Raw genomic sequence first — 57,671 nt, forward strand, 5'->3', positions numbered from 1 at the left:
GCGACGAGAAATTGTGGCTGGCATTGACCGTCCGCAGCACGGTCCGCTCGCTTACCCGGCCGCGGTTGGCCTCCATACCGGGGGTAAACTGACGGTCGGTATTGCGGGAAGTCGCCACTTCGCGCTCCGTATTCAGGCAAGACGACAGCTGAAGCAGGCAAATGGCGCCGACAACGGGGATTACAAGTTTTTTCATGGAAAGCAGACGCGGCAATATATTCAGCTGGGAAAGCTCCAATGGTGGCCCCAGCCCCGAAAGTTCGGGATTTCCCGGCATTCGGCCAATTTATCAGACAAAATGGAGTGGCGGCCAACTCATTAGGGCAGTGCCTCTGCACTACCCGGACCGCCAGCTGGTGTACCTACGAAAAATGATGCCCAAAGGGCTGCCGGGGTTGCTTTTTTTTACTGTTTTCTTAAAATATGCCTACCTCCAGCCCCAGCAGCCAGCGCGGCAGCTCGGGGTAAGCAGGCGGGGCCGCGCTGCTGAACGTGTTGGCGAGCCGGTAGCGGGCCAACAGGGCGTAGCGGCCCGCGCCCAGCCGGGTGCCCAGGCCCCAGCTCCAGCGGTGCAGGTAGGCGGGGCTCAGCTCCTTTACTACGGTGCGGGTGCCCTGCCCCTGCCCGGGCCGGTCTTCGTAGCGGTGGCTGCGGCCCAGCACCCAGCCGCCCCAGCCGCTCAGGTCGAGGTAGTGCCCCACCACGTTGCCCCGCCGCCCGAAACTCAGCCGCACGAAGGGTTCCAGCTGGAGCTGCGTCAGGTTCAGGGTTTCGCGGTAGTGCAGCTGGGGCGTGGGCACCAGTTTCTGGCCGCTTTGCCGAAGCTGGTAGCGCAGGTAGGCAAAGCGGGCATCGAGGCCCACGGCCGCTGGCCCCGCCACGCGCCACTTGTTGCGCACCCCGGCAAACAGCTCGGCCGACTGCGGGTAGCGCAGCTCGGCCCCCGGCCCGGCGGCCGCACCTGCCACCGTGGCGTAGCCCAGGTACAAATGCTGGTAGAATGCCCGGTTGGGGCCGTAGCGCGAAGGCAGCGTGTCGGTGGCCGGGTTGGCGCGTAGCAGTACCCGCTGGGCGGCCGCCGGACGGGGCAGCGCGGCCGGCAGCGCCAGTGCCAGCAGCAACGGCAGGGCTTGGGGATTCCTCATGGCGCTTCGAAACTGGCCGTGTAGCCTCTAAAATGCACCCGCAGCGTACCGCCGGGCGGCAGCAGCGGCAGCAGCACCCGCAGGATGGCCCGCTGGCTTACCTCCAGCACTTCGTAGCGCACCACAAACCCCGTCGCGTCGCGCAGCTGCCAGTACAGCGGCGCCGGTGGCGCGGGCGTACCAGTCGCAGCTTCGGGCACCGTTTCGGCCGGTAGTTCGGTCGTGGTCAGCCTCGCCGGGGGCGCCGCGGCGGCCAGCAGCGGCAGCGAATAGGCGGGCACAACGGCCGCCTCGGGCCGGATGATGACGCCCACCACCGAGTCGGCGGCCACGAAATCGAAGGTTGGTACCGGCGGCGCGGGCGCGGGGCCGGCGGCACGGAAGGCCGCCGCCCGGGGCAGGCCGTAGCCGTGGGCGTAGTCGAAGTACGGGTAGAGCTGCCCGGCCTGTTGCAGGCGGACAAACAGCTCCATCACGGGCAAATCGCGCTGTTGCTGCCAGGCGCAGGCGGCAAAGCCCGCCACCAGCGGGCTGGCAAACGAGGTGCCCTCGGCCCGCTCGAAGCCGCCCGGCACGGCCGTAATGGCCACCCCAAAAGCCGCCAGGTTGGGTTTGAGCTTGCCACTCGCCGCGGGCCCGTAGCTGCTGAAATCGAGGTGCAGCAGCGTTTCCGGGTCGAGGCCGCCCACTGTTAGCACCGAGTCGGCGTCGGCGGGGGTGCCGATGGTGCGCCAGTTGGGGTCGTCGCCGGCGTTGCCGGCCGCATTCACCACCAGCATGCCCTTGCGCACGGCCAGGGCGGCGGCGCGGGCCACCAGGCTGGTGCGCCCGTTCATCTGCTCCGGAAAATAGCGTCGGTCTGTGTAGCCCAGCGAGGAGTTGATGATGTCGGCGCCGTTACGGTCGGCCCACTCGGCGGCGGCCAGCCAGGCTTCTTCCTCGGCGTACCGCTCGCGGCCTTTCTGCTCGGTTCGGGCTAGCAGGAACTCGGCGGCCGGCGCCAGCCCCAGAAAGGTGCTGTCGGGCAGCTGGCCGGCCAGGCACGAGAGCACCTCGGTGCCGTGGGTGCCGCCCCGGTACACGTCGGGAGTGCGGCGCAGGAAATCGTAGGTGGCCACCACGGCCCGGCGGCGGTACAGGTGGGCGAAGGCGGGGTGGGTATCGGTGCCGCGGAAGCCCACGTCGAACACGGCAATGCGCAGGCCCTGCCCCTGCCGCCCCGCCTGCCGGAACTCGGCGGCCCCCAGCACGGCCGTTTGCCGGTGGGCCAGCGCCAGGTCGGCGGCCGCAAGCGGGGCGGGCGGCGCGGGCGGGGCGGCTGGCCGGGGGTGGGCCGCGGCGGTCAGCAGCGGGCGTTCGGGCCAGGCCTCTACGCTGCGCACGCCGGGCAGCAGCCGGAGCCGGGCAACCTGGGCCGGCGTGGCCCGGCACGATACGGCATTAAACCAGCGGCTGACGAGCGTAACGGAATCGGTGAGGCTGTTTACCCGGGCCAGGTAATCGGGGCGCACCGGGAAATCGGTGCTGTCGGCGGCGGGCAGGTGCTGGCGGCGGCGGCGGGCCTGGGCAGCGGCATCGAAGTAGGCGGCCGCGTGCAGCGTCTGGCCTGCCTTATCGCGGAACGTAACCCAGTAGCGGGCCACCGGCGCCGCGGCGGGCGCGGGGCGGTGCTGCGCGGTGGCCGGCAGCCCGGCCAGCAGCCCCAGCCATAAAGTCAGACGCCAACGGAACCGCAATGTTTACTAATTATAAAGTCTGTTTCGGCGTCGAAGGTACAATAAAGCCCCGTTTGGCGAAGCCCCGACGTCGGGCAGGCCGGCAACCAGCGCTACCGTTGAGCCGTTGTAGCGATATTCCGGCCGGGAATTAATTTCGCGGCGGGTTTACCAGTCGCTTCCTTGTTTTTTCATTTTCACCGATTCTATGTTCGTTTCTTCTGCCTTCCCGAAATTGCTCTGCGGAGCGGCCCTGTTGCTTGGTTCGGCCAGCTGCGTATCGCAGAAAAAATTCGATGCTGCCCAACGCTCGTTCCAGGATGCGGCCCAGGCCCGCGACCAGTTGCAGGTTGAAAAAACTGCCCTCGAAAATGAGAAGGCCCGCAACGAAGAATCGTTGCGCAGTAATTTACTCTCTAAAAATCAGCAGGTAAATCAGCTCAACCAAAGCCTGAGCGGCGCGCAGCAGGAAAACTCGCAGCTTTCCACCGATTTGCGCACCAAGGAAGAGCGCATTGCCGAAATGCAGCGCGTGCTCGACCAGAAAGAAGCAGCCGTGAAGGCGCTGCGACAGAAAGTAGGCGACGCCCTGCTCGGTTTCAACGCCCAGGATTTGCAGGTAAATGTAAAAAACGGCAAAGTATACGTGTCGCTTTCCGAGCAGCTGCTATTTAAATCGGGCTCGACCAAAGTAGACCCCAAAGGCCAGGAAGCACTGAAGAAACTGGCGACGGCCCTCAAGGGCAACCAGGATGTGAACGTGCTGGTAGAAGGCCACACCGACAACGTGCCCCTGCGCGGCGTAGTGAACGGGGCCAAGGACAACTGGGATTTGAGCGTACTGCGGGCCACCGAAATCACGCGCATTCTCACCGAAGCCGGCCTTTCCGACTCGCAGGTGACGCCCTCGGGCCGGGCCCAGTACGTGCCGGTTGCCGCCAACGACACGCCCGCCAACAAGGCCCTCAACCGCCGCACCGAAATTATTCTGACGCCCAAACTCGACGAGCTTTTCCAGATTCTGGAGCAGAATTAACTACCTCCCAGTCAGCGGCTTTTCGCGCGCTACCGGGCCCAAATAGTCCCGACAACCGCTTCCTGTCGACAAAAGAAATAGAGGTTTTGGATATTTAAATATCCAGCTGACGCGGCTTCCCGCTTACCGGAAATAAAGCAGTCTGTTTATCTGGGTTATTCCCGGGTAAGCAGACTGCTTTTTTTTGCTGAATACTTTTTTATTCGCCCGGCCGGCTGTTTTATTCTTTTTCGCGTATCGCAAACATATCAGGTGCAGATTGTTTGTTGAAACAAAAAGAAACCGACAACTTTGCAGCTTCTTCATTTTTCATTCAACTTATTTCTCCGATGGCAACCAACGACCTCAACAAGCTCCAGGAAATTCTGAACAGCGCCGAAGACAACCACGCGCTGCTAACCCGCATTCGCAAGCAGGCTTCTAAAATCAACAGCATGATGGAAGAGCTAAATGCCATGCTGGATCCTAGCTATAAAATTGAAAAGAAGGAGCGCAAGCCCCGCGCAGCCAACGGCACCGGCAAAGGCCCCGGCCGCCCACGCAAAAACGCCGCCGCCGAATAATATATCCGGCAGGTTTTTTAGCTAAAAATGCCCGGCTGCCAATGGCAGCCGGGCATTTTTATGACGGCTAATTTGCCGGGCCAGCCGGCGCTTAGAGTCCGTATTTGCTCAGCAGATACACCAGCGCGGCCATGCTGGCGCCGCCCAGCTCCAGCTCGCGGCGGTTTACCTTATCGAAGGTATCGGCGGCGGTGTGGTGAATATCGAAGTAGCGCTGCGAGTCGCAGTCGTAGCCGACCAGGGCTTTGGCCTGGCCCTTGAGCGGGCCGATGTCGGTGCCGGCGTGGCCCTGGGCGAACTGGCTGCTGCCGTAGGGCGCAAACAAGGGCTGCCAGGCTTCGATTTTGCGCACCACGGCCGGAGCCGCATCAATGTTGAAGCCCCGGGGCGTAAAGCCGCCGCCATCGGATTCCATGGCGGCGAGGTGGTTTTCATTGTTGGCCTTCGCAATTTCGGCGTATTTCATGCCGCCGCGGTTGCCGTTTTCCTCGTTCATGAACAGCACGGCGCGCACCGTGCGCTCGGGGCGCAGGCCGGTGGTTTTCAGCAGGCGCAGCGCCTCCATGCTCTGCACGCAGCCCGTGCCGTCGTCGTGGGCGCCCTGGCCCAGGTCCCAGGAGTCGAGGTGGCCGCCAACCGTTATAATCTGGTCGGGGAACTTGGAGCCCTTGATTTCGCCGATGACGTTGTAGCTTTTCACGTCGGGCAGCGTCTGGCAGCTCATCTCCAGTTCCACGCTCAGGTTGGGGTCGGCTTTCAGCAGCTGGCTCAGCTCGTCGGCGCCCTTGGTGCTGATGGCGGCAGCGGGCACTTTCGTTACGCCCTCCTGGTAGCTCATGGTGCCGGTGTGGGGAAAGTCGTCGTGGGCGAGCGTGAGGCTGCGCACGAGTGCGCCCACGGCCCCGCGCTTAGCGGCGGCGGCGGCCCCGGAGCGGCGCTGGTCGCCGGCTTCGCCGTAGGCCCGGCCGGTTTCGATGTGCAGCGGGTTCATGGGCCGGTTGAAGAATACGAGTTTACCCTTCACTTTGTCCTCGGGCAAAGCGGCCAGCTCGGCCAGGCTCTGCACCTCCACTACGCCGGCGCGCAGCTTGCCGCCGGTGCCCACCGAGCCGCCCAGGGCGCACACGCTCAGGTTCACGCCCTTGCCCTTATCGCCCCGGATGCTGGCTTTTTCGGGCTTGCCGCGCACCCAGTGCGGCACCATCACCTCCTGCAGATACACGCGGTCGAGGCCCAGCTTTTCCATGGTTGTCTGGCCCCACTGCACGGCCTGCGCCGCCTGGGGCGAGCCGCTGAGGCGGCCCCCGATCTGACCGGTGAGGTAGCGCAGGTTGTCGTAGCTCTGCCCGCGGGCCAGGGCCTCGTCGTAAATGCGGCGGATGTTAACCGAATCGGTAGCCGTTGGGGCCTGGGCCTGGGTGGCCAGCGGAACGACCGGAAGCAGCAGCGCCAGCGCAAGGGCCGGGCGAAGGAGGGCGGGAAGCATCATGGGAGATGGAGAAAGCAAAACGGGAAAGAAACCGGGAAAGTGGCTAATAGAAGCGCGGGCAGGCCGCCGGGTTGCAGCAAAGTGCCAACGCTAGTGGCTTTGCACGCCGTAGTGGTGCGCGTCGGCCGTGGCGGGCCGGGCGGCATCGGTGGGCAGGTGCACTTCCAGCAGGTAGTCGTAGGCTTCGTCGGGGATGAGCGGCACGGGCCGGGGGGCGCCCAGGGCATCCACGGTTTCGAGCATGGTATTGGAGTGGCCTACAACCAGCACATTCTGGTTGGGGTAGTCGCGGCGGAGGCGGGCGGCCAGTGCGGGCAGGTCGCGGGCATCGTAAAGCTGTACCGGCAGGCCACGGGCGTCGGCCAGCGGCTGGGCCGTGGAGCGGGTGCGCCGGGTGTCGGTGCTGAATACGGCGCTCAGGCGCGTCTGGCGCGGAATGGCGGCCACCAGGGCCTGGGCGCGGGCCTGGCCCTCGGGCGTCAGGGGCGGGTCGGTGGGGTCGGTGACGAGGTCTTTTTCGGCGTGGCGCACCACGTACACCCGGGTTTCGGGGCCGGTGGCAGTAGCTACCGGAGCGGCTTTGCGCACGCAGGCACCATTGAAAACTAAGAGGGCCAGAACCAGCAGCCCGGCAAGACGGGGACGAAGTAAATCAAGCATAAAACGGGGCTTTTGACTGGATTACAAGGGGCAGCAGCCTTACCGTGCGGTGTGCCACGGCGCTGCTCCCGGACCGAAAGCTACGGCCAACCCGGCAGCAACGCAACCGCCGCCGCAGGCAATGCGCCGGGGCCCAGGCGGGCATTGAGCAAATCAGCGGGCCGGGGAGGCTGGGAAACCCGGCACTCGTTCTTTTTATAATACCATCAGGGCAAAACCTTGCTATCTTCGCCATCTGCTTGGCTGAGCCATTGTTTCAGAGCGAGCTGCTTTTCCTTTTTCTATGACAAAAAACTTACTTCTGCTGACACTGGCCGGTACTATTCTGATAATTCCGGGTCGGGCGCAAACAGTTCCGGCGGCCACGAACGCCGTTACCGAAATCATTACCGACTACAACGGTTACTGGCGCAGCGGCAACGGCAGCGCGGGCAACGCGGCTCTTAGCCCCATCAGGCCTGAGAATTCACACAATTTACTGGCTTTCAAGCTGGGAGTAAACATTTTCTCTACCCGTGTCAACAATACCAAGCTGGACCAGGCAGGAATCAGCTATGTAAAAAGCGAGTATAAAGCACTACCTGTTCTCAATATTGCTGGTGATATTACCGGCAACACGAAGGTGGGCCTGGGACAGCTCTACGATAGAGTGAACAATGGCCCCAGTGTGCCCGCTCCCTCCCGCGACCTCTCGCCCTACCTGCGCGATGGCCTCAATGGCCTCGACATAGGCACGGGCATAGCGAATGTACCGACCGGCGCCATCGATTTTGGCATTGATAACGTGAAGGTTTCCTCGCTTGGCGACGGCAACCCCGATATTGTAGTCACTCAGATTGCCTCGCCGGGCGGCAAGCAGGATATATATCAGTTTCTGGATGCCAACGACCAGATAGTAGGCAATTCGGTGGCCATCAATGTAAGTAACCTACCAGTAGTAGGTAAATGGATTGCTGACTTTTATGAAGCCAGCACCAACCCCATGACTCTGGGGAGCGGCTTCACCAATACCGAGCGGGAGATTCGGCTATGGGCCGGCGATTTTGCCGCTTTCGGTATTACCAGTGCCAACGTCACGTCTATCCGCAAGTTCCGCCTCAGCATCAACGGCGACAGCGACCTGGCTTTTGTGGCGTACAACACGGAGGCAGCGGAGCTAAAAAATCCGCTGCCCGTTACGCTGACTTCTTTCGGAGGGCAAGCCAAAGCCAGCTATTCGGATTTGCGCTGGGAAACGGCGCAGGAGCTGAACGCGGCCGCTTTTGAAGTGCAAGCCAGCGCCGATGGCCGCACGTTTGCCGTGGTGGGCCGGGTAGAAGCAGCTGGCAGCTCGGGCACAGTTCGCCGCTACACGTATCGCCACAGTACCACCCAGGCCGGCCCGCGCTACTACCGCCTGCGCCAGCTCGACCTGGACGGCAGCAGTTCCTACTCGTCGGTGGTTACGTTAATGGCTCCCGGCGTGGGCGGCGCGGCGCGGGTAACGGCTGCGCCCAACCCGTTCGGCAACAGCCTCAAACTGCTGCTGAGCAGCACCGATGTGGCCCCTGCTACCGTACAGATACAGCTTTGCACGTTGGCCGGCCGCATGGTGTACGAGCACACGTCCGAGCACCCCGGCGGCTCGGGCGAACTGGAGCTGACGGGCCTGGCGGGGCTGCCGGCCGGTTTCTACCTGGCCCGGGTTGTGATGGATGGACAGGCCACGGTGCTGAAAGTGGTGAAGCAGTAAGAAGCACCAATCTGTGGGCTGCAGGGCCGGCCAACTTAACTTTCGGGCAGCCTGGTGGTAGTAACAGCAAGGCCCTTCCGGCAACGGGAGGGCCTTTTGCATGCTTTCCGGTTATCTTTCCCCCTCTTACTCCCAACCCCATGCCCGCCATCGAAGCCCGGAACCTGACCAAGCACTACGGAAGCCACGCGGCGGTGCAGGACGTGTCGTTTCGGGTGGAAGCGGGCCAGACGCTGGTGCTGCTCGGGCCCAGCGGCTGCGGCAAAACCACGCTGCTGCGCATGCTCAACCGCCTCGTGGAGCCTGATTCCGGCGCGGTGCTCATCAATGGGCAGGATGCGCGGAGCCAGCCCGCGGAGCGGCTGCGGCGGGGCATGGGCTACGTGATTCAGCAGGTGGGACTGCTGCCGCACTACACGGTGGCCGAGAACGTGGCCGTGGTGCCGCGGCTGCTGGGCCACGCCCCGGCCATCGTAGCTGCCCGCACCGAGGAGCTGCTGGCCCGCCTGCACCTGCCGCCCGAGCGGTTTGCGGGCCAGTACCCCCACCAGCTTTCGGGGGGCCAGCAGCAGCGCGTGGGCCTGGCCCGGGCCCTGGCCGCCGACCCGCCCATCATTCTGCTCGATGAGCCCTTCGGCGCCCTCGACCCCATCACGCGGGCCAGCATCCGGCGCGAGTTTCGGGAGCTGCCCGAGCTGCGCCGCAAAACCATGGTGCTCGTGACCCACGACGTAACCGAAGCCTTCGAACTGGCCGACCAGATTATGCTGCTCGATGCCGGCCGGGTGCAGCAGCTGGGCCCGCCCCGCGCGCTGCTGCTGCGCCCCGCCAACAACTTCGTGCGCCGCTTCTTCGCCGCCGAGCAACTGGCGCTGCAGCTGCGGGCATTGCGGCTGGAGGACGTGCTGGCCGAACTGCAGCCGGCAGGTGAAGCTCATGCTATAAGCAGCATTGGATCAGATACTAAACCTCTTTCATCTACAGCTTCAATACATGATACCCTGGAGCAGCTAAGTGACTCCCCAACTGTGGTCTCCGGCGAGCCAACGGTCTGGGTACGGGTGTCCGAAACCACAGCCCGGCCTCTCACCCACGCCACGCTCATGGCGGCATTTGGCCGGGCCCTGCGGCGGCTGGCTTCAGAAGGTTGAACAGCTGTAGGGGCGGGGCTTGCCCCCGCCCCTACGGCAACGATTCTGTTCAATGGCGTTAGCGGCGGGCGGGGGCAAGCCCCGCTCCTACCAGTAGTGCTTTCCCACATTTACCAGTTCACCATCTCATCTTGAGCATCCTTACCGAACTTTTAGCCTTCTGGCACGCGCAGGCCGACAAGCTCGGGCAGCAGACGTTGCAGCACATCGGGTTGACTGCTGCTTCGCTGCTGGCGGGCGTGGCGGTGGGCGTACCGCTGGGGCTGCTGCTCACGCGCCGGCCGCGGCTGGCGCCCTGGGTGCTGGGTGGCGCCGGGGTGCTCCAGACCATTCCGAGCATTGCGCTGCTGGGCTTCCTGATTCCGGTGCTGGGCATCGGGCCGGGGCCGGCCATTCTGGCGTTGTTTCTTTACTCGCTGCTGCCCATTGTGCGCAACACGCTGGCCGGCGTGCAGGGCGTTGATGCCGCCGTGGTGGACGCCGCCCGCGGCCTGGGCCTCACCGACGGGCAGGTATTGCGACGCGTTGAGCTGCCGCTGGCCCTGCCGGTGCTGCTGGCCGGCATCCGCACGGCGGCCGTGATAAACGTGGGTGTGGCCACGCTGGCGGCCTATGTGGCGGCGGGCGGACTGGGGGAGTTCATCTTCGGCGGCATTGCCCTGAACAACCCGGCCATGATTCTGGCCGGCGCCATTCCGGCCGCGGCGCTGGCTTTGCTGTTTGATGGGGCGCTGGCCGGGCTGCAGCACCTGAGTGGCCGGCGGCTGGTGTGGGCCGGACGGGCGCTGCTGCTGGCCCTGCCCCTGCTGGCCGGCCTCTACCTGCTGCCCCGTGCCGCCAGCAAGCTGCTGGCCGGCTTCAGCCCCGAGTTCGTGGGCCGCGCCGATGGGGTGCCGGGCCTGCGCCGCCTCTACGGCCTCAATCCGGCCTCGGTGGTACTGGCCCCCGCGCTGGTGTACGAGGCGGTACGCAGCGGCAACGTGGACTTGATTGACGGCTACTCGACCGACGGCCGCATCCGGGCCTACGACCTGCGGGTACTGCGCGACGACCGCCACGCCTTCCCGCCTTACCAGGCCGCGCCCGTAGTGCGCCGCCAGACCCTGGCGGCCCACCCCGAGCTGGCTCCCGCTTTGGCCCACCTGGCCGGCCAGCTCTCCGATTCGGTGATGACGGAGCTCAACTATCGGGTGGATATTCGCCACGAAACGCCCCGGGCCGTGGCCCACGACTTCCTGCGCCGCCGGGGGCTGTGGCGCGCCCCCCGGTCGGCCACCGGGTCCACCATCCGGCTGGGCTCCAAGATTTTTGGCGAGCAGTACATCCTGGCCGAGCTGTACGCGGCCCTTATCAAAGGCTACACCAACCTGGGCGTGGAGGCCAAAACGGGCCTGGGCGGCACCAGCATCTGCGCCGACGCGCTGCGCACCGGCGCCATCGACCTATATCCCGAATACACCGGTACCGGCCTGCTGGTGGTGCTCCAGCCTCCGGCCGCCGTGCTGGATTCGCTGGGCCCCGACCCGGCGGCCGTGCTGGCCTACGTGCGCCGCGAGTACCGCCGCCGCTACCAGCTGGAGTGGCTCGCGCCGCTGGGCTTCAACAACACCTATGCCCTGCTCATGCGCCGCCAGCAGGCCGAGCAGCTGGGCATCAGTTCGGTATCGGAGTTGAGCGCTTATTTGAGGTAGGAGAAGGCGGAAATTGGTACGTGGAAGTCGAAGAGAGAGGGTCAAAGTAAACGCTACCGAGCAGTGCCATTCGACTGGTTCAGCGACTTTTACTTTGGACTTTTCCTCTTGGATTTCCTTTCATCCCCGCACCAGCCGCTTATATACCTGCACCAGCCGGGGCTGCGAAACGCCCAGCCAGTAAAGCCCGGTAACGAGGGCGAAAATGCCCTGCAGGCGGTAGATACCGTTGCGGCGGTAGCGCCGGGCCGAGGTAACGATGTAGCCTGGCAGCATCCGAAACGGGCCGTGTTGCCGCAGTCGGGCCACAATTTCCTGGTCTTCGAGCAGTTGCATTTGCTCGCGGTAGCCGCCGGCCCGTTCGAACACGGCCCGCTGCACAAACAGGCTCTGGTCGCCGTAGCGGATGCCGTTGACGTTGAAGCGCGTAAACCAGGCATTGGCCGCCAGAAACCAGTGCGGCACGTCGAAGCGCAGGCGGTAGCAGCCGCTGCCGTAGCCCGCCGCTACGGCCCCGCGCAGGTCGGCCAGCAGCGTGGCGGGCGGCAGCGAGTCGGCGTGCAGGAAATAGAGAATGGCTCCGGTGGCGTGGGCGGCGCCGTGGTTGAGCTGGGCGGCCCGGCCCCTGCGCGGGCACGGCACCACCCGGGCGCCGTGGACGCCGGCTTCGGCTACGGTGTTGTCGGTGCTGCCGGCATCGGCCACCACAATTTCCACAGCCGCATCGGCGCCACAGACAGCCCGCAGGTGGGCGAGCAGCCGGCCGATGTGGCCGCCTTCGTTGAGGGTGGGAATAATAATGCTGATGAAAGGCGGCAAAGTGGCAGAACCGGAAAGCATAGGAACGCGGGGCAGGCAGCGGGCAATACGTGCGCCAACATACGCAACCCGCGCCCCGCCTGCCACCGGCCGGCCCGCTTTTGGGGTGCGCACCACCGCTGGCCGGGGCCGGGTTCATCGGTCCTTCACGGCCGGATGCGTAAGTTGGGGCTTCATTTAGCCCCTTGCGCACTATGCACGTTTTGCTGGTAGAAGACGAAAAGAGCCTGCACGAAGAAGTGCGCCAGTTTCTGGTCGAGTCGCAGTACCTGGTCGATTCGGCCTTTACCTACGCCGAGGCCTCGGAGAAGATATTCGTCAACAGCTACGACTTTGTGCTGCTCGACCTGGGCCTGCCCGGCGGCGACGGCCTGGATTTGCTGCGCGAAGCCCGCCGCAATGAGGGCCAGGAGGCCTCGTTCATCATCCTCACGGCCCGCGGCGCCATCGACGACCGGGTAAAGGGCCTCGACCTTGGGGCCGACGACTACCTGCCCAAGCCCTTCTCGCTGCTGGAGCTGCAGAGCCGGATGCAGGCCATTACGCGCCGCAAGTTCGGCCTCAAGCGCCAGGAAATGACGTTTGGCGCGGGCTTCGAGCTCGATGCTACCGGCCGCACCATCCGCCACGCGGGCCAGGATGTGCCGCTGACCAAGAAGGAGTTCGACCTGCTGCACTACCTGCTGCTGCACCGCAACCGCGTGCTCACCCGCCTGCAGCTCGGCGAGCACCTGTGGGGCAACGTGCTCGAAGACGATTCGGACTCCAACTACATCGATGTCCACATCAAGAACCTGCGCAAAAAGCTCAGCCAGTTCGCCCCCGCCGATTTTATTGAAACCGTACGCGGCATCGGGTACTCGATTAAGAGCTGAGCATGCGCCTCGAAGCCAAACTGGCCCTGTTCAATGCCCTTTCCAAGCTGCTGCTGGTGCTGCTGGGCGTGGTCCTGATTCCGCCCATTATGAGCCGCGTGGCGGTGAGCCACACCGACGAGCGGCTGCGCGAGAAGAGCGAGCAGGTGCTGGAGCTCATCGGGCGCGACGGGATTTCGACCTTTGTGCAGGGCGAGGAATACGCCGATTACAACATTCTGCAGCAGGAATACATTACCCTCACGCCCCTGCCGGCCGCGGCGGCCAGCCCCGGCAACCCGCCCGCCCGCATTTTCGACGAGCCCCGGCAGGTTGATGACAAGGTGGAAGATTTCCGCATTCTGAGCCAGCAGATCAGCACCAACGGCCGCCGCTACCGCCTCGAAATTGGCTCCTCGCTGGCCACGGTGGAGCTGCTCACGGCCACGCTGCGGCGCATGGCCCTGTGGCTGCTCGTGGTGGGGGCTGTGCTTACCATCCTCTCCGATGCCGCCTTTGCCCACTACCTGCTGCGGCCGCTGCACCGCCTTATCGTGCGCAAGCTGCAGGGCGTGCGCCACCCCTCGGCCTTCTCCTACGAGCCCCTGACCACCACCACCACCGACTTCCGCCGCCTCGACGACAGCCTCAACGACATGATGCACCTGGTGCAGTCGGCCTTCGAGAAGGAGCGCGAGTTTATGAGCAACGTCTCGCACGAGCTGCTCACGCCGGTCAGCATCCTGCAGTCGCGCTTCGAGAACATGCTGCAGGACCCGAGCCTGGGCGAGGCGCACTCGCTGAAGCTGGTAGAGTCGCAGAAGACGCTTTACCGGCTGCGCAACACGGTGAAAACGCTGCTGCTGATTGCCAACATTGAAAACGAGCAGTACCTGCGCGACGAGGCCGTATCGGTGCAGGCCGTGCTGACCGATGTGGTGAACGAGCTGGAAGACCGGCTGGCCCAGCGCGAGATTCAGCTGCTGGAGGATCTGCAGCCCGATTATGTGCTGCCCCGCGCCAACCGCACGCTGCTTTTCACGCTGATTTTCAACCTCGTCAGCAACGCCATCAAATACAACCGCCCGGCCGGGCGCATCACGGTGCTGGGCCGGCCGGGCCCGCGCGGCGGCTACCAGCTGGCCGTTACCGACACCGGCCCGGGCATTGCTGCCGCCCACCTGCCCCACCTGTTCGACCGGTTCCGGCGGTTTCAGGCCGGCGCCTCGGCCCCCGAGGGCTACGGGCTGGGCCTGCCCATTGCCCGCACCATTGCCGATTTCCACAAGGCCAAGCTGACGGTAGAATCTGAAGAAGGCCGGGGCACTACGTTCACGCTCTGGCTGCCATAAGGGCAGATGAGGCGGGTTCACGCGGGCTTCATGCAGGGCGGCTAGTTTTGCCCCTACCCTTCCCGCCCCCGTCTTCTGCCCATGAAAAAGCTGCTATTGGGCCTGGCCCTGCTCCTGTTTCTGCTCTGGCTGGCCGTGCGCTGTCTGCCCCGTCCGCCCGCCGTCATCAACCGGCCCGCCACGGTGCCGGTGGTGGGCAAGCCCACCCCGCCCGCCCTGCCCAGGCACGTATCAATGGTAAAACGAACAGTAAATCGGTGAATGAGTGACTGGGTGAATAAGTAAAACTGTACTGTCATCCTGAGCATGCTGCGCTTGGAGCAAGCACGAAGGACCTATCCAGAAGCTATTGTCTGACGTTAGCTTCTGGATAGGTCCTTCGCAAGCTCAGGATGACAACACGGCGTACTCAGTCACTCATTCACCCCTACCCCAGCCCGTCGGCCGATTCGCCGGGGGCGGGGGTGGCGCTGCCGGGGGCAGACAGGGGCAGCGGCGGGGTTGGGGTGGCCGAGCCGGGCGCCGACAGCTCCCAGCGCTGCTGCATCTGCTGCAGGCCGGGGTGCGAGGTCAGGTCGTACTGGCAGGGCACGATGGAAATGTAGTTGTTGGCCAGCGCGTACTCGTCGGTGTCCTGGCCGGGGTCCTGGTTCACAAACGAGCCGATGAGCCAGTAGTAGGGGCGCTTGTAGGGGTCGAGGCGCAGGTCGAACTCCTCCTCCCACTTGGCCCGGGCCTGGCGGCAGAGCAGGGCCCCGGCAATGGGCTGGTCCGATTTCCGGGGAATATTCACGTTCAGGGCCGTGCCGGCCGGGATGCCGTGCGCCAGGGCCTGGCGGGACAGGCGCTCCACCCACTCCTCCACGTGCGAGAAGTCGGCGTTGTGGCCGTAGTCGCAGAGCGAGAAGCCGATGGCCGGCAGCCCCTCGATGGCCGCCTCAATGGCCGCCGACATGGTGCCCGAGTACAGCACGTTCACGGCCGAGTTGGAGCCGTGGTTGATGCCCGACACCACCAAATCGGGGCGGCGGTCCTTGAGCACGTGGTGCTTGGCCAGCTTCACGCAGTCGGCGGGCGTGCCGCTGCACTCGTAGGCCTCAATGCCCTCGAAAATAGGACTGGGGTCGAGGCGCAGGGGTTTGCCGATGGTAATGGCGTGGCCCATGCCCGACTGGGGCGAGTTGGGCGCCACCACCACTACTTCGCCCACCCGGCGCATTACGCGCACGAGCATGGCAATGCCGGGGGCCGTAATGCCGTCGTCGTTGGAAATCAGGATGAGGGGCTGGGCAGAAGCGGGGGCTGACACGGGCATCGGGCTTAAAGGAAACGGAGAGGACAACTCGGCAGTACATACCACCGGGCAGACAAACGGAACCGGGGCAACGGATGTTTTCAACTCCCGCCGCAGGGGCGCGTATAGGGCCTGATGCTGACCTTCTTTTTCCGGGCCCGGCCCCAGTCCATTTTTCTGCCCCTGGCAGTGCTGCTGCTGGCCGGTTGCCAGGGCCCTGCATCCGAGTCGGGCAGTTCGGCCGCCCCCGCGGCCTCGCCGTCTACCCCACCCTTCGTAGCCGAGAATGGCCAGCCGGTAGGCCCTCCGGGGCAGGCGCCGGTGGCCCGGCAGCCCGGCACTGCGGCCCCGGTGGCCGGGGCGCCCATACCCGATTCGTTGCACCTGGTAAGCCCGGGGCAGGCCGGGCGGCTACGGCTGGGGCTGCGCGAGGCCCAGCTCCGGGCCCTGGTGCCGGCCGCCCAGCTGCGCCCCGCCCCCGATTCCGCTGGCCGGCAGGTAATTGAGTTGATTGATGCCGGTCAGCCCGGGGCACCCGCTACGCGCCTGTTTCTGGCTGCTTCATCGGGCGGCGAGCCGGTGCTGCGCCGCATTCTCATCACCGACCCGCAGTACCGTACGGCTGAGGGCATTGGCGTGGGTTCTCCGTTTGGGGCCGCCCGCCAGAACCTGGGGTTCACCCGGCTGCGCGATACGCCTTTCGGGCTGGCCGCCGTGTCGGGCCAGGTGCGCCTGGCCTGGCTGATTGACCCCGGCTCGCTGCCCGCCGGCGCCGACCAGCAGATGGCCCCGGCCACCATTCCGGCCGCGGCCCGCATCACGGGCATCGTGCTGTATTAGGCAGAAAGCAGCCGCCCAGGCAGGTTGGGTACAGGTGGAAGGCAATTGCACAAAGCCGCAAAAAACTGTACTTTGCCGAACGTATATACCGCTGAGTGTATATTATTTGGTTGAACCACTCGCCTCCGGCCGTCTGGCCGCCCGCTTGCACATGGCTTTGTTTGAGAACCGGTACCGCACTCATGATTTAGGCCTGCTGCTGTTGCGCGTGGGTATCGGCTTTATGTTCACCGTGCATGGCTACCCCAAGCTCACGGGCGGGCTGGCCGCCTGGACTGAGGTTGGCGGGGCCATGAAAGTAGTGGGCCTCGATTTCGCACCGGCTTTCTGGGGCTTTCTGGCCGCTTTTGCCGAGGCCGTGGGCGGGCAGCTGCTGGCCCTGGGGCTGTTTTTCCGCTGGACCTGCGTGCTGCTGCTGGGCACCATGACCATAGCCACCATCATGCACCTGAGCAAAGGCGACGGGTTCAACGACTACTCCCACGCCCTCGAATCGGTGTTCCTGTTTCTGGGCCTGGCCTTCGCCGGCCCCGGCCGCTTCAGCCTCGACCAGGTGCTGTTCCCGGCCCCGCGGCGGCTGTATTAGCGCCGGGCTGCGCAATGAGTTTGTGCCGTACTGCTGCCGCAGGAGAAACCTCCTGATGTCCGGAGCAAAACATCAGGAGGTTTTTCCGAAACCACCTGATGTTTTGCTCCGGGCCCCGTTTCAGTGAAAGAGCCAGCAGAAATGCGGCGGGTTAGCCATCTTTGCCCACTACTAGCTCCGCCCTATGCTCCTGCTGACTTCCCTGCTTTCGCTGCTGACTTTCTCCGCGCCCGCCGCTCAGGCTCCCACCGACTGGCGCACGCCCTTTGAGCTCGGCAACGGCAACACCACGGCCACCTACGACGAGTGCCTGGCCTACTACCAGCGCCTCGACGCGGCCTACCCCGAAATCCAGCTCCGCGAAGCGGGCACGACCGATAGCGGCCGGCCCTTGCACGTGGTGGTAGTGTCGGGGGATGGAGATATGGACCCGGCCTCGCTGCGGGCCAAGGGCCGGCGCGTGGTGTTTATCCAGAACGGCATTCACCCCGGCGAGCCCGAGGGCATCGATGCCAGCCTGATGCTGGCCCGCGACTACGTGCAAAACAAGGCCCTGCGCCGCCAGCTGGCCGATGTGGTGCTGGTTATCATCCCGATTTACAACGTGGGCGGCGCGCTCAACCGCAACACCAGCACCCGCACCAACCAGAACGGCCCCGAGAGCTACGGCTTCCGCGGCAATGCCCGCAACCTCGACCTCAACCGCGACTACATCAAGCAGGATTCGCGCAATGCCCGCTCGTTTGCGGCCCTGTTCCAGCGCTGGCAGCCCGATGTGTACGTGGACACCCACACCTCCAACGGCGCCGATTACCAGTACACGCTCACGCTCATCGCCACCCAGAAAGACAAGCTCCACCCCGCCCTGAGCCAGTATATGCAGCGCGAGCTGCTGCCGGCCCTCTACGGCGGCATGGACCGGAAAAAGTGGTATCTGGCCCCTTACATCGACTTCGCCGGCCGCACGCCCGACGCCCGCGGCCTGCTGGGCTTCCTGGAAACGCCGCGCTATTCCACCGGCTACACCACCCTGTTCAACACCATCGGCTTCGTTACCGAAACGCACATGCTCAAGGCCTACACGCCCCGCGTGCGGGCCACCTACGACTTTCTGAGCTTGCTGATTGGCACGGTGCAGCGGCAGAAAGCGGCCCTGGCCGCCGCCCGCACCGAGGCCCTCCGCCTGAGCCAGCAGCAACAGGAGTTTGCCCTGGGCTGGCGGCTCGATACCACCCGGGCCGAGCAGTTCACGTTCCGCGGCTACGCGGGCAAAACCAAGCCCAGCGAAGTAAGCGGCCAGCCGCGCCTGTACTACGACCGGCAGGCGCCCTACGTCAGGCCCATCCCCTACTACAACACCTTTGTGCCCACCACCACCGTGCAACGGCCCCGCGCCTACGTGCTACCCCAGGCCTGGGGCGAGGTGGCCGAGCGCCTGCGCCTGTCAGGCGTGCAACTGCGGGCGTTGTCAGCCGACACGGTTATCAATGGCGAAACGTACTATATAGCAGACTACAAAACCAGCCCCCGCCCCTACGAGGGCCACTACCTGCATTCGGGCGTGCAGCTGCGGCCGGTGCGCCAGTCCCGCCAGTTTCTGCGCGGCGACTACTACATTTCCCTGGCCCAGCCCGCCGCCCGCTACCTCATCGAAACCCTGGAACCCCAGGCCACCGACTCGTTTTTTGCCTGGGGTTTCTTCGACAGCGTGCTGCAGCAAAAGGAGTATTTCTCCGATTACGTGTTCGAGGACCTGGCTGCCCAGCTGCTGCGCCAGAAGCCCGAGCTACGGGCCCAGCTCACCCAAAAGCAGCAAACAGACCCCGCCTTTGCCGCCAGCGGCCCCGCCCAGCTCGACTGGCTCTACCGCCAATCCGACCACTACGAGCCCAGCCACCTGCGCTACCCCGTGCTGCGGGTGCTCTGAGGTGAGATGGTGAGATGGTGAGTTGACGTTTCAGGGACCTGACGGCGCCACTTGCGCCGATGGGTCCCTGGAACGTCAACTCACCATTTCACCATCTCACTATTTCACCTCCTGCAGGGAGTTGGCGTAATTGACCAGATAGGCCAGGTCGCGGGCGTCGGTGTAGTTGAGGTCGTTAGCTTTGGCGTACTGGGCCAGCTGGCGGGCGTGGGTGCGGAAGTAGTTGGGCAGGTCCTTTTTGGGCGTGCGCAGCGGTAGCACGGTACCGTCGGGCAGGCCCAGGAAGAAGTTGTCCTTGACTTCGGTGTAATAGCCGATGGGACGGCCCGGCATGCCGCTGTAGCTACCGTAGCCGTAAGGGTTGCCGGCCGTAATGGGCCGCTCGACCAGCCCTTCGCGGCGCAGCAGAATTACGGGGCCGCTGCTGAGCTGCTCGAAGAAGCCGGGGGCCTTGAAGTCGCTGTAGTCGTTGTCGCGGTTCCAGCGGTACACCCGGAACACCCGCGTCAGGTTGGTGTCGGCCCGCTCGCGGCGGCGCGGCGGTGGCGTGCCCCCAAACGCAGGGCTGCCCGAATAGTAGCCCTGCCGCATGGCGTAAAAGTCGTCGTAGTAGAACCGTTCGCGGCTACGGTCGTACTGCTCGCCCCGCACGGCAAAGCTCTGCACATTCACGGCCGGCAGGGTCCGCACAGTGTTGTCGGGCAAGGTCATCGTCAGCGTTTCCTCGCCCCGGTGCAGGGCCAGCGGCCCGCTAATTGTATCACCCGAACTCAGCAGCACGCTGCCCTGGTTGAACTGTTGGGTGAACCCCTGCCCGCCCCCACGCTGAGCCAGCCCGGTCAGGGGCAGCGCCAGGGCTACCAGCAGTGGATAAAACAGATTTCTCATATCCGGAAGTTAGCTGGTTACCCTCATATATGCACGCCCAGCCCCAACTCCGAAGCAAAGCGGCCCGACCAGCAGTGCTGACCGGGCCGCCCGACTATAGAAACATGCCGCTTTAAGCCTATTGCCCGGCGGTGGTATGCACCCCGGCAGCGGGGTTGGCCGCGCCGGTTTGGTGCAGAATGGTGTGGCCCAGCTTGTCGCGCTTGGTGGTGAGGTAGCGCTCGTTGTGCTTGTTGGGCTCCACCTCAATGGCCACCGACTCCACCACCTCCAGGCCGTAGCCGATGAGGCCGGTGCGCTTGCGCGGGTTGTTGGAGAGCAGCCGCATCTTGCTGATGCCCAGGTCGCGCAGAATCTGGGCGCCCACGCCGTAATCGCGCTCGTCCATGCCAAAACCCAGCTCCAGGTTGGCTTCCACGGTGTCGCGGCCCTGCTCCTGGAGCTTGTAGGCCTTGAGCTTGTTGAGCAGACCAATGCCGCGGCCCTCCTGGTTCATGTACACGATAACGCCGCGGCCCTCGCGCTCAATCTGCTGCATGGCGTGGTGCAGCTGGGGGCCGCAGTCGCAACGGCACGAGCCGAAGATGTCGCCCGTTACGCAGGAGCTGTGCACGCGCACCAGTACCGGCTCGGGGCCCGAAATATCGCCCTTTACCAGGGCCAGGTGCTGGGCGTTGTTGCTGCGCTGGGTGTAGGCAATCAGGTCGAAGTCGCCGAAATCGGTGGGCAGGCGCACTGATATTTCGCGGGTAATCAGGCTTTCCTTGGCCAGACGGTACTTGATGAGGTCCTGCACCGAAATCAGCTTCAGGTCCCACTTGTCGGCAATTTCGCGCAGCTCGGGCAGGCGGGCCATCTCGCCGTCTTCCTTCAGAATTTCTACCAGCACCCCGGCCGGCTCGAACCCCGCCAGGCGGGCCAGATCCACGGCCGCTTCGGTGTGGCCGGCGCGGCGCAGTACGCCCTCTTTACGAGCCTTGAGCGGGAAGATGTGGCCGGGCTTGCCCAGCTCCTCGGGCTTGGTGTCGGGGTCGATGAGGGCCAGAATGGTTTTGGAGCGGTCGGAAGCCGAAATGCCGGTAGTCACGCCGTTCTTGAGCAAATCGACGCTCACCGTGAACGGCGTGGCGTGCAGGGCCGTGTTGCGGCCCACCATCAGCTCCAGGCCCAACTCCTCGCAGCGCTGCTCCAGCAGCGGGGCGCACACCAGGCCCCGGCCGTGGGTGGCCATAAAGTTGATAACCTCGGGCGTGGCGCAGCGGGCGGCGCAGATAAAGTCGCCCTCGTTTTCGCGGTCTTCATCATCAACCACTACAACCACCTTACCAGCGCGGATATCGGCAATGGCGTCTTCAATCAAGTCAAGCATGGATCACGGATTAGCGCGGATTTTAACGGATTTAACTTCGTTGTCCTTCGGTTCACGGATTTCGTAGCGCCCTGCGGGCTACCGTGGCGCTGCTGGTATAACCAGCGGCGGCGGGGCAAAGTTACGCAACGGGGAGTGAGTGATGCGGGGACCCAGAACGTCATTCTGAGCGCAGCGAAGAATCTCGCTTGCAATGGCAACCAGACGTTAGAATCACTTTGGCACGCGAGATTCTTCGCTGCGCTCAGAATGACGTTCTTACCCACACTCATGTACTCATTCGCCACCTCACTCGCTGGCCAGCTCAGTGGCGCGGTGCTGGGCGGCTTTCATGCCGGCAATCAGGGTTTCGGCCAGGTGGCCCGATTTAAACTCGCGCAGAGCGGCTTCGGTGGTGCCGCCTTTCGAGGCCACGGCGGCAATCAGTTCGTCGGGGCTTTGCGAGGAGGTGTTGAGCAGATGGTAGGCCCCGAGCATGGTCTGCTTGACCAGCAGACCGGCCACCGACTCCGAAAAGCCCATTTCCTGGCCCGCCTGCATCATGGCCTGCACCAGAAAGTAGAAGTAGGCCGGGCCGCTGCCACTCACGGCCGTCACGGCATCGAGCAGGCTTTCATCTTCCAGAAAAATGGAGCGCCCGGTGGCGTTCAGCAGGTTCTCGACCTGGTGCAGGCGGCTGCGCTCGACTTCGGCCGCGGCCGAAAACCCGGTGATGCCCATGCCCAGCAGCGCGGGCGCGTTGGGCATGGCCCGCATTACCTGCCGGTGGCCCAGCTCGCGCTGCAGCCGCGCCATCGGAATGCCGGCCATAATGGACACCACCACCTGGCCGGGTTGCAGCACAGCCCGCAGCCCGGCGGCAACCTGGCCGAAATCCTGGGGTTTCACGGCTACCAGCACCACATCAAAATCGGCCAGCGCGGCGCTTATTTCGGCAACGGGCAGGTCGGGATGCTGGGTGCGCAGGCGCTGGCAGTGCGCATCGTGGCGGGCTACCAGCAGCAGGTCGGGCCGGGCCACCAGGTTGTAGTGCAGGAAGGCGTTGGCAAAGGCCAGGCCCATGTTGCCGCAGCCCAGAATAGCAATGCGCAGTGGTTTCATTAAGGTGATTTGGTGAGATGGTGAAATGGTGAGTTTGATGTTCGGGAGACCTCACGGCGCAAGTTGCGCAAACGGAAACAGTAGAATTTCAAAGGCGCAGCTGAGAACTAGCTCAAATTTCGAGTTCATGAACAGGATGTAGAGACGCAACAGCTGGCGTCTCATCGTTGCTGACGTTGTGCTACTGAGCTGTTCAACGACGAGACGCCAACTAGTGCGTCTCTACATCCTGTACAGCAACCTGAAAATGGCTGTAATACGACAAATGAACTACGCAATATGCGCCATCAGGACGCCAGGCCCTTGGAACATTAACTCACCATTTCACCATCTCACTATCTCACCTTGAGCCATCTCACCGCCGCCCCTGAAAGCGGGCGGTGGGCTCCCAGACGGCGGTTTTGATGCCGCGCAGGTAGCGGCCCAGGCCCAGCAGCAGGGCCGCGTTCATGGAGTAGAAATGGCTGATGAAGCGCAGCAGCCGCAGATGGATGCCCAGGCGGTGCAGGGCAGCGTCGAGCAGCGGCAGCAGCAGCGCCAGTAGCTGCCCGGCCAGCAGCAGCCGGTACAGCCCGCCGCCGCCCCGCGCCACGAGCACGGCGCTGCTCAGTAGCATAAGCAACAACAGCAGCGGCGTCAGCCAGCGCAGCACCTTGTGCGACCAGTAGGCGAAGCTCACGCCCCGCCAGGGCGGCCACAACAGGCGCCGGAAAGCCACCAGGTTCTGGAAGTTGCCGGCCGAAATGCGGGCCTTGCGCCGGAACTCCTCGGGCAGCTGGTCCGATACGTCTTCGTGGCACACGGCGGCCAGCTCGTTGATGGCCTGGTAGCCGCTTTGGAGCACGGCCATCGAAATGAAGAAATCATCGACAATGAAGCCGCGCGGGGCCGGGTGGTAGCAGGCCCGCCGCACCGCAAAGCAGCCCCCGAAGGCCCCGATCATGCTGCCCCACACCACGCCCTCCTGGTATTTAATCAGGTTTTCGCGCTCCAGGTAGGCCTTTTCCTGGCCCGAGATGCCGGCCTGGTGCTGGTCGGGGTTGAGGATGTGGCCGCCCACCAGGCCCACGGCGGGGTGGCGAAAGTGCTTCACCAGTTCGTAGAGCGTGTTGGGGGTGAAGAATACGTTGGCGTCGGTGAGCACCAGCACCGGGGCGGTGGCCTCCGCGGAAAGCACCTCCATCACGCCGGGCTTGCCGGTGCGCTGGCCCAGCGGCCGGAATTTCAGGCCCGGATACTCGGCGCTTAGTTGGGTGATAAGGGCGTTGGTGCGGTCGGAGGAGTTATCGGAGCCGATGTAGAACGTGAGCTTGTCGGGCGGGTAGGTGGTGGCGAAGGTCGAGCGGATTTTCTCCTCGATTACCTGCTCCTCGTTGTACACGGCCAGCAGCACGTCTACGGCCGGCAGCTCGGCGCTAGGCAGCGCGTACACCTCGGCGTTATGGCGGCGGTGGCGGGCCAGGCGGGCCAGCAGCAGCGGGTAGAGCACGTAGGTGTGGGCCACCAGCAGCAGGCTGCCCCAGAAGGCGGCGGCCGCCAGCGCGTCAGGGAGTGGCGGCACGGGCGGGCAGCAGAATGGTGTACAAATCGAGAAAGCTCTCTACCACCCGCGCGTTGTCGTAGCGGCGGGCAATGGTGCGGGCGGCCTCCTGGCCGATGGCCGCCGCGGGCAGCTCGCCGCGGTAGTAGCGGCCCAACTGCGCCAGCCACTCCTGCGCCGAATCGGCCACCACGATATCAAAATCGGGCTTTACGTGGATACCTTCGGCCCCAAGTGTGGTACTCAGAATGCAGCAGCCCAGGGCCATGCCCTCAATAATTTTGATCCGCATACCGCCCCCGCTCAGCAGCGGCACCAGCATCAGCTCGTACTGCTGCATAAACCCGGCGGCCGACTCGACGAAACCGTGCACCGTGACGCCGGGCAGGCGCAGCTGCCGGAACCGCTCGGGCAGGTTTTTGCCGGCCAGGTGCAGCTCCAGGGCCGGAAACTGCCGGCGAGCCTCGGGCCATACTTCACGCAGAAACCAGTCGAGCCCCTCCTGGTTGGGCAGCCAGTCGAAGGAGCCAATCATGCACAGCGTGCGCGGTTGGGGCCGGATGGTGGGGTCGCGGCGGAAGCGGCTCAGGTCGACGCCGGCGGGCACGAACACCACCGGCTCGGGGCAGCCCAACCGGCGCAGGCGCTGCTGGTCGGCCTCGGTAATGGCGGCCACGGCGGCAAAGCGCGGCAGCTGGTCCTTCTCGAACTGTTCGAGCCGGCTGGCCAGCTGGCGCAGGTAGGCTCTTTTGAGCGGATTACGGGTTTTCGCGGCCAGCTGCCGCCAAATCGTGTACTCCAGGTTATGGGCCCGCAGCACCACCGGCAGCGTGGGGGCCAGCCGCCGCAACAGCTGCTCGTACCAGGCCACGAACGTGCCCTCCAGCTGCGCCACGTCGAACTGCTCTTCGGCCAGCAGCTGGGTCAGTTTCGCCTCCACAGCCGGACTCACGAACCGCTCGACGTTGTAGGGCAGCGGGCTGGAGAGCAGGTTTTGCAGGGCCTTGCGCGGCGAGAGCCGGGTGTCCACGTCTACGGTCAGCAGGCGTACGTTGGGGCCCAGGTGGGCCAGCACGGTATCGGGTTGGTGGTGCTTGGGCGTGTTGAGGGCCAGCACCGTCACGCGGTGGCCGGCGCGGGCCAGGCCGGCGGCCACGTCGTACATGGCAATGGCCCCGCCATCGGTGGGCGGAAACGGTACGCGCGGGCAGATTTGCAGGATATGCACGGGTGGGCAGCGGGCGGCGGGTGAGGTAGCAAAGATAGGTTGTCAGTTGCCAGTAAAAACGTCATTCAGAGCGAAGCGAAGAATCTCGCGTGGTATTGTTGAACGTCTATTGTCACAACGACTTCACGCGAGATTCTTCGCTTCGCTCTGAATGACGTTCTTACTGGCAACTGGCAACTGGCAACTGAAGCTACACCGCCCGAAACAGGTCCAGCAGGCGCACAATCTGCTCTTCGGTGCCCAGGAACAGCATAACGTCGCCGGGGCCGGGGGCCAGGTCGGAGGGCGGGCTGATGGTGAACCCGCCTGCTTCGTGGCGCAGGCCGATAACCGTGGAGCCGGTGCGCGAGCGGACGTCGAGCTGGCGGATGCTCTGGCCGCGCAGCTCGGGCCGTAGCTCTTCGGTGCGCAGCTCCTCCAGCCGCAGCCGGTGCGGCCCCAGCCCTGAAATCATGTCCAGAAACCGGATAACCTCGGGCCGCATAATCAGGTTGGCCATGTGCGAGCCCCCGATTTCGTCGGGCATGACCACCGAGTTGGCCCCGGCCCGCAGCAGCTTGGTTTCGGAGCTTTTAAGGCTGGCGCGGGCCACAATGGTGATGCCGGGGGCCAGCTCGCGGGCCGTCAGGGTCACGAACACGTTGTCGGCATCTTTGGGCAGGGCCGTGATAAGGGCGCGGGCCCGCTCGATGCCGGCGGCCCGCAACGACTCGTCGAGCGTGGCATCGCCGCGCACCACGGCCATGGGGCCATGCTCATCGTTGGGGGCGGCACTCAAAATGGCTTCGTCCTGTTCCACCACCACCACATCGGCTCCGCTGGCGCGCAGCTCGAGGTAGGCTTTGCGGCCGTTTCGGCCGAAGCCGCACACAATTACGTGGCCGGAATAATGCCGGATTTGCTGGTCGTTTTTTAGCATGGCGAACATCGTGCGCAGGCCGCCCTCAAAAATGTAGGCGCTCAGCACCGACAGCAGGTAGGCCAGGATCAGGAGGTTGAAGAAAATATAAACCGACACGAACAGCTTGCCCGCGTCCGATAGCGGGGCCACCTCCTCGTAGCCCACCGTCGAAACGGTAATCATGGTCATGAACAGCGCATCGAGAAACGAGTAGTTCTCAATCCACATAAAGCCAACAATGCCGGCCACCAGGGCACTTATCATCAGCGCCAGCGCCCCCAGAATGCGGGTCAGGTTGAAGCGCAGCCACGCGTCGCGCAGGTATTGCAGCAGGTAGGGGCGCGCGGGCTTCGGAGGGGGTTGCATGAAGTTGAAAGCTGTTAATGGACAGCTGATAACACCTGGCATCAGGGCCAGACTGCTGCTGGTTGCCACCGGCCTGGCGCCCGTTCCCGGGGGGGGCGGGGCTTAGCCGGCCCGCAAGAACGCGAGGTCAGGCCGCAATGACAAGCATTGGCGGCGGTGGCAGCGCTTCATGTCCCCTGCCCTAGCCGTTGAGCCGCGGAATGACGGTGCCCAGCAGGTTGGCCAGCTGGTTATCCATTTGCTTGAGCAGATGAATGGTTTGCAGGTTGTCCATCATTTCGGCCTCGTCGGTGGGGTTTCGCAGGGCTTCGAGGCGCACGGCCAGCTCGCGCTCCACGTTCACCTTGTTGAGGCGCAGGATGGCGTTGTCGCAGGCCGGCTGGAGCACGTCGAGCTCGCGGGGCACGTAAATCTGGTGGGTGGTCCAGTTGGGGCTCAGCTCGTACTTTTCGGTGGCCAGCTCGGCCACCACGCTGCGGATATCGGCGCGACCGTGCTGAATGAGCGTGCGCACTTCGGGCCAGCGGCCCTGGTTGAGCTCCTCGCGGCACAAATGCAGCATGTCGGCGTAGATGCTGGTTTTGAACGTCGTGTCGTCGAGCTGCTCGAGCAGGTACTGGGCCACGCTCACCTCGGGGGCCAGCGGCTGAGCCGAGTACAGCAGCAGCAGGCGCACCACTTCCCGCTCGCAGCGCTCCAGCACGTCGGGCACAGGCTCCAGGTGCTCGGTGGCTTCGCCTCCGCCGCCGGCCAGATCCTCCGGCGAGGCGCCGTACATCAGGGCCTCGGCCTCTTCCTCGGGACTGAGCCGCGCGGTTTGTGGTGCGCTGCCCGTTGCTCGGGCCGGGCTGGGGGCCCCGCTCCCGCTGCCGCCGCTGACGTTGCCGCTACTGCCCGCGCTGCCCGGTTTGGCGGGCTGGCGGGCCAGCTTGTTGTACTCGCTGATGATGACCTGCTCGTCGATGCCGAAGGTCTGCGAGGTCTGCTGCAAAAACACCTGCCGCTTGATCGGGTCGGGCACTTTGGCGATGCTCTGGAGCACCTCGCGGATGGCCTCGGCCTTCTTCACCGGGTCGTGGGCCGCCTCGCGGCTCACCAGGTCGGTTTTGAACTGAATGAAGTCCTGGCTGGCCGTTTCGAGGTAGTCCTTGAAGCGCTGGTCGCCGACTTTGCGGATGTAGCTGTCGGGGTCGTCGCCGTCGGGAAACAGCACCACGCGCACGTTCAGGCCGCCTTCGAGCAGCATATCGATGCCCCGCAGCGAGGCCCGGATGCCGGCCGCGTCGCCGTCGTAGAGCACCGTTACGTTGTCGGTGTAGCGCTTCACGAGCCGGATCTGCCCGTCGGTGAGCGAGGTGCCGGAGGTCGACACCACGTTTTTTACGCCGCCCTGGTGCAGGCTCAGCACATCGAGGTAGCCCTCCACCAGATAGCATTGCTCCTCGCTCCGGACGGCCTGCCGCGCCTGGTAAAGCCCGTAGAGCACGTCGGATTTATGGTAAATCTCCGATTCGGGCGAGTTGAGGTACTTGGCCGTTTTGTCGTGGGGCTTGAGCGTGCGGGCGCCAAAGCCAATCACGCGGCCCGATACGTTATGGATGGGGAACATCACCCGCCCCCGGAACCGGTCGTAGCGCCGGCCGGTATCCTGGCCGTTGTCGTCTTCCCTGACGACGACGAGGCCGGTTTTTTCGAGGTATTTGCGTTCGTAACCCGCTTTTTCAGCCGCTTTCAGCAGGTCGTCCCACTGGTCGAGCGAGTAGCCCAGCTCGAAGGTGGCAATGGTAGTCTGGTTGAGCCCCCGCTGGCGCAGGTAGCTCCAGCCCACGCTCTGGCCCTCCTCGTTGTGCTCCAGCAGCTGGTGGTAGTGGTCCTTGGCCCAGTTGGACACGATGAACTGGGAGTCCTTCTCGTTCTGGGCCAGCTGCTGCTCGGGGGTCTTTTCCTCCTCCTGAACGTCGATGCCGTACTTTTTGGCCAGGTACTTCAGGGCCTCCACGTAGCTGGTGCCCTCAATATCCATGATGAACTGCACCACCCCGCCGGCCTTGCCGCAGCCGAAGCACTTGTAGAGCCCCTTGGCGGGCGCTACCGAAAAGCTCGGCGACTTCTCGTGGTGAAACGGGCAGCAGGCCCACATATTCTGGCCCTTCTTCTTGAGGCTCACGAAGTCGCCCACCACCTCCACAATATCGGCGTGGTGGATAATCTGGTCGACGGTTTCTTTGGGGATGCGGGCCATAGGGGCAAAGGTAGCACACCCCGGCGCCGCCCCAACTTCTCTCGTGCAGCAGAAGCCGGAACGGGGCGCTGCTAGAAGTTGCGGCTGGCCGTGGTTTCGGGGATTATCACAACGTAGTCGTAGCCCAGAATGGTGGCTTGCAGCTCGGGCGTAGTTATTTTGAGTCCTTCGTAGAGCATGGCCCGGCGTAGGGGGCGCACGTCGAACACCTGCCAGGCGCTGCCGGCCGGCGTGTTGGTTACGAAGGGCAGCACCATTGCCTCCTGAGCGTAGGAGTAGCGCGCCACGTTTTTGGTGAAGTCGTCGGGGTGCTGGCCGCCTACCTGGGTGCCCTGCTTGCCGATAACGAAAATGTGCAGCGTTTTCTGGTCGTGGATGTCGGCCAGATTTTTGGCCAGATTTCCCACGTCGTAGATGTCGCCCCAGATGCTACGGCCCTGCCCGGCGTGGTTGGCGCCAAACTTAAACAGCATCTTCGGCAGCGGCTGGCCCGCGGGCTGGTAAGGCTGCAACTCCCGCAGCAGGTTGCGCTTCATCAGGTTAATGCGGGGCCGGTGGCTGCCGGCCTGGTAAATCTGGTAGCTGGCCGCGAAATCGTCTGCCATTCGTTGCACCTCCGGGCTTTCGGGCCGGGTGAAGGTGCGGAGGCTGTCGAGGGCCGCGGGTTTCAACCAGAGCATCGTGCCCGGCGTATCGCCGCCGGCTACCATGCTGGCCCGGTCGCGGGCCTGGTATGCGGTGGCCCGCGCCCGCAGGTAGATTTTGGCCGGCTTACTTTTCACTTTTTCAGCCAGCAACTCATACAGCCGGCCCGGCATGGCAATGCCCACCTGCTCAATGCCCAGAATTGTAGTGTGCTGGCTTCGCAACTGCCGGGCCAACTCAAACTCTTCTGCCCAGCTGTAAAACGACAGTCCCATAGGATGCTGCCGCAGAAACGAAGCAGGCAGGCCCGGCTGGGCGGCCAGCCGGCTGAGGTCCTGCGCTTGGTAGCGGTCGATTTCTGCCACGTATAGCGTGGGCTTCAGCTCCCGCGCCACGGCGGCCGCAAAACCCGGAATCTGCGCCATGCCGTGGTCTTCGCCGATAAGCACCAGCTGGCTTGTCTCAATATCTGCCCGGAGCTTATCCCAGCCGGGCCCACCAAACTGGCTGCCCTGCGGGGCCAGCGCAAACTGATGGGTGCGCACCAGGCGCTGCAAGGCGGTGTCGGCGGGGGCGGTGGGCGTTTGCGCGCGGGCCTCAGCAGCCACAGCCAGCAAAGCACCCGCCACCAGCAGCCGGACCCGGCGGCCCGTTAGCGTTTGCAGAAGTGAAGTCAACAGCATATAACAAGGGAAGGAAGGGTACAGTGGCGAAGATGGCAGGAACTCAGCCATAGTTGCCCCACCGGTCCGCTTTTTTCTGCCGCTGCTGCTGCCCCGGTTTCCGGGTTATCTTTGCACCTCGTACCCTACCCGCACAACCCTATGGCCACTATCACCAAAGAAGCCGTTCTGAAAGCCCTCAGCTACGTTGAGGAGCCCGATTTGGGCAAAGACCTCGTTACGCTCAACATGATTGAGGACGTGCAGATTGAGGGCCGGCGCGTGTCGTTCACCGTCGTGCTCACCACGCCCGCCTGCCCGCTCAAGCAGCTCATCCACGACGCCTGCGAGCGGGCCATTCATACGATGGTCGATAAGGACGCGCAAGTGGTTATCGTGATGACTTCGCGGGTGACGACCATGCGCCAGAACCGCGACATTCTGCCCGGCGTGGAGAACATCATTGCCGTGGCCTCGGGCAAGGGCGGCGTGGGCAAAAGCACCGTTACGGCCAACCTGGCCATTGCCCTGGCCCAGACGGGCGCCCGCGTGGGCCTCATCGACGCCGATATTTCGGGGCCTTCCATGCCGCTGATGTTCGGGCAGGAAAGCGCCCGGCCGCACGTGTTTCAGGGCGAGGATGGCAAGAACCGCATCCAGCCCATTGAGGCCCACGGCGTCAAGCTGATGAGCATCGGCTTCCTAGCCCCGGCCGAGTCGGCCATTGTGTGGCGCGGCCCGATGGCCTCCTCGGCCCTCAAGCAGTTCATTACGGAGGTGGACTGGGGCGAGCTGGACTACCTGCTGCTCGACATGCCCCCCGGAACGTCCGATATCCACCTGACCATGGTGCAGACCGTGCCCGTAACGGGGGCCGTTATCGTGACCACGCCCCAGAAAGTGGCCCTGGCCGATGCCGAGAAGGGCTTGCAGATGTTCCGGCTGCCGCAAATCAACGTGCCGGTGCTGGGCGTGATTGAGAACATGGCCTGGTTTACGCCCGCCGAGCTGCCCGACAACAAGTACTTCCTCTTCGGCGAAGGCGGCGGCCGGGGCCTGGCCGAAAAGCACGAAATTCCGCTGCTGGGCCAGATTCCGCTGGTGCAGAGCATCCGCGAAAACGGCGACCAGGGCACGCCCGCCATGCTGCAAAAAGACTCGCCGGCTGCCGCCGTATTCGGGCAGCTGGCCGAGGAGGTGGCCCGGCAGGTGAGCATCCGCAACGCCGTGGCGCCCAAGACCAATATCGTGGAGATGAAGCGGTAGGCTTTTCTACTAGCGTTTCCCGCAGAGGGGCGCGGAGGTAAAACCGCAGAGGTCCGCAGAGCCGTTCTTGAACAGCTCTGCGGACCTCTGCGGTTTTACCTCCGCGCCCCTCTGCGGGAAATGATACCAGAACATTCATCTTTGCCCCCATGAAAACCCTGCTCCTGCTCCTCACCTTACTTCCCCAACAGGAAAACCCCACCATTCCGCGCCTTATTGCCGAGCGCCAGCAGCTGGTGAGCCAGTACGAAGCGGCCAACGGCCAGCGCAACGCCTTTCTGGCCAACAAGCCCAGCAAAAAGGACCTGCAAGAAGTGGTCGAGGCCCTCAAAGGCATCATCCGCAAAGACACCGAGCTGATCCAGGCCGTGCAGGCCGCCACCCTACGCCAGACGGCCGCCGTGGTGGCCGAAAACCAGCAGGTGAAGCAGCAGGTAACCGTGGCCCAAACCGACCAGAGCAGCACCCAGCAGCGCTTCCACGACCTGGAAAACCAAATCCAGAACCTCCAGGAGCGCGAGCGGCAGCACGCCAAAAAGATGCGCGACCTGCAAGCCACCGCCGACACGGCCACCGGCGCCCGCACCTCCCGCGAAGTGCTGGCCGCCACCTTGGCCCTGCTCGCCGCCGCCCTGCTGGCCTACGTGCTGAAATTGCGCGGCCAGCTAAGCTCCCGGCCAGCGCCGCGGCGTAAGTAGCCACCGTTGGCACCCCGAAACCTGTACCGCCCGGCCGGGTTTGCATTGAACCCCCTTATCTTCTGAAAGCCAACCGCGTATGCGCCTCCTCTACCTTGTACTGCTGTGGCTGCTGCCGCTAGTCAGCCTGGCCCAGACGGGCGTACTCAGCGGCACGGTGCGCGACCGGGCCACCCAGCAGCCGGTGCCGGGCGCCACCGTTACGCTGGAAGGCAGCTCCCTGGGCACGGCCGCCGATGAACAGGGCCGCTTCCGGCTCACGGGCATCCCGACGGGCAGCTACAACGTGCGGGCCTCCTTTATTGGCTACGAGCCGCTGCTGCGGGCCAACGTGGTGATTACCAGCGGCAACGCCAACATTGTGGGCCTGGAGCTGGTGACGGCCCAGCAGCAACTGGGCGAGGTAACCGTGGTGGCCAGCCGGGCCATTCGGGTGGCTACCCCCGAAACGCCGCTGAGCGTGCAGCGGCTGAGCGCCCAGGAAATTAAGAGCAACCCCGGCGGCAACTTCGATATCTCGAAGGTGGTGCAGGTGCTGCCCGGCGTGGGTGGCGGTGGCACGGGCGGCACCGCCGGCTTCCGCAACGACATCATCATCCGGGGCGGGGCGCCCAACGAAAACGTGTACTACCTTGACGGTATCGAAGTGCCGGTCATCAACCACTTCCAGACCCAGGGCAGCGCCGGCGGGCCGGCCGGCATGCTCAACGTGAGCTTTATCGACGAGGTGACGCTGAGCACCTCGGCCTTCGAAGCCCGCTACGACAACGTGCTCAGCAGCGTGCTTCAGTTCCGGCAGCGCGAGGGCAACCCCGACCGCGTGCAGGGCAACGTGCGCCTGAGCGGCACCGAGGTGGCCGGCACCCTGGAAGGCCCGCTGGCCCCCAACACCACGTTTCTGGCCTCCGTGCGCCGCTCCTATTTGCAGGTGCTCTTCAAGCTGATTGACCTGCCCATCCGGCCCGACTACTGGGATTCGCAGTTCAAGATAACCACCAAGCTGGGGCCCAAAACCACCCTCACGGCCCTAGGCCTGGGCGCGCTGGACCACTTCGAGGTGGCCGTGCCGCGCTCCACCACGCCCGAAAAAGCCTACATCATCCGCAACACGCCCACCATCGACCAGTGGAACTACACCGTGGGTTTGAGCCTGCGCCAGCTGCTGCCCCGGGGCTACCTCAACCTGGCCCTGAGCCGCACCCAGCTTAGTAATCAGGTCGATTTTTTTGAGGGCGGCTCGGAGTTTCGGGGCGATGAAAGCCGGCGGGTGCTGCTCACGCGCTCGGGCGAAACCGAGAACAAGCTCCGCCTCGACGTAAACCGCAGCGCCGGCCGCTGGCGCTACGCCTACGGGGCCGTGGGCCAGCTCATTCACTACGACAACCGCTTTTTCAACCGCCTGCGCCAGGCCGTGGTAGCCCCCGATGGCACGGTGCAGCAGCCGGCCGTCACGGTCGATTTTAACTCCAGTCTCGACTTCGCCCGCTTCGGCGCGTTCGGCCAGCTCACCCGCTCGTTTCTGGCGGCCGACCGGCTCACGCTCTCGGCCGGGCTGCGCACCGATGGCAACAGTTTTACCGATGGCGGGGCCAACATGCTGCGCACCGTTTCGCCCCGCATTTCGGCCACCTACGCCCTCACGCCGCGCTGGAACCTGAACGCCAGCGTGGGCCGCTACTACAAAATCCCGCCCTCCACCCTGCTTGGCTTCCGCGACAACGCCGGCCGGCTCGTGAACAAGAGCAACCGCTACATCGGCAGCACGCACTACGTGGCGGGGCTGGAATTCCTGCCCAGCGCCAGCCGCCGCCTCACGCTCGAAGGCTTCTGGAAGCAGTACGACCACTACCCGGTAAACGTGCGCGACGGCATCTCGCTGGCCAACCTGGGCGGCGACTTTATTGCCTTGGGCAACGAGGCCGTGACCAGTACGGGCAAGGGCCGGGCCTTCGGGGGCGAGCTGTTTTTTCAGCAGCAGCTCACCCGTAACCTCTATGCGGTGGCCTCCTACACGCTGTTCAACAGCGAGTTTACCGGGGCCGATGGCCGCTACCAGCCCTCGGCCTGGGACACCCGGCACCTGGCCTCGGCGCTGCTGGGCCGCAAGTTCGGGCGGGGCTGGGAGCTGGGCCTGAAGTACCGGCTGGCCGGCGGCGCGCCCTACACGCCCTTCAACGCGGCGGCCTCGCGGGCCAACTACCTTACCATCGGCCAGGGTGTGCTCGATTACGGCCGCCTGAACACCCAGCGCCTGGGCACCTTCCAGCAGCTCGATTTCCGGCTGGATAAGAAAATCAACCTGCGCCGCTTCACCTTCGATTTCTACGCGGACGTGCAGAACGCGCTGGCCCTGAAGTCGCCGGCCGTGCCCAGCTACGCCTTCCAGCGCACCCCCGACAACGCCGAGTTCGTTTCCACCGATGGCCAGCCCCTGCGCCCTGACGGCAGCAACGGCATCCCCGTGATGCTCGACAACACCGGCGCCACCGTGCTGCCCACGATTGGGTTTATCGTGGAGTTTTGATAGCGTAAGGCCACCCGTCGGCCACCAACATTTACCAACGAACCACCAATATGTCCCTTGCTGACTCCTTAGCCCGCATCGAAACCTGGCTAGCCGCCCACGCACCCCGCATTCTCCGCGAATCGCTTAACCCCGGCGCAGAACCGGCCATGCTGGATGCGCTGGAAACCGCCGTGGGCCGGCCGCTACCGGCTGATTACCGGGCGCTTTACCAGCGGTTTGATGGGCTAAATGAAAATGCCGACAACTTCGGCAGCTTCTTCTACGGCATCAGCTTTTTGCCCTCGGCGCAGGTGACGGCTAACTATCAATACAGAGCCTCTGATGCTGGTGTAGTTTCCCTTACTAAAGCACTACTAGCCATCAAGCGGGATAATGCTTTGAATCCTCACTGGCTCCGCATGGGCTTCGATGGCTCGCACGTGTGGCTGTGTCTCGACCTTGACCCGGCACCCGATGGCCAGTATGGGCAAATTATTCTGCTGGATGAGGAAAACGAAACGGCTTTCGTCGTGGCCGACTCGGTGGCCGGGCTGCTGAGTGAGTTTGCTCTTGACCTGGAGGAGAATCTGTATGTGCTCAACCCCGATGCGTTGGAAGATGGCGACCAGTACCTGAGCCCGGTGCAAGCTATTGACGTGGTGAACTGGTGCCTGGCCGAGCGGTGGCAGGCGGTTAAGGACCTTTGAAGTTGCTTTGTCATTTCTGAGAGACAGCTCTTATTCGGCCGTACCTTGCGGCCCATGCCGACCACAACGCCCCCCGCCACCCACCCATTCCTCCTCTCCGACGTGCCCCCGGCGCAAGCCACGCCCGAGCGGCAGCAGCGCCTGCTGGTCGACCTTTCGGATATGGACGATTACTACGTGGTGTTTGAACGCTACGGCTTCGGCGGCGGCGGGGCCAGCTGGGCCGAGCACATCGAAACCATGCTGGAGGAGCACGACCCCGAGCTGCTGGCTCACGTGGAGCTGGCCGGGGCGGGCGAGATTTTCCGGGCCTACACCGATGGGCCGGCCGCCACGGCGCGGCTGCTGGCGCTGGTGCAGCCCGTGTTTGCCGATTTGGGCGCCCTGAGCAAGTACCTGGCCCAGGCCGACCCCACCGATTTTTTCGAGTAGAGACGCATATTTGCGTCTCCTCGTTGAACGACGACGCTGAAAGGTGCTACTGAACGGTGCTATGGAACGGCAACGTTGAACAGCGACGCAACAACGGCGCGGCCGATAAGACGCAAATATGCATCTCTGCAACCTGGCGAAATGGCTTGTGAAGCCGGGCTCGTATTGGTTGCAAGCGGCAAGGCATTAACGGTTTTTAATGTGGGCTTAACCTGGGCCTAATATGGAGGAAGGACTTTTGTGGCGTTGCGCATCGTTCCGATGCGCTACTTTTTTCCACAACCCCTCCCCAATGCCCCTGCCTCTGCTTTCCCGTTTTCGTTGGTTGCTGCTGCCGCTTTGTGCCGCCTCGCTGGCCAGCTGCGGGTCCGATACCCAAGCCGACACCCCCCAGAAAGAAACCCGGCCCGAAATCCTGGTGACGGCCCTTAACGCCCGCGACACGGTGCTCACCCACGCCTACGTGGCCGATATCCAGGCCGTGCGCAACGTGGAAGTGCGGGGCCGGGTCGAAGGCTTTCTGGAGGAAATTTACGTGGACGAGGGCCAGACCGTACGCAAGGGCCAGACGCTGTTCCGCCTCAACGACACCGAGTACCGCAGCCGCGTAAGTCAGGCCAAAGCGGCGCTGGGCAGCGCCCGCGCCGATGCACGGGTGGCCGAGCTGGAAGTGGAGCGCGTGAAGATGCTGGTGGGCAAAAACATCATCTCCAAAACCGAACTCGATGTAGCGCGTGCCAAGCTCAACGCCGCCCAGGCCGCTGTACAGCAGCAGCTTTCGGCCCAGGCCCAGGCCAACCTCGATTTGTCGTACACGCTCATCAAGGCCCCGTTTGATGGCGTTATCAACCGCATTCCGCTCAAGAAGGGCAGCGTGATTGAGGACGGCACCCTGCTCACGTCCATTTCCGACGCCCACGACATCTTCGCTTACTTCAACGTGTCGGAGGCCGAGTACCTGGAGTACGTGAAAACCCGCCGCCAGGACTCGGCCCGCGCCACCAACGTGGCCACCCTTATCCTGGCCGACGGCAGCACCTACCCGGTGCCGGGCAAGGTGGAAACCGTGGAATCCCAGTTTACGCCCAACACCGGCTCCATTGCCTTCCGCGCCCGCTTCGACAACCCCAAGCTGCTGCTGCGCCACGGCGCTACGGGCAAGGTACTACTCACCAACACGGTGAAAGACGCCGTGCTGGTGCCCCAGAAATCGGTGTTTGAGGTGCAGGACAAGAACTACGTGTACCTGCTCGGCGACGATGGCCGGGTGATGCAGCATTCCTTCGAGCCCGAAGCCCGCCTGGCCGACTACTACGTAGTAAAAGCCGGCCTCAAGCCCGGCGACCAGGTGGTCTACGAAGGCATCCAGGAGCTGCGCGACGGCGCCATCATCAAGCCCCGGATGGTATCGATGAAAGCGGTGCTCAACGGGCAGGATGGGCGGTAGGCAAGCTTATGGCAGCACGGAGCTAGAGCTAGAAAACTAGCTCCCCTCCTTGGAAAGGAGCGGTTGGGGGTGGTTGACTACCGTTGAACAGCTCCCTCAACAGTATATCGTTCTGCCAGCATCAACCACCCCCAGCCCCTCCTTTCCAAGGAGGGGAGCTAGTTTCTAGCTCTAGCAACCGAAGCTCTAAGCACCACCAACCAAGCACCAAGCACTAAAGAAAGAATGCTCGCACTCTTCATTCGCCGGCCGGTTTTATCGCTGGTTATTTCGCTGTTTATTACCCTGCTGGGGGCGCTGGCGCTGTTTACGCTGCCCATCACCCAGTTCCCCGACATCGTGCCGCCCTCCGTAACGGTAACGGCCAAGTACACCGGGGCCAACTCCGAGGTGCTGGCTAAGGCCGTGGCCACGCCGCTGGAGCGGGCCATTAACGGCGTGCCGGGCATGACCTACATTCAGTCGGTGAACTCGAACAGCGGCACGACACTGATTACCGTGTTTTTTGAGGTGGGCACCGACCCCGATCTGGCCGCCGTGAACGTGCAGAACCGGGTGCAGACCGTGATTGACGAGCTGCCCGAGGAGGTCATCCGGGCCGGCGTGGCCACCGAGAAGGAGGTGAACAGCATGTTGCTCTACCTCAACATCATGAGCGACGACCCCAAGGTGGGCGAGAAGTTCATCTATAACTTCGCCGATATCAACGTGTTGCAGGAGCTTAAGCGCATCGATGGCGTGGGCTTCGCCGAAATCATGGGCTCGCGCGAGTACTCGATGCGGGTGTGGCTGCAACCCGACCGCATGGTGGCCTACAACGTGGCCGCCGACGAGGTGGTGGAGGCCATCCGGGCCCAGAACGTGGAGGCGGCCCCCGGCCGCTCGGGCGAAAGCTCGGGCTCCCAGGCCCAGGTGCTGCAATACGTGCTGCGCTACACGGGCAAGATGTTCGAGCCCCGCCAGTACGAAAACGTGGTGCTGCGGGCCAACCCCGACGGCTCGGTGCTGCGCCTCAAAGACGTGGCCGACATCAGGTTCGACGTGCTCAACTACGGCATGACGTCGAAGATTGACGGCCGCCCCTCGGCCGCCATCATGCTCAAGCAGCGCCCCGGCTCCAACGCCTCCGAAGTAATTGCCAACGTGAAGGCGCGCATGGCCGAGCTGAAAGGCACCAGCTTCCCGCCCGGCATGACTTACAACGTGTCGTACGACGTCTCGCGCTTCCTCGACGCCAGCATCAACGCGGTGCTCATTACGCTGCTGGAGGCCTTCGTGCTGGTGTTTATCGTGGTGTACCTGTTCTTGCAGGACTGGCGCTCGACGCTGATTCCGGCCCTGGCCGTGCCGGTGGCGCTGGTGGGCACGCTGTTTTTCATGCAGCTGCTGGGCTTCAGCATCAACCTGCTCACGCTCTTCGCGCTGGTGCTGGCCATTGGCATCGTGGTCGATAACGCCATTGTGGTGGTGGAGGCCGTGCACGCCAAAATGCACGAGAAGCACCTCTCGGCGATGGACGCCACGCTGGAGGCGATGGGCGAGATTGGCGGGGCCATCGTGGCTATTACCCTGGTGATGTCGGCCGTGTTTATTCCGGTGTCGTTTATGGACGGGCCGGTGGGCGTGTTCTACCGTCAGTTTTCGCTCACCCTGGCCATTGCCATTGTTATTTCGGGCGTGAACGCGCTGACGCTGACGCCCGCCCTCTGCGCGCTCATGCTCAAGCCAATGGCCGAGGGCGAGGAGGCTAAAAAGGGCTTTATCAACCGCTTCTTCGCCGGTTTCAACCGCCGCTACGAGAACCTGGCCCAGGGCTACCAGCGGCTGGTGCGCTACGTGGCCAACCGCCGCGTCATCACCATTGGCCTGCTGATTGGCTTCTGCCTGGCTACCTGGGGCGTGCAGGCGGTGCTGCCCTCGGGCTTCATCCCGACCGAAGACCAGGGCATGATTTACGTGAACGTAACCACCCCACCCGGCGCCACCGTGGAGCGCACCGAGCGCGTACTCGATCAGGTAGAGAAAGTGGCGGCCAAGCTGGGTCCGGTGGAGTCGGTTTCGACGCTGGCCGGCTACAGCCTCATGAACGAGGTGGCCGGTTCCAGCTACGGCATGGCCATGATTAACCTGAAAACCTGGAAGGAGCGCAAGCAGTCGGTAACCGAGCTGATTGCCGAGCTGACCGAGAAAACCCAGGACATCAACGACGCCGACATCCAGTTTTTCCCGCCGCCCACCGTGCCCGGCTTCGGCAACTCGGCCGGCTTCGAGCTGCGCCTGTTGGACCGCACCGGCCGCGGCGACTTGCAGCAGACGGCCAAGGTCACCCAGGATTTCATTGCCGCTTTGCGCGAGACGCCCGCCGTGGGCGCGGCCTTTACGGGCTTCGACGCCAACTTCCCCCAGTACCTGATTCACGTCGACCAGGACCAGGCCGCCAAGAAGGGCGTAACCGTGGACAAGGCCATGAGCACCTTGCAGACCCTGATGGGTTCGCTCTACGCCTCCAACTTCATCCGCTTCGGGCAGATGTACAAGGTGATGGTGCAGGCCGACCCCAGCTACCGCACCAAGCCCGAGGACGTGCTCAAGCTCTACGTTAAAAACGACCGCAACGAGATGGTGCCCTACTCGTCGTTCGTGCGGCTGGAGCGGGTGTACGGCCCCGAGCAGCTCACGCGCTACAACATGTACACCTCGGCCATGATTAACGGCGACGCCGCCCCCGGCTTCTCGTCGGGCGACGTGATTTCGACCATCGCCAAAGTGGCCGCCACGGAGCTGCCCCGCGGCTACAGCTACGAGTGGAGCGGCATGACGCGCGAGCAGATTCTGAGCGGCAACCAGGCCCTGTACGTGTTTGCCATCGTGCTGATTTTCGTGTACCTGCTGCTGGCCGCCCAGTACGAAAGCTTCCTGCTGCCGCTGCCGGTGCTGCTGAGCTTGCCCACCGGCATCTTCGGCGCCTTTCTGGCCCTCAAGCTGCTGGGCCTCGAAAACAACATCTACGCCCAGGTTTCGCTGGTGATGCTCATCGGTTTGCTGGGCAAGAACGCCATTCTCATCATCGAATTCGCGGTGCTCAAGCGCAAGGAAGGCCTCTCGGCCCTCGACGCGGCCGTGGAGGGCGCCTACGCCCGCCTGCGCCCCATCCTGATGACCAGCTTCGCCTTCGTAGCCGGCCTGATTCCGCTCACCATTGCCACCGGCGCGGGCGCGCTCGGCAACCGCTCCATCGGCACGGCCGCCGCCGGCGGCATGCTCATCGGCACCCTGTTCGGCGTCATCCTGATTCCGGGCCTGTACGTGCTGTTTTCGGGCGGCGGCAAGAAGAAAGACCAGCCCGCCGAGCCGGTAACTGAAAAGGCTACTGAGGAAGCTGTTTTGGTGTGACCTCAAAACGAAGCTCCCCTCCTCAGCTGAGGAGGGGACGCGGCGGCTCCGCCGCCGCTGGGGTGGTTGACTCGTTGAACGGCCCGCCAGAACAGCCGGCAAAAGACCGTTAGTGGCTCCTACGAGCCACCACGGGTTCGTTCAACGCTAATCAACCACCCCTAGCCCCTCCTTTCCAAGGAGGGGAACTAGCCTAACCTGTCAGCCGCCATTCTAACTTCTAGCTCCTGACTCCTAGCTTCTCCCCCAAAATGCCCCGCTTTTCCCGTTCCGTTCTTTCCCTGCTCACCGCGGCTTCGCTGGCCGCGGCCGGCTGCCGGGTGGCCGCGCCCGTGGCCCCGCCCCGGGCCGCCGCCGTGCCGCTGGCCTTCCCGCTGGCGGCCGTTACGCCCGTCGCCGATTCGGCCGCTACGGCCGCTGCTGGCGCAACAGGCCCCATCACCGCCCCGGATTCGGCCTCGTTTGCCCGCCAGCCCTGGCGCGAACTGTTCGCCGACCCTAATTTGGTTTCATTGATTGATACGGCCTTGCAGGCCAACCCCGACTTGCGCATTACGCTCCAGCGCATCGAAATCGCGCGGGCCGATTTGCGGGTGCGGCGCGGGGCGCTGCTGCCCCAAGTGGAGGGCGTGGCCAGCGTCGGGGTGGAGCGGTTTGGCGAGTACACGCTCGATGGCGTGGGCAACTACGACACCAACTTGTCGCCCAACGTGGAGGGCAAGCGGCGCATTCCTAACCCCACGCCCGACTTTTTCCTGGGTTTGCGCTCGTCGTGGGAAATTGACTTGTGGGGCAAGCTGCGCCAGCGTCGGCAGGCCGCCTACCTGCGCCTGCTGGCCACCGAGCGGGGCCGCCACCTGGTGCAAACCCAGCTGGTAGCCGAAGTGGCCCGCCAGTATTTCACCCTGCTCAGCCACGACAACGAGCTGCTGGTGCTGCGCCGCAACCAGCAGTTTCAGGAGCGGGCCCTCGACATCGTGCGCACCCTGAAAGGAGCCGGCCGGGCCAACGAGCTGGCCGTGCAGCAGTTCCGGGCCCAGCTGCTGCGCACCCGCGCCCTGGAGGCCAAAACCCAGCAGCAGATAGCCGCCACCGAAAACACGCTTAACCGCCTGCTGGGCCGCTACCCCCGCCCCATCGCCCGCCCGGTCAGCATTCTGGAGCAGCCCCTGCCCAGCCGCCTCACGGCCGGCCTGCCCGCCGCCACCCTGCTGCGCCGCCCCGACGTGCGCCAGGCCGAGCTGGAGCTGGTAGCTACCCGCGCCGACGTGTCGGCCGCCCGCGCCGCCTTTTTGCCCTCGCTCAAGCTCACGCCTTTCGTGGGCCTGCACGCCTACCGGGCCTCTGTCCTGTTCACTACCCCCGGCTCGCTGGCCTACGGGCTGCTGGCCGGCCTCTCGGCCCCGCTCTTCAACCGCGCCGAGCTGCAAGCTGACTACCGCCGCTCGGTGGCCCAGCAGCAGATTGCCTACAGCACTTACCAAAAGGCCATCCAGGTAGGTTTCGAGGAAGTAACCACCAACCTGCGCGGCATCGAAAATTACCAGCGCGTGTTCGACTTGCAGCAGGAAGAAGTGGAAGCTCTGCAACAAGCCGTGAGCATCTCCGACGACCTGTTCAAGGCCAACTACGCCACCTACCTCGAAGTCATCAGCGCCCAGCGCAACGTGCTCGACGCCGAGTTGGAACTCACCGACACCCGCCGCCAGCAGTTCCTGCTCCTCATCGACCTGTACCGGGCCCTGGGCGGCGGCTGGACGCCGGTGGCGGCTGGAGAGTAGTAGGGCTTTATGCCCTTGCGTTGCGCCTCACCCCCTAGCCCCCTCTCCGAAAAAGGAGAGGGGGAGCTAGCTTTTAGTTTTAGAGCTAGAGCAGCCACAACTAGACTAGAAAACTAGATTCTAGTCCCCCCTCTCCTTTTCGGAGAGGGGGCTAGGGGGTGAGGCGCACGCGAGGCGCAACGCCATAACTATCCTACCATCCCCCACAACCGTCGGAGCCGATGGGCGCGCCGTCGGGCATGGGCAGGGTGGGCGCGGGCTGGAACTTCTCGGGGTCGTCGTTGAACTGGGCGATGGTGCGCAGAGCCAGCAGGGCGTTGGCTTGCTGGGCTTCGTCTTTGGCTGATTTTCGGGTCTTTTGCAGTTGGTTTTTCAGCTCCTCTACTTTCAGCAGGGTCGTGGCCCGCACGCCCGAGGGGGCCGTGGGGGTGGCGGCCAGCGTGAGCAGCTGCCGGAGCGTGAGCTGCTGCACGAGGCGCTGCAACTCGCCCGCCGAGCCGGTTTCGGGGCGGGCGCGCCAGGTGACATTCAACAGCCTGTCGAGCACGGCGCTCAGGCCGGGCTGTTCGGGGTGGCGGGCGTGGTAGTCCTGCAGGCGGGCCGCCCGCTGGGGGTTGAGCAGAAACTCCAGCGTGGTGGCCGCCGCCGATTCGGCCGCGCCCAGGGCATCGAAGGTAAGGCCGGTGCGGCTGGGGAAGGTTTCGCGGGAGCGGCTGTAGTTCACGGGCCGGGGCGGAATCTTGGCCAGCAGCTCCTCCGACAGGGCCAGTTCGCGGGGCGAAAGCGTGCGTAGCAGGGCCTCCAGGGCCTGCCACTGCTCGGCGGGCGGCACCAGCCTGGTGATAGTCTGGCCGTCGCCCTTGAGGGCGTAGGTGTAGTAGAGGCCGCCCACCTGCTTGGCCGCCGCCTCCACCTGGTAGCGCTGGAGCAGGTAGATGGGCACCAGCACTTCTTCGAGCAGGGCCATCGGCTGGCCGGGGGCCAGGGCTTTTTCGGAGAAGCGGGCCAGCAGCTGCCCGCGCACGTCCATGAGGCGGTTGAGTTCGTCGGTGGCGTTGGTGCCGTCGTCCCAGAGGTGGGCCGTGGGGTGGGCCCCGCCGGCGGCCCGGGCGTCGGCATCGGCCATAAAGGCGTAGCCCTCGGCCAGGGTCTGGCGCATGATGGCGGGCAGGGCCGTTTTTTCGGCGGCCAATGAGCCGAAATCCTGGTAGCCGTAGAGGATGGCGCGCTTGTCCCAGCGGCCGATGCCGGCGGCGTAGGCCTGGCTCAGGTCGATGCTGCCGTCGGGGCGCATGATGATGCGGGGCATGGGGTAATCCATCACCGAGGCCCGCTCCTGGGGGCTGGCGGCGTAGTTGTGGTAGAGGCCCAGGGTGTGGCCCACCTCGTGGGCGGCCAGCTGGCGTAGGCGGGCCACGGCCATTTGCAGCAGGGCCGGGTTGGTGGGCTGCCCATCCTCATAAGGTTGCAGCAGCCCCTCGGCAATCAGGTAGTCCTGGCGCACCCGCAACGAGCCCAGCGACACCTGGCCCTTGATGATTTCGCCAGTGCGCGGGTCCACGATGCTCGCCCCGTACGACCAGCCCCGGGTGGAGCGGTGCACCCACTGAATGACATTGTAGCGGATGTCCATCGCGTCGGCGTCTTCGGGCAGCAGCTTCACCTGGAAGGCGTTGCGGTAGCCGGCCGCCTCGAAGGCCTGGTTCCACCAGCCGGCCCCTTCGAGCAGGGCCGAGCGCACGGGCTCGGGCGCGCCCCGGTCGAGGTAGTACACCAGCGGCGCCACGGCCTCGCTGCTGGCCGCCGCGGGGTCCTTTTTGCGCAGGCGGTGGCGCACCAGCTGCCGCTGGATGAGGGGCTGGCCTATGGGCGTGGCGTAGTCGGCGAATTCGTTGGCGTAGAAGCCGGCGCGGGGGTCGAAGGCGCGGGGCTGGTAATTGGAGTCGGGCAGTTGAATAAAAGAGTGGTGCAGGTGCACCGTCAGGGCATTGGGGTCGGGCGTCACGGAGCTGATTTCGCGGCCCTTGGCCTTGCCGACCAGCGTCACGAGGGCCTCAAACTCGGAGTTGAGCGGGAAGCCCTTGGTGTTGGGCAGAAACACGGCCGAGCGGCTTTCTTCGGCCTTGTAGCTGCCCTGCTTAAGCTCCTCCAGCTTGTCGGAGAGCTGGTGAGAGTCGCGTAGCAGAAAGGGCGTGAGGTCGACCAGCACCCGGTTGCCCTGCTGGGCTTCGGCCTTGAAGCCCCAGATAACCGAGCGGGCAAAGGCCTGCTCCACCGATTTGCGCTCGTCGGGGTTGGAACTCACGGCCCGAAAGTCGTAGTTGGGCTGGAGCAGCAGGATTTTGGGGCCGCTACGCACGAATTTCACGATGCGCGTCTGCCCAATCTGGCCCCGGTCGAGGCCCAAATCGTTGGAGCCTACCCCGTAGGGCAAACTGCTCACGTAGAGGATTTCCTGGTCGAGCTTGTCGATTTCGAGCAGAATCCGGCCGGTTTTCTCATCCCAGTAAAACGGGAAAAAGCCCTCGAATTTCTTCAGGCCCCTGGTTTTTTCGGCCAGCGTCTGGGCCGTCAGGTTGTGGGTGATGAGCAGCAGCAGGCTTAACAGTAGCGGGTAGAGTCGGGTCACGGCCAACAGGTCTTTCGGGTGGTAGCAAGCTGCGGTAAGGTAGCAAGGGAATTTGAGTGCCCGTCTGTATGCTTCCAGTGAACCTTAATTTCCGGCTGGCGTCGGCAACCCGGCGTTGCACCTCCCGGTTGCCGGGGCGAAAAACACAGTGTCAAGCAACTGCCGGGAGCTGCCTCTATACCCGGATTCGCGAATTGCCTGGAACAAGGCAGCAACAGAATACACGAATGGTATTGTACCGTGATGCGCGGCGCGTAACTTGCACGCTTTCGGCTGCTTTAACCTCTTTAATTAGGCCAGCTTTTCTTACAGCAGCTCCTTCCAGAAGCACTGTTACCGGAACCGTTTTCACGCATCCTACTTTCGCTATTGCTTGGCTAAAACCGCTACTTCCGTCCCGGCTTTGTTTAGTTCTATTGTGTCCGCAGGCGCGGGCGCAGCTTGGCGGCGGGGCTGCCTGCTAGCCGTGGGGCTGGCGGGGCTGCCCGCCGCCGTCCAGGCCCAGGTAACCGTGCTAAGCCGGCAGCCGGCCCGCAATGCCGTGAGTGCGCCCCGCAACGCGGCCATTGGCGTGAACTTTTCGCAGCCCATTACACCGGCATCAGCTGGCAAAATGAGCGTGCAGGGCTCTTTGCTGCGGGGCCAGCGGCCCGGCAGCGTGAGCGGCGGCGGCACGGCCCAGCTCACCTTCCTGCCCAACCCGGCCTTCGCGCCCGGCGAGGTGGTGAGCGTGAGTCTGCCGGCTACCCTTACCGGCACCAGCGGCAGCGCCCTGGCCCGGCAGGTGTACCAGTTCACGGCGGCCACCGGGGGCACGGGCCGGGGCTTTTTTATTGACACGACCATCGTGGCCGCCGTTACCAGCTCCCGCCAGGTGCTGGGCGACCTCGACAACGACGGCGACCTCGACCTGGTAACCCAGGGCGGCTTGTTCGGTGGCCGCGTCTACCTCAACGATGGGGCGGGCCGGTACCGCTTCAAGATAAACGTGATTGCCGCCCAGGAAGCGGCCGGCATGACGCTGGCCGACGTGGACCGCGACGGCGACCTGGACCTGCTCATCTGCGACGCTAAAAACAACTCGGTTTCCATCTGCCTCAACGACGGCACCGGCACCTTCACCGATGCCTTGCACTCAGGGTTCCAGGATGCCCCGGTGGGCGCCCGCCCGGTGAGCGTGGCCACCGGCGACATCGACGGCGACGGCGACCTGGATTTCGTAACGGCCAACGCCGATGAGGGCACCTCGACCATTTACCGCAACGGGGGGCCCAATGAAGCGCTGGGAATTTACTACTACTCGCCCGTTACGGTGGCCATGGGCGCGGGCCCGACCAGCGTCGTGCTGGCCGATATCGACAACGACGGCGACCTGGACCTGCTCACGGCCAATGCCGGCACCCCGGCCCGGCCCGCGGGAGAAGTGCGCGTGCGGCTCAACAATGGCCTGGGGGTTTTCGGGACGTCCAGCGTGCTCGTGCTGCCCGTGGGCATGGCTCCGGTTGAGCTGCTTGCGGCCGATATCGACAACGACGGCGACCTAGACCTGCTCACGGCCGATGCCGGGGGCGCATCTATCAGCCTGCGCCTCAACAACGGGTACGGCGGCTTTGCCGGCAGCGCCACGCTGGCGCTGCCGCCCGGCAGCACCCCCAGCGGCCTGCGGGCCGCCGACGTAGACGCCGACGGCGACCTGGACCTGGTAATTGCGCAGGGAAAGGGGGGCCGGGTGTTTACCTACCTCAACACCGGGGGCAGCTTTGCCCTGCAGGCCCGCGCCCTGCGCCTGAGCCGCGACCCGGCCGCCCCCGAAACCAGCAGCGGCGTAACGCTGGGCGACGTGGATGGCGACGGCGACCTGGACCTGCTCACGGCCAACGACCGGGGAGACGTGGTGCTCAGCCTGAACCAGAGCCCGCCCCCGCCCCTGCCGCCCCCCACCATTGCGGCCCTGACGCCGGCCGCCGCGCCGGTGGGCGCCACCATCACCATCACGGGCGCCAACCTGACCGACCTTGTGGGCATCCGCTTCGGCGGGGTGTTGGCGCCTGACTTCCGCCTAGGCGGAGCGGGCAGCACGGTTGCGGTAACCGTGCCGGCGGGGGCCGTTAGCGGGCCGGTAACCATAGAAACCGCCGAGGCGGGCACCGGCACCTCGCCCCTGCCCTTCACGGTAACCATTCCGGTGCCGGTGCTGCTGACGGGTATCACCCCGCCGCGCAACGCTGTGAGCGTACCGGTGGGCAGCGCCGTTACGGCCGTTTTCAGCCAGCCCATTACGGCGGCCTCGGCCCCGGAGCTGCGGGTGTTCAGCAGCCGGCGGCAGGGCCGCCTGGCGGGCACGCTGGCGGGGGCCGGCAGCGCCACGCTTAGCTTCAGTCCGGCCCAGCCGTTTGCGCCGGGCGAGCAGGTGAGCGTGAGCCTGCCGGCCCGCCTGCGCGACGCGGCCGGCAATCCGGTGGGGGCCCAGGTGGTGCAGTTTACGGCCGCCACCGGCGGTACCGGGCAGCTTAATTTCGCTACGGGCACGAGCACCGCTACGGGCTCGCTGTCGGCGGAGGCCACCGTGGTGGGCGACGTGGACGGCGACGGCGACCTGGACCTGCTCACGGGCGAATCCGGCGGCTCGGTCGCCGTTAAGCTGCGCCTCAACAACGGCCAGGGCACGTTTGGGGCCCCGAAGAGCCTTACCTCCAGCCAGGGCGTGCTCACGGCCTTGCAGCTGGCCGACGTGGATGCCGACGGCGATTTGGACCTGCTGATGGCTTCGTACGGCAAAGTAACCGTGCTGCGCAATAATGGCCAGGGCGGCTTTACGGCCTATTCTACCTTCAGCATCCGGAGCGCCACCCAGCAGTTGCTGATGGCTGACCTGGATGCCGATGGCGACCTGGACCTGGTGGTGCGCACCACCAGCAGCGCGGAGGGCTGGCTCAATGATGGTTCCGGCACGTTTTCGGAGGCCCCCTACCTGTCGCTAGCATTCAGCGTAGCGGCCGTGACGCTGGGCGACGTGGATGGTGATGGCGACCTGGATTTAGTGGTAGCGGGCGCTATTAATGGGCTCTATTCTCAGCCGGTAGTGGAGGCCAAGCTCAACGATGGTACCGGCCAGTTTACGGCCGGCCCACGATTGCTGCTCAACAAAACGCCTACTCAGGTGGCGCTGGCCGATGTGGATGCCAACGGCCACCTGGACCTGCTGGTCCGCTACGCGGGGAGCTACCAGACTGAAGAGGGAGGTACCCTAATCCGACTCAACGATGGCATGGGCACCTTTAGTGGCACCGCCGACTTGCCCCTGCCTGGCATGGGCATGGTGGTGGGCGACGCCGATGCCGACGGCGACCTGGACCTCATCACCCACAGCCACGTGGCCCTGGGCAACGGGGCGGGCAGCTTTTCGGCCATCGTGCCCATTGCCGGGGCCGAGCCCTACACCCGCCTGGTCGCCGCCGCCGACCTCGACGGCGACCAGGACCTGGACGTGGTTTCGGTGGGCGCTTACCTGCTGGCGCTGCGCTTCAACCAGCCCGCCCCCGCGCCTACCATTACGGCCCTGATGCCCGCCAGCGGCCCGGTGGGCAGCACCGTGCTCATCACGGGTACCAACTTCATCGGCGTGCGGGCCGTGGCGTTCAACGGCGTAGCGGCCCCGGTTTACACGGTTCGCTCGGCTACCGAGCTGGTGGCTACGGTGCCCGCGGGGGCCACCAGCGGGTTGGTGGCCGTTTCTACGCCGGCGGGCCAGGCCACATCGAAAGTGCGCTTTGAGGTAACGCTGCCCATTGCCGTGGTGGCCGTGAGCCCGACCCGCAACCAGGCGAGTGCGCCCACCAACACTGCCATAAGCGCTACGTTCGACCAGGCCATCAGCGCGGCCAGCGCCGCGGGCCTGCGGGTGCACAGTTTGGGGCGAGGCCTGCGCGGCGGCACCATCGCGGGCGGCGGCACCAGCCAGCTCACGTTTACGCCGGCCAAAGCCTTCGGGCCCGGCGAGCGGGTGAGCGTGAGTCTGCCGGCCAGCCTGGCCGGCAACAGTGGCAGCGGCAGCGTGCGGCCCCAGGTCTTTCAGTTCATGGCGGCGGCGGCGGGCACGGGCACGGGCTTGTTCGATACCATCGGCACGGCCAACGTTCCGCTGGTCTACCGCTCTAACTCGCTGACCGTGGGCGACCTTAACAACGACGGCAACCCGGATTTTATAACCAACGACGGCTATGTGCATCTCAACAGCGGCGGCGGGTCGTTTCGGGCCGGTACGCGGGTGCCCGTGTCCAGTCTTTATGGCACCACTCCGGGGCTCGCGCTGGGCGACCTCAACAACGATGGCAAGCTGGACATTGTAACGAACGGCGGCAGCGTTTTTCTCAACAATGGCCTGGCCACGTTTACGGAGCAGAGCATCTTTATCAATAAAACGGCAATCATCCCGAACCTAACGCTGGGTGACCTGGACGGCGACGGCGACCTGGACCTGCTGCTGCTCAAAAGCAGCGCCGACAGCCTGTACATTCGCTTCAATGATGGCACCGGCCGGTTTCCTACTTACCAGGGAATTCGGCTAGACTACCGGCCAACCGGAGTGATTACCGGCGATGTGGATAATGATGGGGACCTGGATGTGATTGTCGCCTGCGGAGGGTTGACTGGCCCCAATGCCAATAGCCTGAACATTTGCTTCAATAACGGGCAGGGCCTGCTTACGCGGGTCGTGCGCCTGCCCACTGCCTCGGGCGACATTCAGCGGGTGGTGCTGGGCGACCTCGACAACGACGGCGACCTGGATTTGGCCACCAACAATGGTTCGGTGTACCGCAACGACGGCCAGGGCAATTTTCTCAGCAGCCAGAAAATTCCTGCGTGCTGGGACCTAGCGCTGGGCGACGTGGATGCCGATGGCGACCTGGACCTAGTGCTGGTTGGCTCCCCCATTAGCTCGGCTCCTTTCTCGGCAGTGCTTCTCAACGATGGGCAGGCCACATTCAGTACCGGTGTAGCTCCGGCCAGCCTCCCCGCCGCCCGCGACGGCTTGGCGCTGACCGATGTGGACGGCGACGGCGACCTGGACCTACTTGTGGTGGCCAGTGATGAGAATGCGGCCTACCTGCGTCTCAACCAGCGGATAGCCCGTCCTGCCCTGACGGCGGTTACGCCCGCCAGCGGCCTGCCCGGAGCTGCCGTAATGCTCACCGGCACCGACCTGATCGGCACCACTGAGGTCACTTTCAATGGCACGCCGGCCCCCGATTTCACGGTTAATTCCGCCACCCAAATCACGGTGCGCGTACCGGCGGGGGCCGCCAGCGGCCTGATTAGCGTGCGTAATCCCAAGGGCAGCGCCAACTCGCCCCAAGCCTTCACGGTGCTGCGGCCGGTGCCGGTACTAAGCGTGAGCCCGGCCCCCAACGCCACGGCGGCCCCTGGTGCTGCCGTTACCGTGACTTTCGGGCAGGCGGTACCCGTAAACAGCGCGGCCACGCTGGCCGTGTTCAGCCAGCGCCGGGGCGGGCTGCTGGCGGGCAGCCGCCAGGGCGCGGGCACCAGCACCTTTACCTTTACCCCGGACCGGCCCTTTTTGGCCGGCGAGCAGCTGAGCGTGAGCATTCCGGCCTACACCGAGGCCAACCAGAACCGGGTGCGCAAACAAGTGTACCAGTTTCGGGCGGCCGTGGGCGGCACCGGGCGCGGCTACTTCGAGGCTCCTACCAAAGTGGAAGCCGACGAGGAATCGTTGTTGGAGCTGGGCGACGTAACCGGCGACGGCCTCGTGGATATGGTTATCCTGAACCGGCCGTCCGTGGAAGTGCGGCCCAACAACGGCGCGGGCGGCTTTCTGGCCGTCAGTACCAGCATTGCCATTGATACCGATGAGCTGCGGCCGGACTTCGTGCTGGGCGACGTGGACAACGACGGCGACCTGGATATCGTGGTCAGCGTTTCGGGCCTGAAGCTGCTCGTGCTGCTCAATAACGGCGCGGGGGCCTTCCCGCAACGGCATGAAGTAAAGCTGACCGAAGAGCCCACCCAACTGAACCTGGCCGACATGGACGCCGACGGTGATTTGGACATCATCATGAGTAACCAGGGCCACTCGGCCTGCACGATAGTGCTGGGCTTCAACGACGGCACCGGCCGGTTCGGGGGCCTGACTTCCACTTACCTGAGCAACGGCACTAATGTACTGTTCACTAACACCGAAATTGGTGATGTGGACGGCGACGGCGACCTGGACCTGCTCATCAACAACAACGCCCCCTACCTGCTGCTCAACGACGGGCACGGCAAACTGGCGGCTCCCATTGATGCCCAATTCGCCGACGGCGAATCTTACCATATTCATTTGGTGGACATTGACAACGACGGCGACCTGGACGTTGTTAGCCTGTCCTCTCCCTCAACCCAGCCCAGAGTTTCAAGCGTAAATATCAGCCGCAACAACGGCCAGGGCCAGTTTACTACCACGCGGTTCGACGTGGCCATCGGCACCAGTTCCCTGACGGTGGGCGACCTGGACGGCGACGGCGACTTGGACCTGCTGCTGAACTCCTACTGGGGCGAGCCGGCCGAAATCCGGCTCAACAACGGCCGGGGCGAGTTTCTGAACTTCCGCTCGTCTGACGCCAACGGCACATTGCTGTGCGATGTGGACAACGACGGCGACCTGGACCTGATTGGCGGCGACCGGGATGCGCCCGGCTACAACGTCCGCCTCAACGGCCCAACCCCGCCGCCCATAATTAGCAGCTTCGCGCCGGCTGCTGGCCCCGTAGGTACTACGGTGGTTGTTACCGGCAGTGGCTTTCAGGGAGCTACCGAGGTGCGCTTCAATGGCACGGCGGCCCCCGGCTTCGTGGTTAATTCAGCCACTCAAATCACCGTGAAAGTGCCGCTGGGGGCCAGTACAGGGCCGCTGTCCGTAGTTTCGCCCGTGGCTACGGCCAGCTCGGCCACCGCGTTTACGGTGGTGGCGCAGGTGGTGGCCACCACGCTTAACCCAGGACCCAACGCCGTGTCGGTGCCGCGCAACGGGCCGCTGAGTTTGTCGTTTTCGGCCCCCATTGCGTCGGCTTCGCTGGCCGATGTGCGGGTGTTTGGCAGCCAGTTGCGGGGGCAGCGGGCGGGCAGCCTGACGGGCGGCGGCACGGCCACGCTGCGCTTTGCGCCCGCCCAGGCCTTTATGCCCGGCGAGCAGGTGAGCGTGAGCCTGCCCGCCACCATGCAATCCACCGACGGCAAGCCCCTGTTCCCGCAGGTGTACCAGTTCCGGGCGGCTACCGGGGGCGCCGGGCGGGGCCTGTTTCGGGGTGGCACCACGCAAGGCGTGGGCTGGTTTGCCAACGATTTGGCCGTGGGCGACATCGACAACGACGGCGACCTGGACCTGCTGCTGCCCGTGGAAATTCAGTACACCAACAACGGCAGCGTGCTGATTGAGCGCAACGACGGGCGGGGCCGCTTCCAGCCCGCGCCCGGCATCGAGTACCCCTACGGCCAGAACCCTAAGCAGCTGGTGCTCGGCGACGTGAACGGCGACGGGGCGCTGGACGTGCTCTGGAGCTTCGGCTATGGCCTCAGCATCAGCCTCAACCAGGGCAACGGCACCTTCGCCCCCACCCGGCAGGTGTACACGAGTGCCGATAAGCTGGCCCTCGGCGACGTGGATGCCGACGGCGACCTGGACCTTATCGTTACTACCTCCTACCTCGACGGCCGGCTCTCGGTTCTGCGCAATCAGGGCGACGGCACCTTCGCTCTCGCTTCGGCCCAGCACCTGGCCAGCCCCGCCGCCGACGGCGTTGTGCTGGCCGACGTGGACAACGACGGCGACCTGGACGCGCTGACGGCCAACGGTGCCCAAGGCCTGCGGCTGCACCTCAACGACGGCCGCGGCGAGTTTGCCACGGGCCAATTGCTCACCGTGCCGGGCGGCAGGGTGCGCCAGGCCTTGCTGGCCGACCTGAACGCCGATGGCTCGCCCGACGTGGTCGCCGTTTGCACTGATGCCGCCCTGAGCAGCAGCTGGCTGAGCCTGCTGCGCAACGATGGCCGCGGCGGGTTCGGGCCCGCCGGCCTGCCGCTGGCCGCCACCGGTTACATTCAGCGCGTGGAACTCGCCGACGTGGATGCCGACGGCGACCTGGACTTGGTGGTTTCCTACGCCAGCGATGCCAGCGTAATCGTGCAGGCAAACGACGGGCAAGGCAACTTCCGGCCGGGCGCGCCGGTAGCAGTCAGCCGCAACCCCGGCCCGCTGGTGCTGGCCGATTTCGATGGGGATGGCGACGTAGACCTGGCCGCGCTGGAGCTGGCCACCGGCGGCGCGGCCCTGGACATCCGCTTCAACGACGGGCAGTTGGTTACCCACGCCGCTACGGCTTCCGCCGCCGACCCGCGCCTGCTGGTGTACCCTAACCCGGCCCGCGGGCAGTTCACGCTGGCTTTGCCCCCGGAGCTGCGGCCGGCTTCGGCCGGGGCGGGCTGGCTGGGGCTGTACAACTCGACGGGGCAGCTGGTGCTGGAGCAGCCCGTGCAGCTCTCGGCCACGGGCTACCAGCGCATCGGCGTAGCGGCACTGCCCGCCGGCATCTACGCCCTGCGCCTAGTGCTTGGTAACCGGGTACTGATTGGCCGGATAACTATTGCCAACTGATGGCTTAAAGGGCGAACGTGCTCGGGCTGATTCCGGCCCAAACGCCGGGCCGCGGCGGCAAGGAACCAGATAAGCCCCATGCCTGCAACGTCCAATGGGGCGGCCGTACTCTACCTGGGGTACTGCTGCCCCGTTTTTCGTTTATATGCTGCTCCTTCTGCTCCCGCTGCTGCTGGCCGGTCCCCGCGCCGCCACCCTCTCGCCCCCCGACTCGCTCACGGCCCGCGAAACCCGCAACCTCACGGCCCTGGCGCGGGCCGTGGGCGACCTCAAATACTTCTACCCCAACCGCCACTCGGCCCGTGTAAGCTGGGAAACGGTGCTCATCCGCGCCATCCCGGCCGTGCGCCGCGCCCGCGCCGACCGAGCCCTGACTGCCACGCTCGACAGCCTGATGCGGCCCCTAGCCTCCGGTGCACTTTTCACAATTTCCCCGGCTCCACCCGCGCCAACTGCTGCCCGAGCCGTTACGGCCGGCTACTTATGGGAGCACCACGGCCTGGGGCTCGATAAGGCTGGCTTGGGACTGAAAACCCGGCTCATGCGACTGGCCGGCCTGCGCTACGACAGCCGAATCCGGGCGGCATCGGCGGCGGAGGTAGCGGCGGCTTTCCCGGCCGGGCCGCCACAGTACACCGAACAGTATACCGAGCTGCTCACCGATTCGGTGCGCCTGACGCTGCCGTTGGTGCTGAGCAAGGCCCGATACCAGCAGCGGCTGCGCCACCGGCCGGGCCGGCGGGTGCGGCGGTTGCAAGCCAGCAGCATGGAGCAGCGGCTGGCTACCACCATGCTCACCTGGAACATTATCCGCCACTTCTACCCCTACCGCGCCCTGCTCGATAGCGCCCACTGGACGAATGCCCTGACCAACGCCCTGCCCCAGGCCGCCCGCGCCACCTCCGAAGCCGAGCTGCTGGTTGCCACCCGCCGGATGCTGGCCCGCCTGCCCGACCGCCACGTGGGCTTCACCCCCCGCACCCGCACTGGCTTCTATATTACCCCGCCTCCTTACGATTTGCAGTTTGAGTTGATAGACAGCGCGGTAATCGTGCGCCGGGTACCCGCCACATTGCGGCCCCTGGTGGCCCCCGGCGCGGCCCTGACGCACCTGAATGGTCAGCCCGTGGGCTGGCTGCTGGATTCGATAAGTAGCCTGCTTCCGGCCTCCTCGCCCGCCGTAGCCCGCCGGCTGGCCGTCCAGGGGCTGGTACCGAAACTCGGTGCCACGCGGCGGGCGGCTAGTTTCACCTTCCAGGATTCTACGGGCCAGCCGCGCACTTACTGCTGGACGTTTCGGCAGTTGCGCGGCAGCCATTACCACCAGCCGCCGCCGTTGCGCGAAATAGCGCCGGGTGTCGTGTACCTCGATGCGGCCCGCCTGCGCTACGTGGATTTCCAGCGTGCCCTGCCGCAACTCCAGGCTGCTCAGGGTCTCGTGGTGGATTTGCGCCAGCGGCCGAATTACGAGCTATTGCGCATCCTGCCCCACTTCTCTACCGAACCGCTGCATTCCGACAGCACAGCCATGCCCCTGATGCGGCAGCCCAATTTTCAGCACGCGGTTTTTCGGTTTCGAGCCAACAAACCTATAACTCCGCAACTGCCGCTGCTGAGTATGCCCAAGGTTTTCCTGACCGGCCCCGATACGTACAGCTACGGCGAAACGGTGGCTTCCATCGTGCGGCGCAACGCCCTCGGCTCGCTACTGGGCCAGGCTACCGGCGGCACCAACGGCGAAATGAACTTCGTCACCATCGGCCGGGCCTGCGAGCTGAGCTTCACCGGCCGCTACGTGCAGCCCAGCGGCCCGGCCTACCAGGGCGTGGGTATTATACCAGACATCGTGGTTGCGCCTGACTGGCGGCCGGAAGCGGAGTTAAAGCGGGCCGTGGCGTGGCTGCTTGGGCAGCAGTAGTTCTGGCGTGGGTTCCCGCAGAGGAGCGGGGAGGTAAACCGCCGAGGTCCGCAGAGCTGTTCAAGAACGACTCTGCGGACCTCGGCGGTTTACCTCCCCGCTCCTCTGCGGGAAACGCTATCAGGCCAGCACCTGCTCAATCCGCGCCAGCTCTTCCGCACTAAACGCCAACCCCTCCAGACACCGCAACGAGTCGTCGAGCTGCTCGGGCCGGCTGGCCCCGATGAGCACCGACGTTACCCGCTCGTCGCGCAGCACCCAGGCCAGGGCCAACTGGGCCAAGCTTTGGCCGCGCGCCTGGGCCAGTTCGTTCAGCGCCCTGATTTGCGTCAGGCGTTCCTCGGTGAGGTTATCTTCCGTGAGAAAACCCACGCCTTTGGCCACCCGCGAATCGGCGGGGATGCCGTGCAGGTACTTGCCCGTGAGCAGGCCCTGGGCCAGCGGCGAATACGGAATGCAGCCCACCCCTTCCCGGCCCAGCAAGTCGAGCAGGCCGTTTTCGGGCGTGCGCTCAAACAGCGAATACCTGGGCTGATGGATCAGGCAGGGCGTGCCCAGCTCGCGCAACAGCCGGATGGCCTCGGCGGCTTCGGCCGGCTCGTAGTTGCTGATGCCTACGTACAGGGCCTTGCCCTGGCGCACGGCCTGGGCCAGCGCGCCCATGGTTTCTTCGAGCGGCGTATCGGGGTCGAAGCGGTGCGAGTAGAAGATGTCGACGTACTCCAGGCGCATCCGGCGCAGGCTCTGGTCGAGGCTGGACAGCAAATATTTGCGCGAGCCCCACTCGCCGTAGGGGCCGGGCCACATGTCGTAGCCGGCCTTGGTAGAAATGACCAGCTCGTCGCGGTAGGCCCGGAAATCCTCTTTCAGAATGCGGCCGAAGTTGGTTTCGGCCGAGCCGGGAGGCGGGCCGTAGTTGTTGGCCAGGTCGAAGTGGGTGATACCCGAATCGAAGGCCCGGTGCAGGGTGGCGCGGAAGTTACTGAGCACGTCCACGTCGCCGAAGTTGTGCCAGAGGCCGAGCGAAACGGCCGGCAGTTTCAGCCCGCTGCGGCCGCAGCGGCGGTAGGGCATGGCGGCGTAGCGGGCGGGGCTGGGGAGGTAGGGCATGGGGGTGGGGAGGAGGCAAACAGGTTGCCTGTTATTCCTGCTGGTGTCGGTTCTTCAATTCCTGAATATCTGTCAGATCCTTGGGCCGGGCATTCGTGGCCTTATCCAGCAACAAATCCTCGTAACCCATAAACGGAACCTCAATTCCAGTTAGGCGCACCACCTGCTTGTTTTTATAGGCCGATGCAAATTTTATCGACGCCTTCAGGCTGGGCAACAGGTCGAGCGTGAATTTCTCAAACTCATATCTGAAGTATGATTTCTGAGGATTAGGCTCTTGCTCGGCTTTGAACCTGTCCACGTTCTGCCCCAGGCTTTCCAGCGCATCGAGCAGCCTAAAATAGTTCTGGTAAGATGGGTTGTACCAAAAGTCCAAATCCGGCTTCGTAACGGCTGCTCCCGACGGGGCAGTAGAATACCGAAAATAACCGTGCAAGGCAACGGCCGTCCCTCCTACTATCAGGTATTCGACCTGCTGTGCATCCAGCGCGGCACAGATTCGCACCAGACTGTTAAGCAACTCGTTTTCCACTCGAATTATTTTTAAGAAGTCGCTTTCTCAGCAGCTCCATAAGTCTTTCGAAAGCAGCAGCGCTGATTTTCGGCTGCTCACTCATCGTCTCCTGCTTAAGTTCTTCGAAGCTGTTGTGCTTGGTTAACTTCTCCATAACAAGTATACTTCAATTGAAAACAAGCTGACAGCTAAGTAGCCATATCGGCCTGGCCTAAACAGACTGCCAGTTTAGGTTAGAAGCCTGAATGCTATCTAAAGATAGTTACCTCACTACAAACTGTTCCCTTTTCCCCTACCCTTCTACCTTTGCCCTATCCACCTACTACCCTAAGCCCGCTACTATGGCCAACGCCAACGACCCTACCCTGCGCTCCTGGATTGACATTGCCCCCGGCAGCGACTTTCCGATTCAGAACCTGCCCTTCGGCGTATTTGAAACCCCGGAGCGGGGCCCGCGGCTGGCCGTGGCCATCGGCGAGTACGTACTCGATTTGTACGCCGTGGCCCAGTTCGGCTTTTTTGAAGACCTGGAGCTGGGGCCGAAGATGCCCAAGGTGTTCCGCCGCCGCAGCCTCAACCAGTTTATTGCCCTGGGCCGGCCGGCGTGGCGGGCCGTGCGCCAGCGCCTGAGCGAGCTGCTGCGCCACGACAACCCCGCCCTGCGCGACCAGCCCGAGGCCATGCGCGAGTGCCTGCTGCGCCAGGATGCCGTGCGGATGCTGCGCCCCGTAAAGCCCCAGAACTACACCGACTTTTATTCCAGCATCGAGCACGCCACCAACGTGGGCATCATGTTCCGCGACCCGGCCAATGCGCTGCTG

Annotated in this window: 40 protein-coding genes (2 of these 40 cut by a window edge); 22 read left to right on the plus strand and 18 right to left on the minus strand. The window is 64.6% G+C overall.

What is annotated here, in order from left to right:
- The 3 genes from BMY67_RS08805 to BMY67_RS08815 form a co-directional block, all read right to left on the minus strand.
- Window positions 1-196, minus strand: the start of a protein-coding gene (locus tag BMY67_RS08805; RefSeq protein WP_092770561.1) for a hypothetical protein. Its footprint begins 407 nt before the window's first position; only the first 196 of its 603 coding nucleotides appear in the window; its start codon is at window positions 194-196; its stop codon lies beyond the left edge, outside the window.
- Window positions 197-416: 220 nt separating this feature from the next.
- Window positions 417-1,145 carry a hypothetical protein gene (locus BMY67_RS08810; protein ID WP_143069753.1) on the minus strand — a complete coding sequence of 243 codons (729 nt, stop codon included), beginning with the start codon at window positions 1,143-1,145 and terminating at the stop codon, window positions 417-419.
- Window positions 1,142-2,881, minus strand: coding sequence for a S8 family serine peptidase (locus tag BMY67_RS08815; protein ID WP_092770565.1), 1,740 nt, complete (start codon window positions 2,879-2,881; stop codon window positions 1,142-1,144). Before BMY67_RS08815 ends, BMY67_RS08810 begins: the two co-directional genes overlap by 4 nt.
- A 187-nt stretch (window positions 2,882-3,068) precedes the next feature.
- Between BMY67_RS08815 and BMY67_RS08820 the strand changes: the two genes are divergently transcribed.
- Both BMY67_RS08820 and BMY67_RS08825 read left to right on the plus strand, forming a co-directional pair.
- Window positions 3,069-3,896, plus strand: a complete 828-nt coding sequence (locus BMY67_RS08820) for an OmpA/MotB family protein (RefSeq protein ID WP_245744964.1) — start codon at window positions 3,069-3,071, stop codon at window positions 3,894-3,896.
- A 329-nt stretch (window positions 3,897-4,225) separates the two neighbouring features.
- Window positions 4,226-4,459 (plus strand): hypothetical protein, encoded by a 234-nt coding sequence (locus BMY67_RS08825; RefSeq protein WP_092770569.1) that lies wholly within the window; start codon window positions 4,226-4,228, stop codon window positions 4,457-4,459.
- 91 nt (window positions 4,460-4,550) lie between these two features.
- Here BMY67_RS08825 and BMY67_RS08830 read toward each other — a convergent pair whose 3' ends face one another.
- Window positions 4,551-5,948, minus strand: coding sequence for a M20/M25/M40 family metallo-hydrolase (locus BMY67_RS08830; protein ID WP_218144608.1), 1,398 nt, complete (start codon window positions 5,946-5,948; stop codon window positions 4,551-4,553).
- 90 nt (window positions 5,949-6,038) lie between these two features.
- On the minus strand, window positions 6,039-6,608 hold the full coding sequence (locus BMY67_RS08835; protein ID WP_092770571.1) for a phosphoglycerate mutase family protein: 570 nt from the start codon (window positions 6,606-6,608) through the stop codon (window positions 6,039-6,041).
- A gap of 283 nt (window positions 6,609-6,891) precedes the next feature.
- Here BMY67_RS08835 and BMY67_RS08840 point away from each other — a divergent pair, with 283 nt between their 5' ends.
- From BMY67_RS08840 to BMY67_RS08850, 3 genes are all read left to right on the plus strand, one after another.
- Window positions 6,892-8,340, plus strand: a complete 1,449-nt coding sequence (locus tag BMY67_RS08840) for a T9SS type A sorting domain-containing protein (protein ID WP_092770573.1) — start codon at window positions 6,892-6,894, stop codon at window positions 8,338-8,340.
- A 140-nt stretch (window positions 8,341-8,480) separates the two neighbouring features.
- Entirely contained in the window at window positions 8,481-9,491 is a 1,011-nt protein-coding gene (locus tag BMY67_RS08845) for an ABC transporter ATP-binding protein (RefSeq protein ID WP_092770575.1), read from the plus strand.
- Window positions 9,492-9,622: 131 nt separating this feature from the next.
- A complete protein-coding gene (locus tag BMY67_RS08850; protein WP_092770577.1) occupies window positions 9,623-11,182 on the plus strand; it encodes an ABC transporter permease/substrate-binding protein in 1,560 nt (519 codons plus the stop codon).
- Window positions 11,183-11,302: 120 nt separating this feature from the next.
- Here the strand turns inward: BMY67_RS08850 and BMY67_RS08855 are convergent, their stop codons facing one another.
- The gene (locus BMY67_RS08855) at window positions 11,303-12,022 is read right to left on the minus strand and encodes a TIGR04283 family arsenosugar biosynthesis glycosyltransferase (protein WP_092770579.1); all 720 of its coding nucleotides are present in this window, start codon (window positions 12,020-12,022) and stop codon (window positions 11,303-11,305) included.
- Between the two features lie 173 nt (window positions 12,023-12,195).
- Here BMY67_RS08855 and BMY67_RS08860 point away from each other — a divergent pair, with 173 nt between their 5' ends.
- From BMY67_RS08860 to BMY67_RS08870, 3 genes are all read left to right on the plus strand, one after another.
- Window positions 12,196-12,876: a response regulator transcription factor gene (locus BMY67_RS08860; protein ID WP_092770581.1), complete on the plus strand. Its 681-nt coding sequence runs from the start codon at window positions 12,196-12,198 to the stop codon at window positions 12,874-12,876.
- A gap of 2 nt (window positions 12,877-12,878) precedes the next feature.
- Window positions 12,879-14,207, plus strand: coding sequence for a sensor histidine kinase (locus tag BMY67_RS08865; protein ID WP_092770584.1), 1,329 nt, complete (start codon window positions 12,879-12,881; stop codon window positions 14,205-14,207).
- 81 nt (window positions 14,208-14,288) lie between these two features.
- Window positions 14,289-14,468 carry a hypothetical protein gene (locus BMY67_RS08870; protein ID WP_092770586.1) on the plus strand — a complete coding sequence of 60 codons (180 nt, stop codon included), beginning with the start codon at window positions 14,289-14,291 and terminating at the stop codon, window positions 14,466-14,468.
- Window positions 14,469-14,634: 166 nt separating this feature from the next.
- On the opposite strand, the gene surE is transcribed toward BMY67_RS08870, so the two are convergent.
- Entirely contained in the window at window positions 14,635-15,516 is an 882-nt protein-coding gene (surE, locus tag BMY67_RS08875; protein WP_262490349.1) for a 5'/3'-nucleotidase SurE, read from the minus strand.
- A gap of 120 nt (window positions 15,517-15,636) precedes the next feature.
- Here surE and BMY67_RS08880 point away from each other — a divergent pair, with 120 nt between their 5' ends.
- The 3 genes from BMY67_RS08880 (at window position 15,637) to BMY67_RS08890 (ending at window position 18,854) form a co-directional block, all read left to right on the plus strand.
- Window positions 15,637-16,341: a hypothetical protein gene (locus tag BMY67_RS08880; RefSeq protein ID WP_092770590.1), complete on the plus strand. Its 705-nt coding sequence runs from the start codon at window positions 15,637-15,639 to the stop codon at window positions 16,339-16,341.
- 151 nt (window positions 16,342-16,492) lie between these two features.
- The gene (locus BMY67_RS08885) at window positions 16,493-16,927 is read left to right on the plus strand and encodes a DoxX family protein (RefSeq protein WP_092771639.1); all 435 of its coding nucleotides are present in this window, start codon (window positions 16,493-16,495) and stop codon (window positions 16,925-16,927) included.
- 184 nt (window positions 16,928-17,111) lie between these two features.
- On the plus strand, window positions 17,112-18,854 hold the full coding sequence (locus BMY67_RS08890; RefSeq protein ID WP_092770592.1) for a M14 family metallopeptidase: 1,743 nt from the start codon (window positions 17,112-17,114) through the stop codon (window positions 18,852-18,854).
- Window positions 18,855-18,953: 99 nt separating this feature from the next.
- Here the strand turns inward: BMY67_RS08890 and BMY67_RS08895 are convergent, their stop codons facing one another.
- From BMY67_RS08895 to BMY67_RS08930, 8 genes are all read right to left on the minus strand, one after another.
- Window positions 18,954-19,742 carry a hypothetical protein gene (locus tag BMY67_RS08895; RefSeq protein ID WP_092770594.1) on the minus strand — a complete coding sequence of 263 codons (789 nt, stop codon included), beginning with the start codon at window positions 19,740-19,742 and terminating at the stop codon, window positions 18,954-18,956.
- Between the two features lie 118 nt (window positions 19,743-19,860).
- Window positions 19,861-21,111, minus strand: coding sequence for a bifunctional 3,4-dihydroxy-2-butanone-4-phosphate synthase/GTP cyclohydrolase II (locus BMY67_RS08900; protein ID WP_092770596.1), 1,251 nt, complete (start codon window positions 21,109-21,111; stop codon window positions 19,861-19,863).
- Window positions 21,112-21,399: 288 nt separating this feature from the next.
- Complete coding sequence (gene proC, locus BMY67_RS08905; RefSeq protein ID WP_092771641.1) at window positions 21,400-22,203, minus strand: pyrroline-5-carboxylate reductase; 804 nt, start codon at window positions 22,201-22,203, stop codon at window positions 21,400-21,402.
- A gap of 364 nt (window positions 22,204-22,567) precedes the next feature.
- Window positions 22,568-23,773, minus strand: coding sequence for a glycosyltransferase (locus BMY67_RS08910; protein WP_177189755.1), 1,206 nt, complete (start codon window positions 23,771-23,773; stop codon window positions 22,568-22,570).
- Entirely contained in the window at window positions 23,757-24,980 is a 1,224-nt protein-coding gene (locus BMY67_RS08915; protein ID WP_092770600.1) for a glycosyltransferase family 4 protein, read from the minus strand. Before BMY67_RS08915 ends, BMY67_RS08910 begins: the two co-directional genes overlap by 17 nt.
- A 190-nt stretch (window positions 24,981-25,170) precedes the next feature.
- The gene (locus BMY67_RS08920) at window positions 25,171-26,247 is read right to left on the minus strand and encodes a potassium channel family protein (RefSeq protein WP_245744966.1); all 1,077 of its coding nucleotides are present in this window, start codon (window positions 26,245-26,247) and stop codon (window positions 25,171-25,173) included.
- Between the two features lie 181 nt (window positions 26,248-26,428).
- The gene (gene dnaG, locus BMY67_RS08925) at window positions 26,429-28,489 is read right to left on the minus strand and encodes a DNA primase (RefSeq protein ID WP_092770602.1); all 2,061 of its coding nucleotides are present in this window, start codon (window positions 28,487-28,489) and stop codon (window positions 26,429-26,431) included.
- Window positions 28,490-28,560: 71 nt separating this feature from the next.
- Window positions 28,561-29,817 (minus strand): hypothetical protein, encoded by a 1,257-nt coding sequence (locus tag BMY67_RS08930; protein WP_092770604.1) that lies wholly within the window; start codon window positions 29,815-29,817, stop codon window positions 28,561-28,563.
- A gap of 141 nt (window positions 29,818-29,958) precedes the next feature.
- On the opposite strand from BMY67_RS08930, the gene BMY67_RS08935 reads away from it, so the two are divergent.
- The 8 genes from BMY67_RS08935 (at window position 29,959) to BMY67_RS08970 (ending at window position 42,026) form a co-directional block, all read left to right on the plus strand.
- A complete protein-coding gene (locus tag BMY67_RS08935; protein WP_092770606.1) occupies window positions 29,959-31,062 on the plus strand; it encodes an Mrp/NBP35 family ATP-binding protein in 1,104 nt (367 codons plus the stop codon).
- Window positions 31,063-31,211: 149 nt separating this feature from the next.
- Window positions 31,212-31,760: a hypothetical protein gene (locus BMY67_RS08940; protein WP_092770608.1), complete on the plus strand. Its 549-nt coding sequence runs from the start codon at window positions 31,212-31,214 to the stop codon at window positions 31,758-31,760.
- 79 nt (window positions 31,761-31,839) lie between these two features.
- Entirely contained in the window at window positions 31,840-34,284 is a 2,445-nt protein-coding gene (locus tag BMY67_RS08945) for a TonB-dependent receptor (RefSeq protein ID WP_092770610.1), read from the plus strand.
- Between the two features lie 50 nt (window positions 34,285-34,334).
- Window positions 34,335-34,973, plus strand: coding sequence for an SMI1/KNR4 family protein (locus BMY67_RS08950; RefSeq protein ID WP_092770612.1), 639 nt, complete (start codon window positions 34,335-34,337; stop codon window positions 34,971-34,973).
- Window positions 34,974-35,027: 54 nt separating this feature from the next.
- Complete coding sequence (locus BMY67_RS08955) at window positions 35,028-35,405, plus strand: Imm51 family immunity protein (protein WP_092770614.1); 378 nt, start codon at window positions 35,028-35,030, stop codon at window positions 35,403-35,405.
- 292 nt (window positions 35,406-35,697) lie between these two features.
- The gene (locus BMY67_RS08960) at window positions 35,698-36,852 is read left to right on the plus strand and encodes an efflux RND transporter periplasmic adaptor subunit (protein ID WP_092770616.1); all 1,155 of its coding nucleotides are present in this window, start codon (window positions 35,698-35,700) and stop codon (window positions 36,850-36,852) included.
- A gap of 225 nt (window positions 36,853-37,077) precedes the next feature.
- Entirely contained in the window at window positions 37,078-40,245 is a 3,168-nt protein-coding gene (locus tag BMY67_RS08965; protein WP_092770618.1) for an efflux RND transporter permease subunit, read from the plus strand.
- Between the two features lie 251 nt (window positions 40,246-40,496).
- On the plus strand, window positions 40,497-42,026 hold the full coding sequence (locus BMY67_RS08970) for an efflux transporter outer membrane subunit (RefSeq protein ID WP_092770620.1): 1,530 nt from the start codon (window positions 40,497-40,499) through the stop codon (window positions 42,024-42,026).
- A 193-nt stretch (window positions 42,027-42,219) separates the two neighbouring features.
- On the opposite strand, the gene BMY67_RS08975 is transcribed toward BMY67_RS08970, so the two are convergent.
- Window positions 42,220-44,655 (minus strand): zinc-dependent metalloprotease, encoded by a 2,436-nt coding sequence (locus BMY67_RS08975; RefSeq protein ID WP_245744968.1) that lies wholly within the window; start codon window positions 44,653-44,655, stop codon window positions 42,220-42,222.
- 403 nt (window positions 44,656-45,058) lie between these two features.
- Here BMY67_RS08975 and BMY67_RS08980 point away from each other — a divergent pair, with 403 nt between their 5' ends.
- Together BMY67_RS08980 and BMY67_RS08985 are read left to right on the plus strand one after the other, a co-directional pair.
- The gene (locus tag BMY67_RS08980; protein WP_177189756.1) at window positions 45,059-53,308 is read left to right on the plus strand and encodes an FG-GAP-like repeat-containing protein; all 8,250 of its coding nucleotides are present in this window, start codon (window positions 45,059-45,061) and stop codon (window positions 53,306-53,308) included.
- Window positions 53,309-53,453: 145 nt separating this feature from the next.
- A complete protein-coding gene (locus BMY67_RS08985; protein WP_177189757.1) occupies window positions 53,454-55,226 on the plus strand; it encodes a S41 family peptidase in 1,773 nt (590 codons plus the stop codon).
- A gap of 120 nt (window positions 55,227-55,346) precedes the next feature.
- On the opposite strand, the gene mgrA is transcribed toward BMY67_RS08985, so the two are convergent.
- Both mgrA and BMY67_RS08995 read right to left on the minus strand, forming a co-directional pair.
- Window positions 55,347-56,336 (minus strand): L-glyceraldehyde 3-phosphate reductase, encoded by a 990-nt coding sequence (gene mgrA / locus BMY67_RS08990; RefSeq protein WP_092770628.1) that lies wholly within the window; start codon window positions 56,334-56,336, stop codon window positions 55,347-55,349.
- Between the two features lie 31 nt (window positions 56,337-56,367).
- Complete coding sequence (locus tag BMY67_RS08995; RefSeq protein WP_143069755.1) at window positions 56,368-56,868, minus strand: nucleotidyltransferase family protein; 501 nt, start codon at window positions 56,866-56,868, stop codon at window positions 56,368-56,370.
- A 323-nt stretch (window positions 56,869-57,191) separates the two neighbouring features.
- Here BMY67_RS08995 and fahA point away from each other — a divergent pair, with 323 nt between their 5' ends.
- On the plus strand, window positions 57,192-57,671 hold the start of the coding sequence (gene fahA, locus BMY67_RS09000) for a fumarylacetoacetase (protein ID WP_177189758.1). It continues 813 nt past the right edge of the window; only the first 480 of its 1,293 coding nucleotides appear in the window; its start codon is at window positions 57,192-57,194; the stop codon falls past the right edge of the window.

Origin of the sequence: Hymenobacter actinosclerus (assembly GCF_900111515.1) — a bacterium.
Classification (GTDB): Bacteria; Bacteroidota; Bacteroidia; order Cytophagales; family Hymenobacteraceae; genus Hymenobacter; species Hymenobacter actinosclerus.

What these genes read in the sequence shown, in the direction of transcription:
- BMY67_RS08810 (WP_143069753.1), bottom strand. Translation starts at nt 1,145, where the DNA reads ATGAGGAATCCCCAAGCCCTGCCGTTGCTGCTGGCACTGGCGCTGCCG.
- BMY67_RS08820 (WP_245744964.1), top strand. Translation starts at nt 3,069, where the DNA reads ATGTTCGTTTCTTCTGCCTTCCCGAAATTGCTCTGCGGAGCGGCCCTG.
- BMY67_RS08825 (WP_092770569.1), top strand. Translation starts at nt 4,226, where the DNA reads ATGGCAACCAACGACCTCAACAAGCTCCAGGAAATTCTGAACAGCGCC.
- BMY67_RS08830 (WP_218144608.1), bottom strand. Translation starts at nt 5,948, where the DNA reads ATGATGCTTCCCGCCCTCCTTCGCCCGGCCCTTGCGCTGGCGCTGCTG.
- BMY67_RS08835 (WP_092770571.1), bottom strand. Translation starts at nt 6,608, where the DNA reads ATGCTTGATTTACTTCGTCCCCGTCTTGCCGGGCTGCTGGTTCTGGCC.
- BMY67_RS08840 (WP_092770573.1), top strand. Translation starts at nt 6,892, where the DNA reads ATGACAAAAAACTTACTTCTGCTGACACTGGCCGGTACTATTCTGATA.
- BMY67_RS08845 (WP_092770575.1), top strand. Translation starts at nt 8,481, where the DNA reads ATGCCCGCCATCGAAGCCCGGAACCTGACCAAGCACTACGGAAGCCAC.
- BMY67_RS08855 (WP_092770579.1), bottom strand. Translation starts at nt 12,022, where the DNA reads ATGCTTTCCGGTTCTGCCACTTTGCCGCCTTTCATCAGCATTATTATT.
- BMY67_RS08860 (WP_092770581.1), top strand. Translation starts at nt 12,196, where the DNA reads ATGCACGTTTTGCTGGTAGAAGACGAAAAGAGCCTGCACGAAGAAGTG.
- BMY67_RS08865 (WP_092770584.1), top strand. Translation starts at nt 12,879, where the DNA reads ATGCGCCTCGAAGCCAAACTGGCCCTGTTCAATGCCCTTTCCAAGCTG.
- BMY67_RS08870 (WP_092770586.1), top strand. Translation starts at nt 14,289, where the DNA reads ATGAAAAAGCTGCTATTGGGCCTGGCCCTGCTCCTGTTTCTGCTCTGG.
- BMY67_RS08880 (WP_092770590.1), top strand. Translation starts at nt 15,637, where the DNA reads ATGCTGACCTTCTTTTTCCGGGCCCGGCCCCAGTCCATTTTTCTGCCC.
- BMY67_RS08885 (WP_092771639.1), top strand. Translation starts at nt 16,493, where the DNA reads ATGGCTTTGTTTGAGAACCGGTACCGCACTCATGATTTAGGCCTGCTG.
- BMY67_RS08890 (WP_092770592.1), top strand. Translation starts at nt 17,112, where the DNA reads ATGCTCCTGCTGACTTCCCTGCTTTCGCTGCTGACTTTCTCCGCGCCC.
- BMY67_RS08895 (WP_092770594.1), bottom strand. Translation starts at nt 19,742, where the DNA reads ATGAGAAATCTGTTTTATCCACTGCTGGTAGCCCTGGCGCTGCCCCTG.
- BMY67_RS08900 (WP_092770596.1), bottom strand. Translation starts at nt 21,111, where the DNA reads ATGCTTGACTTGATTGAAGACGCCATTGCCGATATCCGCGCTGGTAAG.
- BMY67_RS08920 (WP_245744966.1), bottom strand. Translation starts at nt 26,247, where the DNA reads ATGCAACCCCCTCCGAAGCCCGCGCGCCCCTACCTGCTGCAATACCTG.
- dnaG (WP_092770602.1), bottom strand. Translation starts at nt 28,489, where the DNA reads ATGGCCCGCATCCCCAAAGAAACCGTCGACCAGATTATCCACCACGCC.
- BMY67_RS08930 (WP_092770604.1), bottom strand. Translation starts at nt 29,817, where the DNA reads ATGCTGTTGACTTCACTTCTGCAAACGCTAACGGGCCGCCGGGTCCGG.
- BMY67_RS08935 (WP_092770606.1), top strand. Translation starts at nt 29,959, where the DNA reads ATGGCCACTATCACCAAAGAAGCCGTTCTGAAAGCCCTCAGCTACGTT.
- BMY67_RS08940 (WP_092770608.1), top strand. Translation starts at nt 31,212, where the DNA reads ATGAAAACCCTGCTCCTGCTCCTCACCTTACTTCCCCAACAGGAAAAC.
- BMY67_RS08945 (WP_092770610.1), top strand. Translation starts at nt 31,840, where the DNA reads ATGCGCCTCCTCTACCTTGTACTGCTGTGGCTGCTGCCGCTAGTCAGC.
- BMY67_RS08950 (WP_092770612.1), top strand. Translation starts at nt 34,335, where the DNA reads ATGTCCCTTGCTGACTCCTTAGCCCGCATCGAAACCTGGCTAGCCGCC.
- BMY67_RS08955 (WP_092770614.1), top strand. Translation starts at nt 35,028, where the DNA reads ATGCCGACCACAACGCCCCCCGCCACCCACCCATTCCTCCTCTCCGAC.
- BMY67_RS08960 (WP_092770616.1), top strand. Translation starts at nt 35,698, where the DNA reads ATGCCCCTGCCTCTGCTTTCCCGTTTTCGTTGGTTGCTGCTGCCGCTT.
- BMY67_RS08965 (WP_092770618.1), top strand. Translation starts at nt 37,078, where the DNA reads ATGCTCGCACTCTTCATTCGCCGGCCGGTTTTATCGCTGGTTATTTCG.
- BMY67_RS08970 (WP_092770620.1), top strand. Translation starts at nt 40,497, where the DNA reads ATGCCCCGCTTTTCCCGTTCCGTTCTTTCCCTGCTCACCGCGGCTTCG.
- BMY67_RS08985 (WP_177189757.1), top strand. Translation starts at nt 53,454, where the DNA reads ATGCTGCTCCTTCTGCTCCCGCTGCTGCTGGCCGGTCCCCGCGCCGCC.
- mgrA (WP_092770628.1), bottom strand. Translation starts at nt 56,336, where the DNA reads ATGCCCTACCTCCCCAGCCCCGCCCGCTACGCCGCCATGCCCTACCGC.